Here is a 57,671-nt window from a genome sequence, read left to right on the forward strand (position 1 = left end):
GCGCACCTGACTGTTTTAATGAACTGGCCGCATGCCTCAGGAAAGTAACATCCGACTTTCCCTCTACCAGAACAATCCCCTGCGCCCTTTCCATACCGGTCTCTGGCAGCACCCCCAGGCTTTCAGTGGCTTCCTTCAGCACTGCGTCATCCGGCATTTTTACTACGGGTTCACCCGCCTCATTTCGGGTAACATAACGTACGCCTTCGACAGGGATTAATCCGGCCAGCGCCGGGACATGGGTGGTGACGATAATCTGACGGTGCGGCTGGCCTGCCAGTGCCAGTAACGCTTTCATCAGCATCATCTGATAGTTCGGATGCTGTGACGTTTCAGGCTCCTCTATGGCATAAATCACATTTCTGGGCGTCCCCGCGACATTCTTTTCAGCCTCAGCCCGAAAAAATTCAACAGGATAAGCCTCCTTATCCCGCTGCCGCGCTTATTGATGGGGATGCCATTTTCCCCGTCCAGGGTGAAATTGAAGGTCCACTTGGGTTTCTCCTTAAATCGTGGAGTCAGTTCACTGGCGAGTTCGGGGGCCATTTCACGTAATTTATCCAGCGTTCTCTGTGCGACATCCAGGACGCTGTCCTGAATCTCATTTTCCAGCGCTGTAATTTTGTCCTGCAGCGCAGCCTGAGCGTCTTTTACGGCCTGCTGTAAGGGGTTTTTAGCTTCGGAATCCCCGTCGCTGCTTTCCCTGTCGGCTTTGAAAATCGCATACGTGGGCAGCAAATCGAGGATCTTACCCCATAATGATTTTGTGTCGGTTCCGAACTCTTTATCGACATCCAGCATAATTTCCGAACAGGTATAGGGGGCTGCGGCTTCCCTGATGGCCTGACGCCATAACGATGCAGTGCGTTTATCCGCCACATTTTTTTCAACTTCTTTTCCCACCGCCTTGAGCTCAGAAATTTTCATGCCCAGTAAATTTCTCAGGGGCTCCTCATCCGGGTGGATGCAGCGGATGCAGGTCTGCTCCGGTTTTCCTGAGGTCGTTGCTTTAAACGTTTTGACGATTTCAAAATTGCCGTCCTCATTCAGCAGATGTTCTGAGGCGAGCGTGGTCTGCACCCTGTCGTCGATCATGATAAAATCGGGCAGGTCATCAAATTCACAGGCTATTTCAAAACGGCCGTCCCCTTCTCTTAGGCTGAAACAGTTCATGTCATTCTTGTCAGCCTTCATTCCTTCTGTTTCAAAAAAAATAGCCAGCGCTTCCAGAAGCGTTGATTTCCCAAAGTCATTACGACCGACAATACCCGTCATGCTTTCATCAATAATGATTTCAGTAGAGTTTCTGTAGCCTCTGAAGTTTTTCAGTTTTAATTTTCTGAGCCGCATATGAAGTCCTGTGTGTAAGAAAGCGTTTTGCTGCAACCTGAATACAAAATATATTTTCAAATGCCTGCCAACAAGCAGGGATAACCGTTATTCAGAATATCTTAACGACATTTCGGGATTATGATCTGGTCGCGCTTTCAGAACTTTACTGCCCCTCAAAACACCGGAAACTAACTTGTGGTTGGTTACATGGCAAAGTTAAAACTCCAGAATCACGGGTAATGATTTCAATGCTTATTATATTTTTTGGAATTGACTCATGAGCTTTATAATTTAAATGATAATAATAACCATTCTTTTATGCGTAATATTTGCTACTGACACTGATGAATTTAAAAGAAGATAGATTTTCATTTACGGATTATTTCCTAAATTCATCGATAATGTGATCGACATAAAATTTTCACTGAAGAATGAAGAGATAATTTAAGGCCGAGCGAAATAGCTCAAAATGGTGTATTTAACATAACAGAAGAAATGAAAGGCTCTATCGCAACCTGATACTTCAGGCCGCTAAGGGGTTAATCTTGTTGAAGAAAAATTAGACCGGGAAGCGCCAGGCGTCACCATTTCTCCCGCCTGGCTGGAAGTGAAGAATAATTGTGCATAGCTCCGTATTCGGGCTTTGCATCTGACAATGGTTCCCTGGATGAAAGTACGATCTCCACTCCAAGGACGCTGAACACCCTAAACAAACGCTCAAAACCCGCACTTGCAGGGTTGGCCTCTAGTCGGGCATAAGTTTGCTGTGTTATACCCAAACGTTCAGAAACATCTTTTTGCGTCAGTCCATTGGCTTTGCGAAAGCCGATTAAAACAGGACGTAACTGATTCAAAGTCTTCAAAGCGTATTGAGTGTTCATAAGTGACCTTCCGTATCGACGAGTTAACAAGCATAACGCAGGGATTTACAGCATATAGGCTGTAATGCTCATTAACAGACTATAGGCTGTAATACGAATCCTGCCAAGATGCGGCATCTTTCAAATACAAGGCCGTATTGGGTAAGCAGTACACCGTTATATAGCACCCCTTGCCCCTTTGCTGGAGAGGGACCCACGTGATCGCAGGTCTTTTAGACGTTGTTGCTAACCGGCATCATACACAGGTGGTAACCCCCAGGGAAACTCTATGAGTGATAATTTATTCCTGCCCCAGTCAAAATATAAAACCTTATCTAACTAGCTTTCTTAGTATTTTATAAATGAAGTGAAATTAGCGAAGAAGTTTTACATTGTAAAGTGAGCAAAAATATTTACCATTCAACTGGCAAAATTTACAATCTGCAGCCCTTAGCCTGAGAAAATGCACATTAACAGAATAATCATCAAGTCCGATAGAGGCATAACTTACGTCCTCAAAAATATCAGAAATAAATGAGTTGAAATTACAAAAATTAACTTCACTTAACATCTTGAACACCGCAGAAATATATCTATCATGCATTATCTTGACTTCGATAACCTTAGATAAACTTGAATGCGACTTACATTTGAAGAGATCAAAGAGAAAGTAAATCAGCATATTTTTATTGTCCGAAATCCATTTTAAAATTTTATTACGTGCACATGGTAATATATACACTGGATTTTTGAAAGGGTTTGAAACGTCAACCACAAGGGAACAATAACCATGAGGATTTATTCCACTTATAATTAAGTCACTAAGTCCTTTCACTGCATTCAAATAGTTATCAAAACAAACCTCATATAAACTGGTACTATGAACTGCACATTTAGATTCAAACAACCATCTATGACGCAGATAACCAATGCCTTTAGAGTGTATATCTTCAACAATACATTTGTGACAGTAACGAATGTTTGAGATGTTTACCAATGGATATGAATTAGTTATGTGAAAATTTTTCCGACAGGCATCTTCAACAGCGTTAAAATACCCGTAAACACCAGAAGATAACGACACTATATTGGAAGTTAGTATATAACCATTTCTAGTGGCAAGAATGTCATATATATCCTGCAAGCTATGCAATTTGTACATATCAATCAGTTCGAAACGAGGAAAGGCATCGTACCTTAGTGCGCCATGCTTTGATATTATGTTCCTGCAATTGGATAAGTTATACATTATCTGTGAACGCAGAAGAAAACTGTGCCACAATTCATTTTCGTAAACCATATAACTCCCTCTTATTTAATTAGTTCCATTTTTCTGAGAAGTATCATTGTCATTGGTAGTTTATCTCTGTATTTCAAAAGCCAGCCATGCCCTCCCAGTAAAGCATCTAGACTTGTAAGTGACATCGAGTACTGCCCCTGAGATAAAACATCATTTATTAATGATGATGAGATAATATCTCTCTCGCTCCAGTCTACTCTTTTATTTTTATAGCATCGTATTGTTTTAGGAAGACAGGAATTAAGCCAGTCACATTCATGTTTATTTAGCCAATAGAAACTTGCATAACAACTTTCTTTGACTAACTTTCGTGTTATAGAAACGGATTGATTATGTATAAATCTTAATATTTTCTGCTTATGACGCCGTCTTAAAGAATCTTTTTTACATTTTTTACGCCATGAGCATAAACCGTAACAAGATGAAATTACAGAGGATACAGCTCCTTCCGATAATGAGTTTTTCTCAGCTATGGATGCCAGACTAACCCCCCTTACAGCCATAGACTTGATAAGCAATTCAGTGAATATATTAATTTTTGTGTTTCGCTTAAACGCCCTCAGGTATTTTTTATAAATAAGTGTTTTAATGTAACATCTGCTGCGACTAAATTCCTTCCCAAGGTTGCTAACACTAGTATTATTTTCAACTATATGAAAACTGTATTTCTTATGACTTTTAAAGATTTCTTTCTTTTTATTAGTACGACTTCCTGCATACGTTGGCCAGCAAGTATTTAACAAACAATAACAAAGCAAAAGATGCTTTGTGGGATGCTGACAACATTTGTCTTTGAGTATAGGCTCCCAGTAATGATAATCAGTTAGGGATGTTGGTATAAGTCCCGATGAACCCTCCCCAAATAACTGGCACTTAGCATAAACATGTGCGTAGAATACATTTTTCTTTAAATTTCCATCCAATGATAATAAATTCAACTTTTTAAGTACATCCATGTAATTGGGGTGTGTAATATCTTTTCTTCTGATTATATTTAGGGACTCATAACAAAACTTAGCAAAATCGAAGTCTATCTCATTGCTAAGTTGTTCTGTATACGAAACAGGAGGCATCAGTCCAATACGTATGTGCGGTGAAGAAGGGACATGGATGCTTTCAAGCGCTACCGGATGCCGATGGCAGGTTGTAACCCCATGAAGCTGATGCGCCAGATGCCAATAAGTAACACCATAATGAAAAGTATCTTCACGAGCGCAAACCGGGCAAAACTTCAATAGTGTGCGCTGCCCTAGTGAAAAATTACTAAGGCGGCACAATCGATTAAGCCTGGCAGGGGTCGTGTTGAAATCCATAATTTCATTACGACTGATTGGTAGTGCCCAGGCAAAAAGAGGGAGTAAAGTCTGTTCATGCCAGAGCTGATCTGCACTTTCGGATGTATGAAGAGAAATAGCCTTTAATCCTGAATTGAGAATTGGATGGACGTTCATATCAGGTTTGTTGAAAATGATCGTTAACAGAGAAGATGGGGACATACCGTACACGGTAGTTGTCCGACAAAACCGGCTGAACAAGGATTCATCAGGCAAAACAGGCAACATTCTCATTTCCCACACCTCTCTTTGACCGTTACGAACTGTTACCTCATTACAATTTATTAAGTGGATCTATATTTATAAGCCCGCAACGCTGAAGAGCATCGTAGGTATTTTTCTTTTCAGCTGTTCTGTTGATAACAAGATCGTGGTCAAGAGACAGTATTTTCTCGTCGAAATTGCGCAAAACCTCGTCTATTTTTCCTACGAATTCCTTGTGCTGTGGCCTGTCTATATCCCCAGGGATCAAAGACTTTAGGGACTTCTCTGCCATGATTTTAGCCGAAGCATCACCCTCATTAGATGCAGAGAGCCATTTAGCTTCCTCATCTTCAGTCGCGGCCCCGGGAGTGGAGTATCCTTATATTCCTCCGTATGACTCACGAGTACCGGTACAGAGGCCGACAAGACTGCGCCAGTGATGATTTCATTGCCGCTACCGATAACCTTTAATTGTGCCCCCCGATAAATCATCTGAGCCAATCCAATATTGCCTTTAGATAAAATGAATAATTTTTCGTTTGACTCATCATTTAATGGAGTTTCAACATTTGTCCATTGTAATGGCCATAAATAATGAATAAACGATTGCCAGTCTTGTGAATCGTATCTAACATTCTTAATTTTCATGTAACCACCAGACTCTGCCCGCCTGGCAATTCTCATTTTCTTTGTCAGCGTCTCGTCAAAAGGATGATTTCCACAAAAAACCATAGATACCCCCATGGAATCTACAATTTCATGTAAAAAATCAATCAACTTACTCTCACCCCCGGTTCTTGAAAATTTAAGCCTCTGCATTTCATCAATAACAAGGATACCCAAAAATGATGATTTAATTCTTTGTGCAATCTGGCGAGCCAGAGCACCATTTCTAATCTCAGGTGTAGTTCGTTCAATACCAATTGCATCATCTAATTTTTGTAAAATCTCTTCACAAAGGTCTCTCACACTTGAATTGTATGGACAATTAATCTTTACCCATACAATTTGCTTACTGAAGCCGGGAAAAACTCCTTTATAGCTGCTGTGTTCTATAATCTGAGGGAAATGATCCATGACTTGCTCAATCATGGTAGTTTTTCCAGAACCACTCATTCCAACTATCGTAATAGTTTCAGCCTGGGATTTAAAATATCCACTTTCTGGCTCAATATCAGGACGCTCATTTCCATAGTAATGAAGATATTGAATTGTTCCGCTTTTTAAAGGATTACGAGCTGCATAGCTTTCCCTAAGTGCCCGTAAGATCATCTTATAAGCCTGGATAAGATTGGTTTGAGGGCAACGGAATTTCTTTATACGTTCGACATACTGCTCTCTAACATTCGCCGGGGCAGTCCAGCGGATTTTTTCGTCAATTTCGGGGAAATAACTCATTTCCAGAAGTACTTCATCTTCCGTAAGCGCTTCAGGAAGTGCTTCAATTAAGGGATTGCCACGATACTCAGGTAACTCCTGTTCTTTATATATCGCTGAAACGCGCCGTATAAGATTCATTATTCTGCGTCCTCAGTCTTCTTCTTACCTTTTAACCATCTTTGTTTCTCCTCCCGGCCAGGCAAAAGCAGAACATTACTGGATGAAGGAAGTAGGGGTTCAGATCTTCCATTAGCAACATGAGTTCGCCCTAATGAATCAAGTTCATTTTTCCTGTTCTTTTTAATATCTTTACCATGTACCCGGCGAGATTCGTATATTTCATTTAATCTTTCGTTACCTTTCCTGTTAAATTCATCTTTATTATTGATATTGCTGAGCGAATCCAGAGTAAATAAATTAATTTCTTTTTGAGTATCTACCCAATCAGCCATTACATCTGTATCAAGATGAGCTTTCCCTTTAAATACATCTCTTTTCTTAAGTAGGTAATGTTTTTTGAAAATGCTATTTTTGTCAAATCTTACATATATATAATCTACGCAATTGTCATCTATTCTTGCTTCACAAGTGGTTCTTCCAAATACTCTGACACCTGATGCAATTTCAGGATCACATTCATAAAAAAGATTATTGTACTGAATCCCACCGGCGGTAATGTTAGCGTTCACAGGGATTAACAATCGTGCGATCACTTCGTCGGCCCCAACGGCTCTTGCGCTGAATCTCCCGTGCTTTAAGCTTATCATCCAACTATTTTTTGGTGATATTACGAGATCATTTTCAATCAGTAAGGGATTGATATAAGCCAGTTCCTCATACGTTCTCTGATTATGTGCAAGTATCTCCCGAATCAGTAAAGACGTGACCTCCTGAATCGTTAAACAAGCCCTGGATTGCGGTGTTGGCTCTCCTTTAACAATCTTTCCCCTTCGTGTTGTTCCAATAAGCCTATGAATAACCTCATCATTCAGAATGCCGAAACAGCGTTCAACAATGCTTTTTCTGTCGCCTCTACCGACTGGCGCAAACTCAAGTTTTGTCAGGGGGGTCATCTCTTCCTGAGGTTTAAGACCAATCATCTCCCCGTTGTCACACATCAATGTTAATGGAATGTGAGAACAAGGCCAATCATCATCAGTAATAGAGATTCCAAATAATCTACAATATTCTTTTTTTGGCATAAAGCAATTTGCTAACGCTTGTCGGGCGGCTCGCCATGAAGCATGGTATAAAGAAACATGAAGGCCAACAATCATTCTTGTTGCACGATCCACCACTGTATAAATAGTAGGACGCCCAATGACTTTTCGTCTGTTTAAACTCGAAATAAGATGTACATCAGCGACAGTTGAGTCTATTTCGAAAACATCACCCGGCAAAACAGTTGTATTAGCCACACTACCTAAAAGCGCCCGCATTTTGAGGTCTATTTCTTTTTTCGTGTTCTTCTTATTTATCGAGAAATCTTTAGTGAAGAGTTTTTTATTCCAGTATGAAAATTGTTTTAAAGAAGGAACATATGGAGCTCTATTTTCTAGGTTTGCTGTTTTAATTTCATCCCTAAAATACAAATCAATATGTCTCTCTAATGTTTTCTTTATCGTATCTCCGTTAACTTTATAATGATACGTAATGAGAGATTTTCTAATATTATTTATATCTCTTTCATTAAGAATGAAAACACGTGATCGTTCATTAGGTAATGCTCTGTTTTTTTTGGAATTCCCAAGTTTAATTTCATGTTTGATTCTACTTTTCCCAGCGGCGCCACAGTTCGAGAATGCGGGTAGCAATGCATAAATATCCTGCCCATGTCGCCAATACAACGCCAGAAGCGTTCTGATAGTATATTGTGATATTTTTTTATTTCTTGAGTAATCCATTAAAAGGTGCGACTTTTTATGTAATGCATAGTCGAACAGAAACATTCTGTCATCTACAAGATCTTTAATGATATTGTAATTTTCATCTCGCCTTCCTCTGTCTTTATCTGTTAATTCTTTCTCATCTACTAACATATATGAAGGATATATATAATCTTTACAAGTTATGCTATTTGATTCAATATAATATTTAAACATTGAAAATGAGAAAGGGATTGGCTTACCCGTTCTTTCTGATTTTATTTTAAACAAAATTAACAAATCGACCTTTCTGTCAAAATCCAAAACACGGTAAAGTCCCTCTGCAAGCAAATCAGTGCCTTGAGAGAGCCAGACTGAATTCCTAATAATATCCATTTGCGTTCAGTCCTATATAGTGGTCATTGGAAATTATCTTTATCAGACCGGTTTCGAGTATTGGATATGATAAATCAACATTTATCATTTTTAATCCAATCATTGCCTGCAATAACATCATCGCTTCTTGTGCATCTACCCCAAAGATTGATGAAATCATTGCACGTAGTCCTACTATGGGATAAACATCTGGTTTAAGCTTCCATAGGATTTTATCAAGAGGATATTTATCATAAAATTCAGAACCATCTCTTAATACAGAAGTAGCCCAGCAAATGTTTTTACCGACGACGTTATTGAGTTCCGAGCCAACATAAATTTGAAACTCAACATCAATCAACTGCCAAAACATCCTCTCTATTTCAAGTTTTTGGGCTTCGCGTTCAGGTATGCTCTCGTTATGTTTTACTGCTATAGCTTTGTATCGAAGTCCGCCTTCAGGAGTTCTCAAGGTCAGTAAAAAATCGGTTGTCATAACATTCAGAACTTCGACAGGTACTCCTCTTACTCCCCTCACCATAGGATGTTGAAAATGTAGATGATTTGCTATTTGTTGGGTAAGCCGGAGAGGAAAGAGTGGGAATTGTTCCCGGATATCAATCACCGAGTCATTAAACTCAGCCAGATAGAAAAAGTTACTTTCGACAGAAGAAAGGAGATGATGGTTTCGAAACGTCTTAAGGCCAAAGACTATCGAACGGTTTCCACGGGATTTAACGTCCTGAGCTCTAAGCCAGGGCTGATAACTTTGGCCATAGCCCACTCCTATGCCGTCACCTAGCGCATTTTCATAATCCAAATAGGATTTGAGACGCCTACCCCTAGCCATGATCGTACCCTAAAAACGACATTGATACGTACCTATATGTGCATTTTATAGTCTCCAACCCTATAACCACACATTCAGTAAGTATACAACATTAGCGTCGTTTTTTGAGAATGGTTACAACTTTAGTGCTTTGTGTACAACTTTATTGTCCTCGGACATCAGCCAGCGCCTGCGCGCATGCCCAGGCACTGGCCCACGCCCACTGGAAGTTATACCCGCCGAGCCAGCCGGTCACGTCCATCACTTCACCAATGAAATAAAGACCCGGCACGTTGCGGGCTTCCATCGTGCGGGATGAGAGTTCGTGTGTATCCACGCCGCCCAGCGTCACTTCCGCCGTGCGGTAGCCTTCGGTGCCGTTTGGCTGCACGCGCCAGTTCGTCAGCGTCTCCACCAGCGTGTCCTGCTCGCGGCTGTTGAGCTGCTTAAGCGCAACATCCGGAATTTGCCCTAACACCTGCAAGCACTCCACGAGACGCTTCGGCAGCTGCATCGCCAGGGTATTTTTCAGGCTTTGATTCGGGTGCGCGGCGCGTTGCTCATTGAGGAAGGCGTCCAGATCGCAATCCGGCACCAGGTTTACGGAGACAAACTCCCCCGGCTGCCAGTAGCTGGAGATCTGCAATACCGCTGGCCCCGAGAGACCGCGATGGGTAAAGAGCAGGTTTTCGCGGAACACCGTGCCGTCTTCGGCCGTAATGACCGACGGCACAGACACGCCGGAGAGCGTCTGAAGCTGTTCCAGCAGCGGCTTATGCAGCGTGAACGGCACCAGCCCGGCGCGCGTGGGCAGTACCTTCAGGCCAAACTGCTCGGCGATTTTGTAGCCGAACGGTGAGGCACCCAGCCCCGGCATCGAGAGGCCGCCGCTGGCGATCACCAGGTTATCGGCGCTGACGGTTTCGCCGTTGAGTTGCAGCGTGTACCCTTGCTCGTTACGGGCGACGTCCAGCACTTCGGTGCGCAGGCGCATGACTACGCCGCCTTTCTCGCACTCGGCCACCAGCATATCCACGATTTGCTGGGCAGAGTCGTCGCAGAACAGCTGTCCCAGCGTCTTCTCATGCCACGCGATGCCGTGTTTACCCACCATTTCGATGAAATCCCACTGCGTGTAGCGCGCCAGCGCAGATTTACAAAAATGACGGTTCTGGCTCAAATAGGCCGCAGGCTCGACATAAAGATTAGTGAAATTGCAGCGCCCGCCACCGGACATCAGGATCTTGCGGCCAGGCTTTTTTCCGTTATCCAGCAGCAGCACACGACGACCCGCTTGTCCGGCCATTGCCGCACAAAACATACCCGCCGCACCGGCGCCAATTACTACGGCATCAAACCTTTCCACGTCAAAATCCTCTTCGTTAACTGCCGCGGATTGTAAAGTTTCCTCAGTGGTCGCACCAGCGTAAAAAGATATTACAAAGCCATTTCATTGATATTTAAAGATTATCTATTCAGGCACATTTCTCAAATCAGGTGGTATGTCAAAAAAAGTCTATATTTCACTTTGCCCGTTGCGCATTTGTCCTGGATAATGCGCCGCGTTCATGTCCTCAAAATGGCGTAACGTCCTATGCTACATTTGTTTGCCGGCCTGGATTTACATACCGGGCTTTTATTATTGCTTGCTCTGGTTTTTGTGCTGTTTTACGAAGCGATCAATGGCTTCCACGACACTGCAAACGCAGTTGCAACGGTTATCTACACTCGCGCAATGCGATCGCAGCTTGCGGTCGTTATGGCGGCGGTATTTAACTTTTTTGGTGTCCTCCTGGGCGGACTGAGCGTTGCCTATGCCATTGTGCATATGCTGCCAACGGATCTGCTGCTTAACGTGAGTTCCGGTCATGGCCTGGCCATGGTGTTCTCAATGCTGCTTGCTGCGATTATCTGGAACCTCGGTACCTGGTATTTCGGCCTGCCGGCATCCAGCTCTCACACCCTTATCGGCGCGATTATCGGTATCGGTTTAACTAACGCCCTGATGACCGGTACATCGGTTGTTGATGCGCTGAACCTTCCTAAAGTACTGGGTATTTTCGGCTCTCTGATCATCTCCCCTATCGTCGGTCTGGTGGTAGCGGGTGGATTGATTTTCATCCTGCGTCGCTACTGGAGCAACACGAAGAAACGTGCACGTATCCACCTGACGCCAGCAGAGCGTGAGAAGAAAGACGGCAAGAAAAAGCCGCCGTTCTGGACACGTATCGCGCTGATCATTTCCGCTATCGGCGTCGCCTTCTCTCATGGCGCGAACGATGGTCAGAAAGGTATCGGTCTGGTGATGCTGGTTCTGATTGGCGTCGCACCGGCAGGCTTCGTGGTTAACATGAACGCCTCTGGCTATGAGATCACCCGTACCCGTGATGCGGTAAACAACGTTGAGACTTACTTCCAGCAGCATCCTGATTTGCTGAAGAAAGCGACCGGCGTAGACCAGTTGATCCCTTCTCCTGACTCTGGCGCACTGACTGCACCGGGCGAGTTCCATTGCCACCCGGCAAACGCGATTAACGCGCTGGAACGTGCGAAAGGCATGCTGGCCGATATCGAAAGCTACGACAAACTGGCTGTAGAACAGCGTGGTCAGCTGCGTCGTATCATGCTCTGTATCTCCGACGTGACCGATAAAGTCGCGAAGCTGCCAGAGGTCAATGCTGACGATAAGCGTCTGCTGAAGAAACTGAAAGGCGATATGCTCAACACCATTGAGTACGCGCCAATCTGGATCATCATGGCGGTCGCGTTGGCGCTGGGTATCGGTACGATGATTGGCTGGCGTCGTGTGGCGACCACCATCGGTGAGAAGATCGGTAAGAAAGGCATGACCTATGCTCAGGGCATGTCCGCGCAGATGACGGCGGCAGTGTCTATCGGTCTGGCGAGCTACACCGGTATGCCAGTCTCCACCACCCACGTACTCTCTTCGTCCGTGGCAGGTACCATGATTGTTGACGGCGGCGGTTTGCAGCGTAAAACCGTGACCAACATTCTGATGGCCTGGGTGTTCACCCTCCCGGCGTCCATCCTGCTGTCTGGCGGTCTGTACTGGATTTCGCTGAAGCTAATTTAATCGGCTGAAGGCGACAAAAAAGCGGGTCAGGAAACTGGCCCGCTTTTTTTATGCTCAGTGCCATATCATCAGCGCAATCATACTCACCACAACCAGACCACACAGGGCGCTGGTCAAAATGAACTGACGACGCAGGCGCTCGCAGCGACGGATAAACTCTTCATCGTGGTGATCGCGGTAGCGCTGGTAGTAGATATACCCCACCAGACGCATCTGCTTGCTGGGCTGTCCGTGCGAGGTGAAGAACCCTCCACCGTCCACATATTGATAAAGCAACGGATCGCAACCACGAAGTACCACTAACAGCGCACGTAACGATGAGAAGTAGCGCGCCATATTCACTATGCAAACCACGCATAACGCCCAAAACAATGCGACGGTGCTAATCATACATCCTCCCCGGCGTCCACCCACGAAGCAAGGCTCCTGAGCTACCGCACCCCAATGCCCTGACAGACAGTTCAGTGAAAGAATGACTAAAAGTCGATCCGGTTCGCGTTTTAATATCCGAACGGCTCATTAAATAGTGTAGGAGATCCGTTAATTTTTTTGCCACAAGGTTAATCGTTATCAACACCAAAGCTTGAAAAATATGTTTAACTGGGCCGTAATGAAAGCATCAGACGACGGCTTTCCCATTTAGTCATCGATAACTTAAGGAAGGAGTAACACTATGGCTTACAAACACATTCTTATCGCGGTAGACCTCTCCCCGGAGAGTAAAGTGCTGGTTGATAAAGCAGTATCCATGGCACGTCCCTACAACGCGAAAGTTTCGCTGATTCATGTTGATGTGAATTACTCCGACCTCTACACCGGTCTGATCGACGTGAATCTCGGCGATATGCAGAAACGCATCTCCGAAGAGACTCACCACGCGCTGAGCGAGCTTTCTACCAACGCGGGCTATCCAATCACTGAAACCTTAAGCGGTAGCGGCGATCTGGGCCAGGTGCTGGTTGATGCGATTAAGAAATACGATATGGACCTGGTGGTATGCGGTCACCATCAGGACTTCTGGAGCAAACTGATGTCTTCCGCACGTCAGCTGATTAACACCGTACACGTGGATATGCTGATTGTTCCACTGCGTGACGAAGAAGACGAGTAAGTGCAAATAAGCCCGGTGGCGCTAACGCATACCGGGCCTACAAGCGGCACTGAATGTAGGCCGGGCAAGGCGAAGCCGCCACCCGGCTTTTTTTATTCCGGCGTACCTGAGTAGATATCAAAGCGATGCCCTTTGGTGGTCACCGCGTTAGTGGTCGCAACGTCCGCCAGCGGCGGCGCATAGTCAGGACGTTTCACCACCACCCGCTTCGTCGCCAGTTGACGAGCCGGCTCCAGCAGGCCATCGGCATCTAAATCTGGCCCCACCAGCGACTGAAACACCCGCATCTCTTTCTTCACCAGCGCGCTTTTCTGCTTATGCGGGAACATGGGGTCGAGATAAACCACCTGCGGGCGCGGGGTGATATCGGTCAGCGCCGTCAGGCTGGAGGCATGAATAAGTTGCAAACGTTCCTGTAACCACGAGCCGATTTCCAGGTCCGCATAGCCTCGCGTCAGCCCGTCGTCGAGCAGCGCGGCGACAACCGGATTACGCTCCAGCATCCGCACACGGCAGCCCACCGAGGCCAGCACAAACGCATCGCGCCCCAGCCCCGCCGTGGCGTCCACCACGTCCGGAAGATAGCTCCCTTTAATGCCAACCGCCTTGGCCACCGCTTCGCCGCGACCGCCGCCGAACTTACGCCGATGCGCCATCGCGCCGCCGACAAAATCGACAAAAATCCCGCCAAGCTTTGGCTCATCGCGCTTGCGCAGCTCCAGATGTTCCGGCGTCATCACCAGCGCCATCAGGTTCTTTTCATCATGTTCCAGCTCCCAGCGGGCCGCCAGAACAGATAAGGCGCCGTCACCGGCGCCTGTTTCATCTACTAAGCAGATCTTCACGTAGCAATCAGCCTTTGATTCCGTAATGCTCCAGCATCGCATCCAGCTGCGGCTCGCGGCCACGGAAGCGTTTGAACAGCTCCATAGGCTCTTCTGAACCGCCGCGGGTCAGGATGTTGTCGAGGAACGACTGACCGGTTTCGCGGTTGAAAATCCCCTCTTCTTCGAAGCGCGAGAAGGCATCCGCCGCCAGCACGTCGGCCCACAGGTAGCTGTAGTAGCCTGCGGCGTACCCGCCTGCGAAGATATGGCTGAACGCGTGCGGGAAGCGTCCCCAGGTCGGGCCTGGAATGACGGCAACCTGCTTTTTAATCTCAGCCAGGGTTTCGAGGATTTTCGCCCCCTGCTCCGGGCTGAACTCGGCGTGCAGGCGGAAGTCGAACAGGCCGAACTCCAGCTGACGCAGGATAAACATCGCCGCCTGGTAGTTTTTCGCCGCCAGCATTTTATCCAGCAGTTCTTTCGGCAGCGGTTCGCCCGTTTCGTAATGACCGGAGATAAACGCCAGCGCGTCCGGCTCCCAGCACCAGTTCTCCATAAACTGGCTTGGCAGCTCGACCGCATCCCATGGCACACCGCTGATACCGGCGACGCCAGCGGTTTCGATGCGGGTCAGCATGTGGTGCAGGCCGTGACCGAACTCGTGGAACAGGGTGATCACTTCATCGTGGGTAAACAGAGCAGGTTTGCCGCTCACCGGACGGTTGAAGTTACAGGTCAGGTAGGCAACAGGTTTTTGCAGGGAACCATCCGCTTTACGCATCTGGCCCACGCAGTCGTCCATCCACGCCCCACCGCGCTTGTTCTCACGCGCGTAGAGATCGAGATAGAAGCTGCCGCGCAGCTCGTTGTTCTCGTCATACAGCTCGAAGAAGCGCACGTCCGGATGCCAGACGTCGATGTCGGTACGCTCTTTCGCGGTAATGCCGTAGATGCGCTTCACTACCTCGAACAGACCGTTGACGGCTTTGTTTTCCGGGAAGTACGGACGCAGTTGTTCGTCGCTGATGCTGTAGAGGTGCTGTTTCTGTTTTTCGCTGTAGTATGCGATATCCCACGGCTGAAGCTCGTCCACGCCGAACTCCGCTTTTGCAAAGGCGCGCAGTTGGGCTAACTCTTTTTCACCCTGAGGACGGGCGCGTTTCGCCAGATCGGTCAGGAAGTCGAGCACCTGCTGTGGGTTCTCGGCCATTTTGGTGGCGAGGGATTTATCCGCGTAGCTGTCGAAGCCCAGCAGCTGTGCCAGCTCGTGGCGCAGGGAGAGGATCTCCGCCATCACCGGGCTGTTATCCCACTTACCGGCATTCGGCCCCTGATCGGAGGCGCGGGTGCTGTAGGCGCGGTACATCTCTTCGCGCAGGGCCTGGTTGTCGCAGTAGGTCATCACTGGCAGATAGCTTGGGATATCCAGCGTTAACAGGAAGCCTTCCTGCTCTTTCGCTTCGGCCTGGGCTTTTGCCGCCGCCAGCGCACTTTCCGGCATACCGGCCAGTTCGGATTCATCGGTAATCAGCTTCGTCCAGCCCATGGTGGCGTCGAGGACGTTGTTGCTGTACTGGTTGCCCAGCTCGGACAGGCGCGCGGCGATTTCGCCGTAGCGAACCTGTTTTTCTTTTGGCAGGCCAATCCCGGACAGTTCGAAATCACGCAGCGCGTTATCAACCGATTTTTTCTGCGCCGTGTTCAGTTCGGCATAATGGTCGCCGTCGCGCAGGTCGCGGTAGGCTTTGTAGAGCCCCTCGTGCTGGCCGACCCAGGTGCTGTACTCGGAGAGCAGCGGCAGGGTCTGTTCGTAGGCTTCGCGCAGCTCCGGGCTGTTTTTCACCGAGTTCAGGTGGCTCACCGGGGAGAAAATGCGCCCCAGCACGTCGTCCACTTCGGCCAGCGGCTGACACAGATTTTCCCAGGTGTACGGCGCGCCCTGCGCGACCACGTTCTCTACCGCCGCGCGGCAGTTTTCCAGCGACTGGGTAACGGCTGGAACCACATGCTCAGGGAGGATTTTAGAAAACGGTGGCAACGAAAAAGGCGTCAGTAATGGATTGGTCATAAACGCTGTCCTGTTGAAATAGATGAATGAAGCGCGCATCCGGCGCTGTGCATATTGTTTTCTGTAATGGGGTTAAGTGTAGAGGATTTCAATGCCGGAGGTTGTCGAAAAACGCCCTGTGGCGCTGCGCTTACCGGGCCTACGGGTAATCTGTGCCGTTCTGCTGTAAACTGTGGAAAATCGTCAATTCAGCGGAAAATCATTACCCATGCTCAGTTATCGCCACAGCTTCCACGCTGGCAACCACGCCGACGTCCTTAAACACACCGTTCAGAGCCTGATCATTGAAGCGCTTAAAGAGAAAGACAAGCCGTTTCTCTACCTGGACACCCACGCGGGGGCGGGCCGTTATCAGCTGAGCGGCGAACATGCCGAGCGTACCGGTGAATATCTGGAAGGCATCGCCCGTATCTGGCAGCAGGACGATCTGCCTGCCGAACTGGAGCCGTACATCGGCGTGGTGAATCATTTCAACCGCAACGGCCAGCTGCGCTATTACCCTGGCTCTCCGCTGATTGCCCGCCAGCTGCTGCGCGAGCAGGACAGCCTCCAGTTGACCGAGCTGCACCCAAGCGACTTCCCGCTGCTGCGCGCTGAGTTTCAGAAAGATAACCGCGCCCGCGTGGACAAAGCCGATGGCTACCAGCAGCTAAAAGCCAAACTACCGCCGGTTTCGCGTCGCGGCCTGGTGCTGATCGACCCGCCGTACGAAATCAAAACCGACTATCAGGCGGTGGTGGCCGGTATCAACGAAGGTTACAAACGCTTTGCGACCGGAACCTATGCCCTGTGGTATCCGGTAGTGCTACGCGCGCAAATTAAGCGCATGATCAAGGATCTGGAGGCGACCGGCATCCGCAAAATCCTGCAGATTGAGCTGGCGGTGCGCCCCGACAGCGACCAGCGCGGCATGACCGCGTCCGGCATGATTGTGATTAACCCGCCGTGGAAGCTCGAAGCGCAGATGAACAACGTGCTGCCGTGGCTGCACAAAACGCTGGTGCCAGCCGGTACGGGCCACGCCACCGTAAGCTGGATCGTGCCGGAGTAATCGCAGCCATCGGTGGAACCTATTGATTTCAGGTATACAATCGCGGCAATTCACGATTAAGGACAAAAGCTATGACTAAGCATTATGACTACATCGCAATCGGCGGCGGCAGCGGCGGCATCGCCTCCATCAACCGTGCGGCCATGTACGGCCAGAAGTGTGCGCTGATTGAAGCCAAAGAACTCGGCGGCACCTGCGTAAACGTGGGTTGTGTACCGAAGAAAGTGATGTGGCATGCCGCGCAAATCCGTGAAGCTATCCATATGTATGGCCCGGACTACGGCTTTGACACCACCATTAACCACTTCGACTGGGATAAGCTGATCGCCAGCCGTACCGCCTATATCGACCGTATTCACACCTCGTACGATAACGTGCTGGGCAAGAATAACGTCGACGTGATCCGCGGCTTCGCCCGTTTCGTGGATGCGAAGACGATCGAAGTGAACGGCGAGACGATCACCGCCGATCACATCCTGATCGCCACCGGTGGCCGTCCGAGCCATCCGAACATTCCGGGCGCGGAATACGGCATCGACTCCGACGGGTTCTTCGAGCTGCCTGCTCTGCCAGAGCGCGTTGCTATTGTAGGCGCGGGTTACATCGCGGTTGAGCTTGCTGGCGTGATTAACGGCCTTGGGGCGGAAGCGCACCTGTTTGTGCGTAAACACGCGCCGCTGCGTAGCTTTGATCCGCTAATCGTCGACACGCTGGTTGAGGTGATGAACGCCGAAGGCCCAACGCTGCACACCAACGCCGTGCCAAAAGCGGTGGTTAAAAATGCGGACGGTAGCCTGACCCTGGAGCTGGAAGATGGCCGCAGCCAGACCGTTGATTGCCTGATCTGGGCGATTGGTCGTGAACCGGCCACCGACAACTTCAACCTGGCCGCAACCGGGGCGAAAACCAATGAAAAAGGCTACATCGTCGTTGATAAGTTCCAGAACACCAGCGTACCGGGTATTTATGCCGTTGGTGATAACACAGGTGCCGTAGAACTGACGCCGGTTGCCGTGGCCGCGGGGCGTCGTCTTTCCGAGCGTCTGTTTAACAACAAGCCGGACGAACATCTGGATTACAGCAACATCCCGACCGTGGTCTTCAGCCACCCGCCAATCGGCACCGTCGGCTTAACCGAGCCGCAGGCGCGCGAGCAGTACGGCGACGATCAGGTGAAAGTGTATAAATCGGCGTTTACCGCGATGTATACCGCGGTCACCTCGCACCGTCAGCCGTGCCGCATGAAGCTGGTCTGTGTGGGCCCGGACGAGAAGATCGTCGGCATCCACGGCATAGGCTTTGGCATGGACGAGATCCTGCAGGGCTTCGCAGTGGCGCTGAAGATGGGCGCAACGAAAAAAGACTTCGATAACACCGTGGCGATCCACCCCACTGCGGCAGAAGAGTTTGTAACAATGCGTTGATATTGATGCCCCTCTTCAAAGGGGCATTTTTTTAACATTCATAAATCGTTGCAAAACGAATGCTCCGAAAATCGTGATCTAACGCACATATCCCTCCACATCCACCGAAGCGAATGTCTACGCTTATAAGACGCCCGGAAAAACCTGTCTTTTAGAACACACAACCGGAGGTCCTTATCACCATGTTCAACCAGAAACTACAGGCTACCGAGAACATCGAGTTCGAGATTGCAGAAGAGCTGCGCTACGAGACCGATCCCTGCGAGTTGAAACTGGATGAAATGATTGAGGCGGAGCCGGAACCCGAAATGATCGAGGGGCTACCTGCCTCCGATGCCCTGACGCCTGCCGATCGTTATCTTGAACTGTTCGAACATGTGCAGTCGACACGGCTGTTTGCGGACAGCAAAACTTTCCCAGACTGCGCGCCGAAAATGGACCCGCTGGATATCCTGATCCGCTACCGCAAGGTGCGTCGTCACCGTGATTTCGACCTGGCGCGCTTTGTGGAGAATCACTTCTGGCTGCCGGAGGACTACAGCAAAGAGTATGTCTCTGATCCCGGCTTCTCCCTGAAAGAACACATTGATAACCTGTGGCCGGTGCTGACGCGCGAGCCGCAGGATCATATCCCGTGGTCGTCGCTGCTGGCGCTGCCGCAGGCCTATATTGTCCCCGGCGGGCGATTCAGCGAGACCTACTACTGGGATTCTTATTTCTCCATGCTGGGGCTGGCAGAAAGCGGTCGTAACGATCTGCTGAAATGCATGGCCGATAACTTCGCCTGGCTGATTGAGCGCTACGGACATATCCCGAACGGCAACCGCACCTACTACCTCAGCCGCTCCCAGCCGCCGGTTTTTGCCCTGATGGTGGAGCTGTTTGAAGAGGACGGCGTGCGCGGGGCGAAGCGCTATCTTGAGCATCTCAAGATGGAGTACGCCTTCTGGATGGACGGGGCGGAATCGCTGCTGCTCAACCAGGCCTATCGCAGTGCGGTGCGCATGCCGGATGGCTCATTGCTCAACCGCTACTGGGACGATCGTGATACGCCACGGGATGAATCCTGGATTGAGGACGTTGAAACCGCCCGTCATTCCGGTCGTCCGCCGAACGAGGTGTATCGCGACCTGCGCGCCGGGGCAGCCTCAGGATGGGATTACTCGTCCCGCTGGCTGCGCGATCCTGCGCGGCTGGCCAGCATCCGTACGACGCAATTTATCCCCATCGATTTGAACGCATTCCTGTTCAAACTGGAGAGCGCTATCGCCAATATCTCAGCGTCGAAAGGGGATAAAGAGACGGCTGAACTATTCCGCCAGAAAGCCAGCGACCGGCGCGCGGCGGTGAACCGCTATCTGTGGGACGAAGAGAACGGCTGTTATCGTGATTACGACTGGCGCCGTGAAGCCCTGGCGCTGTTCTCTGCGGCCAGCATTGTGCCGCTGTATGTGGGCATGGCGACGCATGAGCAGGCTGAACGGCTGTCCGATGCCGTTAAAGCCCGTCTGCTCACGCCGGGCGGTATTCTCGCCACCGAATATGAAACAGGTGAGCAGTGGGATAAGCCGAACGGCTGGGCACCGCTACAATGGATGGCGATCCAGGGGTTCAAGCAGTACGGCAACGACTCGCTGGGGGATGAGATCGCCTGGAGCTGGCTGCACACGGTAAACCATTACTACAAAACCCATCATAAGCTGATTGAGAAGTACCACATCGCCAGCAGCACGCCACGCGAAGGTGGCGGGGGTGAGTATCCGTTGCAGGATGGCTTCGGCTGGACGAATGGGGTGGTGCGGCGGTTGATTGGGCTGTATGGGGAGCCCTGAGTCTCACCCCTCACCCTGACCCTCTCCCCTGAGGGGAGAGGGGACTTAACGGTGCGGCCTTTTCTCCCTCGCCCCTTTGGGGAGAGGGCCGGGGTGAGGGGGAAAAATAATCAGCGGATCACTTCATAAATGGCAGTCTGGATGGACTGCCATTTTTTTGTGCTGGCATCGGGCTGCGTCTTCGCGCGGCGCGTTGCCATATCGGCGTCGTGCTGCTGACGTTTCACTACCGCCGGGACGGTACAGAATGCTTTCAGGTACTGCTTACGCATAGACGTCAGCGATTCGCCGTTCGCCATCGCATGGCTAAGCGTATTAATAAAGCGTCGGCAGGGCTTTTGCTCTGTCATTTGCAGGCGGTAGCGCAACATCACTTCCAGCACGTCATCGTAGCCTGCCGACAATGCCTCCTCCGTCCATGACATTTTCCAGTCCATGCCACCCTGCAAGAACAGGAGCGCCACGCGGGTATCGTTGCGGCTAATCGCTGAACGGAAGTTGTTTTCATCCCAGGTGACACCCATGCGCGTCAGCGTTTCTCGCGAGGAAGGCGTTTCGCGCATCTCCTGCACCGGCGCGGGAGATGCCGTGCTGGCCACAGTCGGCTGCGGTTTACTGCTGGTTACCAGCCAGGCTCCTCCCACGACAATCGCGATAACCATCACGCCAACCGCTCCCCACAGCACGCCGGAAATCAGCTGTTCGCGCTGCTCTGGCGTACGCGCGGCGCGCTGAGTCGGTTTCTCTATGCTGTCACGCACTTCAAACAGATCGCCGCCTGTTGTGCGGTCTATTTTTTGCGCCTTTTCCCAGAATGCATGCAGCTCGCTTTCATCCACCGCCATCAGCGCCGCCGGGTTAACGCGTGTCCGCCCTTCCTCAAACGCGCGCTGAACGGAGCGGGTGATCTGCGTGTAATAGCTGTCGAGCAGCTGGATTTGCGCCCCGCTCAACGGCTGCTGCACGGTGATGCTGTTGCGGATTTGACGGATATCTTCGAGGAAGGTTTGCAGGGTTTTGCGGGGTTCTACCAGCAGCGTCAGCATGTCCTGGGCGTTAAACAGCGACGCGTAGTAGCGGCTAAATTCTTTCTTATCCACCAGCAGCTGGGCCAGCTCACTAAATAACATGCCGCTCAGAACATCATTAATTTCACCGTTTTTCAGCCAGCGACGCACACGTTCAGCATTAAACAAGGTCTTAAGATGATTATTCAGCCGCACCGGATCGGGCCATGCCTGCTGTATCAATCCTTTTATCATCAGCTCAATGGCACGCACCTGTTTCTGCGCCTGGAGCTGGCTCGCCTTGTCTGGCACCCTCCCGGTATCGTAGGTCAGAAGGGGCTGTTGCAGACGCAGATATTCAAGGGATGTGACGAAGCGCATCGCCGCAATCAGCTGGTTTTCGCTGACATCCTGCCCGCTTTCATACTGGGGAACGCGCTGCTGAAGCAAGCGTAATTGCAGCGTAAAGGCCGTCATTTCCGCATCATTCAGGTTCAGCTTTCTGGCTACGGCACCCCACCCGCCCAGCCCCAGGCGGGCGCTATCCAGTTGTTCCAGAAACCAGCGTGGATCTTTTCCTTCAGAAACATGTACATTCAACAGAAGTAAGATTTCAACAGACGCCTGGCGGATCGCCGCCAGACAGTGTTCAAACTGTTCGCGGGTATGATGCGATGAGCTAATCATCATTGTTTTCCTTGAGAGACAATGAGTACCGCCAAAGCGGCATTAAAAGTCGTTTTTCTTTTTATTTATAGGAGGTTAAACATACCTGACTTTCTGTTGAAATAAAGTGACAACCCTATAATCATTTGCAATGTCTCCGGAGGATCGTCATGCCCGCCTTAACCACCGCGCGTCTCACCTGCTTGCCGCTGCAAGAGCAAGACTGGCCCTTTTTTCTGTCGCTACAGCAAAATCCTGACGTGATGCGTTTTGTCGCCCATGAGCGTAGCGAGGCTGACATTCGGGAGGCCTTTGTGTCTCGTCTGTTGCCGTGGGCACCGGGCAGCTCGCACTGGCTCTGCCTTGTGGTGCGTGAGACGGCCAGCCAGACGCCGCTGGGCGTAACCGGCTATGTGCACCGGGAAGCAGATTGTGCCGAAGTCGGTTTTCTCTTTGCGCCCTCTGCGCAGGGGAAAGGTTACGGCTTTGAATCTCTGCGGGCGGTGTGTGATTTCGCGCTGACCCAGGGCAATATCCGTCGGCTCACCGCGACCGTGACGGCGGGAAATATCGCCTCAAGGCGACTGCTGGAAAAAACAGGTTTTCAGCTGGAAGGTGAGTTGCGCGAGAGTTATTTCCTTTCAGGGCAATGGCATAACGACTGGCTATTCGGTTTACTGAAAAAGGAATATCCGTTCAGTAAAACCTGATCAACGGCCATTTGGCGGATATTCCCCGGGCTGTTTTCCCTTTATAGTTCCGCCATAAAGAGGAAACGCTTATGACGGGTTATGCAATGCAGATATCTTCTGCTGCAATCGCATTAATTAAAAAACAGCAGGGTCTTTCCCTGGAGAAATACCGTGACGAAAAGGGAATATGGGTTATAGGTTACGGTCACGTGATTCGCCAGTGGGAAAAATTTAACGGCCTCATCACGCCGACTGAGGCGGAGAATTTGCTTTTCAATGATATTCATTTATGTGAGTCGCTGCTGCGGGAAATGAACAAACGCCCATTAACCCAACAGCAGCATGATGCACTGGTATTAACGCTCTTCAGTTTTGGGGAAGATTCCCCTCTGCCAGAGAAGATCCTTCAGGCCGTCGCCCGGGTATAGTACATCGCGGCCTGCGTCCGGTTTTTGACATCAAGACGACGGAAAAGCGTCTCAAGATGGGCTTTTACCGTTGCCGCACTGATATTGAGATTACGACCTATCTCTTTATTTGACTCTCCGGCCGCCAGTAATTTCAATACCTCACGCTGGCGCTCACTTAACAATGACAGCTCATCATGAGAGGAGTGCTGGTTCATCCACTCGCCGGGAAAACAGACCATCCCTCGCGATACAGAATCCAGCACGGCGGAAAAGCGTTCGGGATTCGCATTACGAGGGATTATTGCTACCACGTTGCGCTGTAGCATTTGCTCAACCCAGCGAGGCTCTTTTTTCGTTAACACCAGCACCACGCGCGCTGTTGGAAAACGATTCATAATCTCTTCCGGTAAAGCCACACCGTTATCATGAATTAAATACCCATCTATCATGACGATAGCGGAAGGTGACGCGGATAAGTGTGCCCATAATTCATCAGTCTGACGAGTTTCTGTCAAATCTATTTCCGGAATTAATTTCTGCAAACTGCACTTCGCTCCATGAATAAATAATGACTGCCTGTCAAACATGATTACTCGCATCGTATTACTCCTCTGAGAATAGCGAAGGGGGATTCTACAGAGGCATTTTTTAAGAAAAAACTCAATGAATGGAGAGGTTACAATTCACCCAGCTCTCTTTATATCTTTCATCATTTAGACACACCTGCTTTAAGGATTTCCTTAAGAGGGTTCCCTCCCCCTTAAGTCTGAACATTACAGGAACATACCGCCTGAAACTTCAATACGTTGCGCATTCATCCAGCCCAGTTTGTCACTGAGCAACGCCGCAATGGCGTCACCGATATCATCGGGCAGGCCCACCCGTCCCAGCGCCGTCTGCGAGGCCAGCAGCTGGTTAAGCTCCGCATTATCCCTTACGCGTCCGCCTCCAAAGTCGGTTTCAATCGCGCCAGGCGCGATGATATTGACGGAAATTCCGCGCACGCCAAGCTCTTTTGCCTGATAGCGGGTCAGCACTTCCATCGCCCCTTTCATTGCCGCGTAAGTCCCTGAACCTGGCTGAGTAAAACGGGCCAGACCGCTTGAGACATTCAGGATCCGTCCTCCGTCTTTTATGAGCGGCAGCAGCTGTTGTGTGAGGAAAAACGGACCTTTGAAGTGAATATTCACCGCATCATCAAACTGCGCTTCTGTCGTCTCGGTATAGGGTGCGTATAACCCTGTACCTGCGTTGTTCACTAAATAGTCAAAGGTGTCACGTTGCCAGACGTGTGTAAGGGTTTCCTTCACCTGTTGAGCGAAGCGCGCAAAACTTGCCGTATCGCCGACGTTAAGCTGCAATGCTGCCGCTTTTCTACCTTTTCCCTCAATTTCGCGTACAACTTCCTGCGCCTCCTGCTGACTGCTGTTCCAGGTCAGGATGATATCTGTCCCTTCCGCAGCAAGCTTCAAAACCGCATTTTTACCCAGGCCGCGGCTACCGCCCGTCACTAATGCAATACGTTCACGCATAATTCACCTCGTTTCGACTGCGATGAAGATTGAGAATGAGCTTATTAGATGGTAGAAAATCAATAAATAGTGCCGCCAACGCTTCACTGTTTCATTTCAAACAACAATGACCCATATCTATGGATAAAATATACGCAATGCAGCTTTTTCTTCGCGTCGCGGAACTGGAGAGTTTTACCCGCGCGGCGGAGACGTTAAGCCTGCCGAAGGGGAGTGTCTCGCGGCAGATCCAGGCGCTGGAGAACGCGCTTGGCACTCAACTGCTGCACCGCACTACCCGCCGCGTCAGCCTGACGCAGGACGGCATGGTTTATTACGAACGCGCAAAAGATCTGCTGATGAATCTGGACGAACTGGACGGCATGTTTCTGCACGACCCTTCCACCATCAGCGGTCGGCTACGTGTGGATATGCCCGTTGCCATTGCACGAAATGTCGTCATTCCGAAACTGCCTGCATTTTTACAACAGTTTCCCGGCATTGAGCTTGAGCTAAGCAGCAGCGATCGTCTGGTCGATGTCATCCGCGAAGGATTTGACTGCGTGGTTCGCGTGGGAAACTTGAAGGACTCCGGGCTTATCGCCCGCCCGCTTGGGAAGCTTTCAGTGATTAACTGCGCCAGCCCGGATTATCTCACGCGATTCGGCTACCCTGAGACGCTGGATGATTTGGGCTCACACGCCCTCATTCATTACTCCGCCACGCTGGGCACCCGTCCTCTGGGTTTTGAGTATTTCAACGGCAGCGCGACCCAGTGGATAAAAACGGGAGGCGTTTTGACGGTTAACAGCACGGAAACCTACCAGGCCGCCTGTATCGCCGGGCTTGGCATTATTCAGGTCCCGCGCGTCGGGGTGCGTGATGCCCTGCGCACGAAAAAACTCGTTGAGATCCTGCCGCAATATCGGGCTGAACCAATGCCCGTCTCCCTCATTTATCCCCACCGCCGTAATCTCTCCCGTCGGGTGCATGTGTTTATGGAGTGGCTTACCGAACTCACAAAAAGTTACGTGGACTAGTCGCAAGCTATAATTCAGTAACATCCAGCTCAACGAAAAGGAAAATGCGCGTGACGCCGGAAAATAACCCGCAACGACCGACTCAACATTTAGATTATGAACCCATCAAAAAGATGGATAACGAGCCTGAAGCGCCGAAGGAGCCTGGAACGACCAGCAAAGCGCTGGGCACCGTGACCGGCATAGCCGAAAAAATTCAGCAGATACCCGCGATTGCTCACCTGATCCGCGCCGCTGAGCGCTTTAACGACCGCATGGGAAATCAGTTTGGCGCGGCGATCACCTACTTCTCTTTCCTGTCGATGATCCCCATCCTGATGGTGTCGTTTGCTGCCGCCGGTTTTGTTCTGGCGTCTCACCCGACGCTGTTGCAGGACATCTTCAATAAGATCCTGACCAACGTCAGCGACCAGACGCTCGCCACGACGCTCAAAAGCACCATCAATACCGCCGTGCAGCAGCGTACCACCGTGGGTATCGTCGGGTTGCTGATTGCGCTCTATTCCGGGGTTAACTGGATGGGCAACCTGCGTGAGGCCATTCGCGCCCAGTCGCGTGACGTCTGGGAGCGTACGCCGCAGGATCAGGAGAAGATATGGGTGAAGTATTTGCGCGACTTTATCTCGCTGATTGGTCTGCTGGTGGCGCTGGTCATCACGCTCTCTATCACCTCGGTCGCCGGTTCTGCGCAGCAGATGATTATCTCCGCGCTGTATCTGGACTACATTGAATGGCTGAAACCGGCCTGGCGCGGCATAGGGCTTGCTATCTCCATCTTTGCTAACTACCTGCTGTTCTTCTGGATCTTCTGGCGTTTGCCCCGCCATCGGCCGCGCAAGAAGGCGCTGATCCGTGGGACGTTGATTGCCGCCATTGGCTTTGAGGTGATCAAAATTGTGATGACCTATACGCTGCCATCGCTGGTGAAGTCCCCCTCCGGCGCGGCCTTTGGTTCGGTGCTGGGGCTGATGGCCTTCTTCTATTTCTTCGCACGCCTGACGCTGTTCTGTGCCGCGTGGATCGCCACCGCAGAGTATAAAGACGACCCACGCATGCCGGGAAAAACCCACCACTGATGTCCTGTCGGGCTGATATTTCAGCCCGATTCATCATTTCAGCATATAAATCCAGACCGTAACTTTTATTTAACTCAAAACCAGTTTTAATGACTGATATTTAAAATGTGTGAAGCATTTCATGGAAGTGTTTTCGCTGGCCTGAAAATTATCCGCTTTTTGTTGCTTTTATGACCATGTCACGCCTTTGTTACAGATTGAAATGTCGCTTTTGCTGTGCCTAATATGGCCCTTCGTTCGTCCAAAAATAAGAAAATATTATGCAAGCAACAGCCACCACACTTAACGAAGGGGCGGAACACGTTCCGGTCAACTCCCGCAATAAAGTCGTCGTCGCATCGCTGATTGGCACCGCCATTGAGTTCTTCGACTTTTATATTTACGCCACCGCTGCGGTCATTGTCTTTCCGCATATTTTCTTCCCACAGGGCGACCCGACGGCAGCCACGCTACAGTCTTTAGCTACCTTTGCTATCGCCTTCGTTGCGCGTCCTATAGGTTCAGCGGTCTTTGGCCACTTTGGCGATCGCGTCGGTCGTAAAGTGACGCTGGTTGCCTCGCTGCTGACGATGGGGATCTCCACCGTCGCCATCGGCCTGCTGCCGACCTATGAAACTATCGGCATTCTGGCGCCTGTGCTGCTGGCGCTGGCGCGCTTTGGTCAGGGCCTGGGGCTGGGCGGGGAATGGGGCGGCGCGGCGCTGCTGGCGACCGAGAACGCCCCGGCGCGTAAGCGTGCCCTGTATGGCTCTTTCCCACAGCTGGGTGCGCCGATTGGCTTCTTCTTCGCGAACGGCACCTTCCTGCTCCTCTCCTGGCTGCTGACCGATGAACAGTTCATGAGCTGGGGCTGGCGTATTCCGTTCGTCTTCTCTGCCGTGCTGGTGCTGATTGGCCTGTACGTGCGCGTGTCGCTGCACGAGACGCCGGTCTTCGCTAAAGTCGCCGCGGCGAAAAAGCAGGTTAAAGTTCCGCTGGGGACGCTGCTGACCAAACACCTCCGCGTGACCGTGCTGGGTACGTTCATCATGCTGGCGACCTACACGCTGTTCTATATCATGACCGTGTACTCCATGACCTACAGTACCGCCGCCGTACCGGTCGGACTGGGCCTGCCGCGTAACGAAGTGCTGTGGATGCTGATGATGGCGGTTATTGGATTTGGCGTGATGGTGCCCATCGCGGGCCTGCTGGCGGATAAATTTGGCCGTCGTTCAAGCATGATCGTCATCACCTCGCTGATCATCCTGTTCGCACTGTTTGTCTTCCCGCCGCTGCTGGGTTCAGGTAGCCCTGCGCTGGTGATGGCGTATCTGCTGATTGGTCTGAGCCTGATGGGGCTGACCTTTGGCCCAATGGGCGCGCTGCTGCCGGAGCTGTTCCCGACTGAAGTGCGTTATACCGGCGCGTCGTTCTCCTATAACGTTTCGTCTATTCTGGGCGCCTCGGTGGCCCCGTATATCGCCACGTGGCTTCAGGCGAACTATGGTCTGTTCTATGTGGGTGTCTATCTGGCGGCCATGGCAGCGTTGACGCTGATTGCGCTGCTGCTGACGCACGAAACTAAGCATCAGACTCTGTAAGCGAATGCCGGGTGGCGGCTACGCCTTACCCGGCCTACGATTCACATGTAGGCCGGGTAAGCGCAGCGTCACCCGGCAAGAACAGGCCACACCTTACTTCTTCATCTGCGACAAAATCGTCCGACACTGATTCGCTTCGCCTTCTGACGGCGAAATCAACGCCAGCAGCGCCGCCGCAGGGGTGACCAGCGTGGCGAGGGCGGCGGCAACCGCACCGCGCGCAATCAGCGGCCCGGCCTTCACGCCCGCCTGCGGATCTTTGAAGGTCCCGCGAACGTAGAGCGGCGAGCGCAGGGTGATGATGCGAATGCCTTTACTTTCCGGATCGATGGTTAAATCCAGCTGCTCGGACGCCATGCTGGCGGTACCGGTGATGTTGATAACCGCGTTTTCCGTGTCGAATGCGAAAATCTGCGGACGCGCCACACCGTTGACCAGGTCCACGTTTGCCGCCGCGCAGTTCACGCGCACTTCATCGTCTCCGAAGATTTGTCCGACGATGAAGTTACCGACGTTCAGCCCCAGGATTTCCATCAGGTTACGGCTCACCAGCCCGTCGTTCATTAGCAGCTTCAGGTTGCCGTTTCCGCTGCCTAACAGCGCGGCCACAGAGTTACCCGTGCCGCGAATGTCCGCATCGCCGTTCATCTCACCGAGGGTTTTCTGCATCAACTCCACGTCCGGCATCAGCTCTTTCAGCTTCAGACGACGCGCCTGGATCTCCGCCCTTCCCTGCATCGGCTTTTTATCCCCCTCCAGGTGGATATTCGAGGAAATGGTTCCCCCGGCCATGCCAAACTTCAGCGGTTGCAGGCGCAGATCGGCGTTTTTCAGGATGATATGGGTCGAGAGGTTGCTCAACGGCAGCGTGCTGCCATGCTCAATTTTACGTCCTTTGAAGCGCACGTCCGCATCCATTACGTCCCACTTGTCGGTTTCGAAGCGGTCATAGGGCAGCACTTTACCCGCAGGCTGAGCGTCCTTTTTGACCTCTTTTGACTTCGTGCCTTTACCCGAATCTACGCCAATCAGCGGACCAAGATCGGCCAGACGCAGCTGGCGGGATTCAACGTCCCCCTCCAGTTTCGGGCGCGGTTTTCCGGTGGTGTAGGTCAGCGTGCCGTGTATATCGCTATCGCCGATGCGGCCGTTGAACCCCCGGTAGTCAAAGACGGACGATTTTTCAGCGTCGATTTTTGCGAACAGCCGCCCGTCCGTTTCAAACGGCGGGGTATCCGGCAGCAGCACGCCGGTGAGATCGTACAGTTCACCCAGCGAATCCCCGGCAAACTTAAGCTGGAGGTCGACGCCGCCCATGTTCATCGGGTCGTTAACCGTGCCCACGAACGCCACGCGGGTATTGCCCGAGCGGAAGTCCGCCTGCACCGGGAATGGCGTACCCTCGCTCCTGAGCGCCAGCATGCCGCCGATTTTGCCTTTGCCGGTGAGCGGCTGGCCGTTGTAGCGTCCTTTCGCCGTCAGGCCGAAGACGTAATCGCCCGCTTTGCTGTCATCGCCTTTGGCTTTACTGCCCGTCACTTCGCTAAACGGCAGCGGCTTGCCCAGCGGATCGACGAGGATCTCCACGTCAGCCTTACTTACTTTATCGTCAATGGCGATCCGCCCCCGATCGAACAGAATATTGTCGAGGCGGAAAGACCACGAAGAGGGCTGCGCATTCGGATCTTTATCGCCGCTGCTGGCGAGATCGAACGTCCAGTTGTTGGTTTTCTCCGACAGGCGAATCAGCCGCGCGTCGGGCTGCTGAAGTTTGATCCACGGCAGATACACCGTTTTGGTTAACAGGGCTAACGGCGCCAGCGTGGCTTCCACGCGCGGCAGGTGGATCATGGTCACTTCGGGGATGTCCGGCGGGTTGCCAAGAATGATGTCGTCAGCGTGAACGTGCGGCCAGGGCACCCAGCTTCGCCAGCCGGTTTCCTCTTTCTGACGCTCCCACACGACCCCCAAATCGCCACGTATTGCGAAGGGGCGGTTTAGCTCGGTCGAGACTTTCTGGTTGATGGTCGGTTTGAGGCGGTTCCAGTCAAACGTGGCGATAATGATGATTAAGACCACGATCAGCAACAAGAAAATCCCTGCTGTCCAGGAAATCACCCTGGTTGTTTTTGTCATTGTTGTCCCCTTTCCTGATGAACTTGCCTTTAAAACTATAGTTCAGACAAAGGGAAGCGGGCAGATCAGAGGGTGGTTATCACCTTTTCCAGGGTATCCATGGGGACAGGACGAGAGAGGAAATAACCCTGTGCCGCCGCTGCCGGAGAATTTTGCACGTCGCGCCACTCTTCCAGCGTTTCTACGCCTTCCACAATGACGCCCTGGCAATAGCGGTTCATCAGTTGCAGGAGCATCGTAAACAGGTTCCGTCCTTCCGGTGTCTGGCGCAGCATGATAAACAGATCGCGGGCCACTTTGATGTAGTCATAACGCACTTCGCTCAGGGCGGAGAAGTTCGCCATACCGGTACCGAAATCATCCAGCCACAGCGGGCCAAACTCACACATCGAGGCAAATGAGGAGTCCTGCGGCAGCTGAACATGTTCCACCAGCTCGAAGCGCATCCACGGCAAGGTGGCAATCAGCGCCTGCAGCGTCGCATTCTGACGTAACGCCATCAGGGTTGGACCATCCACGTTCACCGAAGCCAGAATACCGTGCTGCTCGAAGAACGCCTGCTTCGTCGCCAGCATTCTCAACTGCTCTTCCAGCACGTCGATGCGCTGACGCACGGCAACCTCCGCAAAATAGCGGTCCGGCGCGATACGCTGCGAAGGGTTCGATGGATGAGTGACGACCGTTAACACCTCAATTGCCATTAACCGACCGTCAGTACGGTAGATAGGCTGATAGGTATACGCTCGCTCACATTGCAGCCAGTAGCGATGCTCCTGCAAGTTCTCAATACTTGCCTCAGGCGTAGTGCTCAGCCGCTGGATAACCTGCTCTGACTTCATTTCGGATGTCCTGTTGTATGGGATAGCCTTTCTGGACTCGTCACTGAGTTATCGGCCCGCCAGGTGAGAACTTTATGTTCAATTCAGCGGGAAAATGAAATTAAGATGACAGAAATATGCCGGAACACGCGCTGGCTCAAAAAAAATAATGGAACGTCGTTTTAATATGGTTGACCGTAAAAAACACACAGCGCACACTACCCTTAATTACTCTGTTCAGGTTCACGACTATGTCTAAGAAAATTGCCGTGATTGGCGAATGCATGATTGAGCTGTCCCAGAAAGGCGCGGAAGTCAGCCGCGGTTTTGGCGGCGATACATTGAACACCTCCGTTTACATTGCCCGTCAGGTCGCCCCCGACGCGCTGAGCGTGAGCTACGTTACCGCGCTGGGAACGGACAGCTTCAGCCAGCAGATGCTGGAGGCCTGGCAGGGTGAAAACGTTGAAACTTCGCTGATCCAGCGAATGGAAAACCGTCTGCCGGGTTTGTACTACATCGAAACCGACAGTACCGGCGAGCGCACCTTCTATTACTGGCGTAATGAAGCGGCTGCCAAATTCTGGCTGGAAAGCGATGCCGCCGCTGCGATTTGCGAAGAGCTGGCCACCTTCGATTACCTCTACCTGAGCGGGATCAGCCTGGCGATCCTGAGCCAGCAGAGCCGTGAAAAGCTGCTGTCACTGCTGCGCGAATGCCGTGCCAACGGCGGTAAGGTGATTTTCGATAACAACTACCGTCCGCGCCTCTGGGCCAGCCGCGAAGAGACGCAGCAGGTGTATCAGCAGATGCTGGAATGCACCGATATCGCCTTCCTGACGCTGGACGATGAAGATGCCCTGTGGGGTGAAAAGCCGGTTGATGAGGTCATTGCCCGGACGCAGGCCGCTGGGGTCAGCGAAGTGGTGATTAAGCGCGGGGCGGAGTCGTGCCTAGTGGCGGTGGCGGGTGAAGCCGTGACAGAGGTGCCGGCAGTGAAGCTGGCGAAAGAGAAAGTGATCGATACCACTGCGGCGGGCGATTCTTTCAGCGCGGGGTATCTGGCGGTACGTTTGACGGGAGGTACGCCAGAAGCGGCAGCGCAGCGCGGACACTTGACGGCCAGCACGGTGATTCAGTATCGCGGAGCGATTATTCCGCGCGAGGCGATGCCTGCTTAAGGAATGGGCGGGCTGATGCCCTCACCCTAACCCTCTCCCACAGGGCTGAGGGTTCCCCACAAATTAATGCGAGCACTGAGCAATCCCCTCGCCCCTCCGGGGAGAGGGTTAGGGTGAGGGGAACATACGGCGGTGGTGGTCATTCCGTTCACTTTATGTTCCTTGCTACTCTGTAACGACATGACCGGTGAACGTGCCAGGGTGGCTCAGTCGCCACCACCCTGGCGACCCGGGCTCCCGGCGCATCCCTGTGCCTCGCCCCGGCCTGCAGGAAACGCCTCAGCGATTTACAGCCGGACCAAGGCATCGCTGACAGCCCTCAGTCATTTAGAAAGCAACTTTATTGCTTCTGCATAAAATCCCTCAGCCCACAGGGAGAGGGAACGCAGGGCCTTACTGGCCCTGCGGAATATCGCTCGCATCCTGGTGCAAATCATCGGCCGCCGCCTGCGCTGGCTGCGACGGCGTCGCCATGATGGCGTTCCAGGTGGCCTTTAACTCTTTCATGTCATATTCCGGCTCACCTTTCGGCTGCAACAGAATCAACGCCATATCCTGAGACAGCTGCTGCCGCAGATCCTGATTCAGCATCTCCACGGTCAGACCGTTCAGGAAATCCTGACGTAATTTCTGATACTGCTCCGGCGCGATGTCCACGACCTGATTCTGTAAGGAGCGAATGCGCTGGCTGATTAAGATATCGGTATCGGCGCGGGCATAGGTGGCAAACAGTTTCTGCAATTCGAGGGATTTCTGCGCCACCAGGGCGTTAAATTCCTCTTCAGACAGGCCCTCTTTACGCACTTTAGCCAGCTCTTTCGCCACCACGCCGAGATTGGCATTCAGCTTATCACCCGGCGATTCGACGTTAATGGCGCACTGGGCGCGCTGGAACAGCACGCGGCAGTCAAAGCCCAGACCAATGTCTTTCACGTTGTTCTTGCTGAGCGTCTGCTGAACATGCCAGAACAGCGCTTCACGCGCCAGGTCCGCACGCCAGTAACGCAACAGCGCCGAGGACTCGCGGATCGGCTGCCAGGCGGTATCCCACATCATCGAAAGACGATCCTGACGCACGGTATCCGTCATGATACTGACCGTCTCAGGACGCAGCGGGGACAAAGTAGGAACAGGGGCGGGCGTTTCACGCTTCCCTTTTAGATCGCCAAAGGCTTTGTTGATCTGCTCTATCACCGCACGGCTGTCCACGTTGCCCACTACAATGAGGGTCATGGCATCCGGGGTGTACCACTGCTGGTAGAAAGATTTCACCTGCTCTGGATCCACCGGCTGTTTCAGCGGTTCTGCCGGGTCGTGGCCAAGCAGCGTGGACCCTTTCAGGCGGTAGCGCCACCAGCCTTCTTTGGTATCCGTCGGCCAGGTCGCCACCATGTCGCTGTTGCTCAACGCATAGTTTACGGTCTCAGGCGTAATCGCCAGTTTGCCGGTGGCATCGGATAGATAGGTAAGCGCTTCTTTAAGCAGATCGTTACGGTTGTTGGGCAGGCTCAGATTAAACATGGTGTAGTCATAGGAGACCACAGCCGGGGGCAGCGGGCGTTTAGGATCGATGGCCTGTTGCCATAAAGAACGCACCTGAACCGCCTGCAAACTGCCGCTCTGGGTGAGCGCCAGTCGAGGAATAAAATGGCTTAAGCCGGTCTGCTGGGTGCTTTCAGTGAGGGAGCCGGTATTCACAGCCAGACGAATTTCAATGCGATCGCTCGGACGTTGCGGAGTGGATAACACCTGCCACTGGAATCCGTTCGCCAGTGTTCCCTGTTGCCAGGCCGGGTCTGGCTGGAGCGCATCTGCCTGCACATAACTGGCTGCTGCCATCATCAGCAAACCGCCGGTTAAGAGTCGAATTTTTGTGCCCTGCATGTGAACCCCTGATCAACATTCCTGGTTAAAGAGAGTGTCTCGCGACGTGAGCACTCAAAGATGACGATGAAAACCTTCCGATTAGACAGCGTGTTCGGCTAAACGTCACGGGCGGAAGCGAAATATACCCAAAAAAATTTTGTCGAAATATGACAGGTATGAGCGGTTATTATGCGCAGGTGCCCGCATCCCCACAAGGGAATACGGGCATTTATGAGGGATTAAGAGGATAAACCGGGGGTTTTGTCCTCAGATGTGCGATTATTCAGCGTATCGTTAAGTTTCTTGTGATCCAGCTCTTTTACCCACTTCGCCACCACAACCGTCGCCACACCATTACCAATCAGGTTGGTTAACGCGCGGGCTTCAGACATAAAGCGGTCGATACCGAGGATCAGGGCCAAACCCGCCACCGGCAGATGGCCAACCGCTGAGATAGTGGCCGCCAGCACGATAAATCCGCTACCCGTTACGCCCGCCGCCCCTTTCGAGGAGAGCAGGAGGACGACCAGCAGCGTAATCTGATGGAAGATATCCATGTGGCTGTTGGTGGCCTGAGCAATAAAGACCGCCGCCATCGTCAGGTAAATCGAGGTGCCGTCCAGGTTAAAGGAGTAGCCCGTAGGAATAACCAGCCCCACCACTGACTTACGGCAGCCCAGCTTTTCCATTTTATCGAGCATACGCGGCAGCGCGGACTCAGAAGAGGATGTGCCGAGGACAATCAGCAGCTCTTCACGAATGTAACGGATAAATTTGAAGATGCTGAAGCCGGTCGCACGAGCGATGGAGCCGAGCACCACCACCACAAACAGAATACAGGTGATATAGAAGCAGATAATCAGCTGGCCAAGCTGTACCAGCGTGCCGACGCCGTATTTCCCGATGGTGAAGGCCATCGCGCCAAAGGCACCAATCGGGGCCAGACGCATAATCATGTTGATGATGCCGAAGATAACCTGCGAGAAGCTTTCAATGACGTTAAAAATCAGCTGACCTTTGCTGCCAAGACGGTGCAGGGCAAAGCCAAACAGCACGGCAAACAGCAGTACCTGGAGGATATTTCCGCTGGCGAACGCGCCAATCACGCTGCTCGGGATCACGTCCAGCAGGAAGGCAACAATCCCCTGATCTTTCGCCTGTTCAGCGTAAACCGCCACCGCTTTCGCATCCAGCGTGGCCGGGTCAACGTTCATGCCCGCGCCAGGCTGTACCACGTTGACAATAATCAGGCCGATAATCAGCGCGATGGTACTGACAATCTCGAAGTACAGCAGGGCAACCGCCCCCGTACGCCCGACCGCCTTCATGCTTTCCATGCCGGCGATACCGGTCACCACGGTACAGAAGATGACCGGCGCGATGATCATTTTGATGAGCTTAACGAACGCGTCGCCAAGCGGTTTCATTTGCGCGCCCAGCTCCGGGTAGTAGTGACCGAGCAGAATACCGATGGCGATGGCTGTCAGGACCTGGAAGTAAAGACTTTTGAAGAGTGAGGTTTTCATAGGGTGTCCCTGGAAAGAATAACTACAGGCTTTGTAAGGTTATGGTTAACCTGCGGCTTTAAAATAACACCCACATAACAGGACAGAAATAAACGGGGTTCAAATTTGAAACACAAATGTTAAGAACTTTGAGCTGGCTCGCACAAGCCAGCAACAAAATTACACTTTTGCGTTATTGCCAGCGTCGGCGAGATAGCGTCGCTCAAAGGTATCCGTCGGCACGGCGCGGCCAAACAGGAAGCCCTGACCGCTCTCCACACCCGCCGCAGCCAGCCACTCGCGCTGGGCTTCGGCCTCAATACCTTCGGCAGTCACGTGCAGGTTCAGGCTGTGCGCCATCTGGATAATGGCCTGCACCAGGCTGCAATCCTCCGGTAGCCCTTTCACAAAGGTTTTGTCGATTTTCAGGACGTCCACCGGCAGGGTTTTCATGTGCTGGAGCTGACGCAGGCCGGAATACCCCATACCAAAATCGTCAAGCGCAATGCGGATCCCGGCATTACGCAGCGGTTTCAGAATGGCGACAGCGTCGTCAGGATTGTCAATACAACGGCTCTCGGTGACTTCCAGGATCAACGTGTGGGGCTGGATGCGGTAGCGATGGATCAACTCGAGCATATCCGGCACCATAGTCGGGTGCATCAGCTGTAGCGCAGAAAGATTCACCGACAGCGGCAGCGTGATGCCCCGTTGTTGCCAGGCCGCAAGCTGGCGGCACGACTCTTCCAGCACCCAGTATCCGACGGTGACCATCAGGCCGCAGGACTCGATACGTTCGATCATCCCCTCAGGCAGCTCCCACGTGCCGTCCGGCTGCTGCATGCGCAGCAACGCTTCGGCGCTGGTCACTTCACCCGTGCGCAAATCCACCTGCGGCTGTAGCCAGAGCGCAAACTGGCGATTGTCCATCGCCGTCAGAATGTCGCTCTCTTCCGTCAGGCGCTGCTGGGCTTTTTCCATTTGCTCCGGATCAAAGAACTGGATCTGGTTTTTGCCTTTTCGGCGCGCGGTAAACGCTGCTGAGAAAGCCCGACGGTATAACTGCTCGGCGGTCAGACCACCGTAGTACATTGCGATACCAATGCTGGCACTTGGGCGAAGCTGGATACCCTGAATGGGTAGCCGCTCATTTATGACAGTGAGTACTTGCTGACCTAACGTAATAGCGTGCCACGGCTCTTTTACACCGTGCGCAATCACCACCAGGTCATAGCCGCTGACCTGGGTAAGTACCATGCGCGGCGCCAGCACAGATTTGATTTTTTCCACCAGCGTCAGTAATAGCATCTCGCGCTGGCTCTCTTTCAGCACGCCCGTCGTGTCCTGCAAGGTCTCGCAGGCAATCACCATCAGCGCGGTGGTCTGCTGGCGAGCGACGGTCTGCTCCAGCAGGGCCATTAAAAACGCTTTGTTTGGCAGGTCGGAAACCGGGAAACGGGTGGCGTTATTACTGACCTCTTCCTGCTGACGCAGGACACGCTGCTGGTTGATATTGTAACTGCGGACCAGCATGCCGATTTCATCGTCGTGATGCAGACGCGGCAAGGGAAGCTGATGCCCCATGTGCTCCTGCGGAGAGAGGTCATTCAGCTCCCGGGCTATGCGGCGCAACGGATGCACAATTAACCGGTTGATGCACCACGTCAGCGCCACGCTCAACATTAAGGTTAAAAGTAAGTAAGTAGTCACTAACGTAGCAACCCAACTCATGACGAATTTATACATGCGGTACGAGTCCGCCTGTAGTACCAGATAGGCCAGCGGCTGCGGGTTAGCCGGTCTTTCCAGGGAATAGAGAGGCAGGGAAATCTGCACCGGCAGTTCAAACAGGCGCATCACCATCATCGGGACGGGACGCTCCGGAATAAAGCTCATCCGCAGCGCCTGGAACTGGTTCGGCAGCACGACGTCGGCGCGGCTCACGATACCGGCGGGCTGAATGCGTTTCAGGATGGATTCCGCCTCGGGGATATCCCCTTTCAGGATCGAGGCCGACAGGGGTTCCCGCACCGAGCGGGCAATACTTTCCAGTTGCGAAGCCGTGTTATAGCGATTCTGCTGTACGGAATGAAACAGCAAAATGACGCAGAAGATGAAGACAAACAGCATTGTGACGGCAGACACCATCGCCATCTGTTTGATCGTTAAGGAACGGCTGACACGCAAAATGACTCTCCACAAAACTCGAAGCGCAGGGCGCACCAGGGCGTAAACCTGGTGCGCCCGAGTATACCCGATAGCTGCACTTTTAAGAGAGACTTACAATTAGATTAAGCAAAAATCCGATCACCAGTCTGCATAAGGCACCAGCGGTTCCGGCGGTAAGTCCATATCACCCTGCCAGCCTGCGGCAGAATACCGAACATAGAGCAGCGCATGGCTCGGGGTATAGTCTTTCGCTTCCTGAATATCGACGCCCAGACCGACAAACCAGTTGGACGTCACACGGCGTTCAACAATCGCCCTTGCGGTATAACCCGTCCCTGACGAGCTACTTCCGGTTCCCATCACACCTTTATCGGTATAACGGCCTGGCTCATTGTCCGGGATCAGCCCCTGCAACGGATAACGCATCACATCCTTTGTTTTTGAATGGGACCATGAGACGGAACCGCCCAGCTCCCATGACCAGTTCTCTGTGCGTTTACGCCAGTTCACCGGTAAGGCGAACGACACATACTCCTGGGGACTGTAGTAACCGCCCTGGCCCAGCGAATAGCCACTTAAATCCTTATCGTAATGCCAGAGCATATTGGACACGCCGACCGTCAGACGCTCGTTGTTCTGATTGATAAGCTTGTAGTAATAGCCGGTCATCCAGCGGACCCGCCAGTTATCTTCGACATTCTTCCCGGTGAGGCTGTCGGCACTCAGGCTTGACCAGATCCCGTTAGCTTCGCCTTTGTCGTAGCTCATGCTCACGCCGCCACCGGTAGCACGCACGCCGCCCCAGGTGGTGTCGGTATTGGGATCTTTTTGCCCGGCGAAGGCCAGCACAGAGCTGGAAATCGGACGACGATGGGCGTTCAGGGTGTAGCCAATCGGCCCCAAATCGTTGCTGTAGCTCAGGCTGCCCACCACATCGACCACGTCGAAGCCCATCGGCGTTGTACCGATGTCCCACGCCCAGGTTTTGTTCTGCCAGCCGACGGCCACGCTGGCGCCGTTGGCCGACTGGTTCGTGCTGCCGTGACATGGCGTTTCGGCGCAGGTACCCCACGTTGGATCGTAGGTTCCATTGTCCGTATCAAAGGAACCGGCGTTCATATTGACCAGATCGCTACGGAAGAACATGCGGCCATCCGATAGCGGCGCATCCACCTGGAGCATAGTGGTGTGCGCTTTCAGGTCGGAATAGCCCCCCGTGCCGCTGGATCCCCAGTAGTCGTGTTGCAGCGTGACGTTCAGATCCTGCTGACGATAAAGATCGCCTGCATCGCTGCGCACGCCGCGCTTCAGCCAGTCATCTTTCTCATCGTTACGCGTAAGACGCGTAAAGCTGTCGTTATCGGTCGGACGGGTCGTCGTGATGCCCGATGAGACCATCGCATCCTTCCAGGTTTCCAGCGCCTGCTGAGGCTGGCCGTTTTGCGCCTGGAAGCGGGCGGCATCACGCATCACCAGCGCACTTTCCATAGAAGGCGGCTGCGATTTTGCCTGAGGAACAATGGTGTTGAAGGTCTTTTCTGCCACGGCTGAATCGCCCAGACCGGCCTGCGCCATGGCGATCCGGCGCTGCATATTGAGGGAGAGCGGTTCGCCGTTTTGTGCCGCGGGCAGTTTCGCCAGCTCAGCGCGAGCGGCGTCCCTGTTGCCCTGAGCAAGATTGACTTCGGTCAGGCCGAGAATTGCGTCTTCGTTCTGCGGTTCCCGTTGCAGGACGGTGTTGTAGGCGGTTTTCGCGGCCTCGTGATCGCCACGCTGTTCAGCCCAGTCCGCCAGCGTTAAGTCAATACGGGTGGACGGGGGCTGCTGGCGAAGCAGCGCTTCCGCCTCCTGCTCTTTTCCACCGTCGCGCAGGCGGTTGGCGTTTTCCAGCACCTGGTTACTTTGCAGGCGGTCCGCCAGCGCCTGGATGTTGCCGTTCCACTTGTCGCGCGGCAGCGTGTTCAGATGCGCCAGCGCGGCCCGGTCCCGATCGTTACCGGACAGGTACAGCCCACTGGCGTAAACCTGATCCGGATCGCCCGGTTTCTGGCTTGCCAGCTGACGCATCAGGTTATCTGCCTGGCTGCGCTGACCCGCGCTATACAGATCGCGTGATAGCCGGTAGGTGATCCACACGTCGCCCGGGGAAAGCGCAAGGCGTCGGCGCTGAATTTCTGCGGCCTGCGCATAGTTTCCCTGGCTTTCCAGCTGTTCAGCCTGAGCCGAGAGCTGCTCGTTCGTCAGGCTACGTTCAATATCATCAATGCTGCGGCGCTGGCTGGCAGAGAGCGACTGAATAAACTGCGTCGCCTTCTCCGGAGACTGCTCGCGATAAATATTGGCAAGACCGCGTACCGCGTTGCTGTTGCCGCTGTCCATCCGCAATGCCTGGCGATAATAGCGTTCCGCCTGGGCTGTCTTGTTGGCTTTCAGGGCGTTATCCCCCTGCTGGATCAGCAGCCAGTATCGGTTAACCTTCAGCAGGCTGTCCCATTTGCCCCGGTTGTCGCTCTGCGGATCAAGGGCGATCGCCTTTTCAAACTGCGCAACCGCGCGGGCGCGATCGCCTTTCTGCGAATAGGCCTGCCCCAGCGCGCCTACGGCTTCACTGTCGGCGTGGTTGGCGCTGACTGCTTTCTGCAACTCCGTTACCGCTTTACTGCCCTGCCCGGCATCCACTGCGGCTAACCCTTCGGCTTTGGCGCGAAACGCCGGATCGGCGAGCTGTTTTTGCTGCGCTTCAAGCTGGGCGCGCGCCGCCGTCACGTTATCGCCATCGCTGAACACGCTCAGGTATTGTTGCAGCGCGGTAACGCTGGCGCTGCTGGCCGGCTGATCTTTGATCTGCTGGTACCACATGTCCGACGCCTGACTGCGGCCATTGTTCGATTTGGCCATCTCCTGTAACACCGCAAACCCTTCATCACGCCGTCCGCTCTGGAACAGAAGCTGCGCCAGCGAAGCCTGTAGCGGGGCGTTGCCCGGACTGCTGGCGTTGATTTTCTTCAGCTGATTAATGGCCAGATTGCGGCGGGCAGGCTCTTTCGCCACCACGTTCCAGTACTCCGTCGCGATGTCGCCGCTGGGCGGATTACCGTCAAACAGTTTGTCATACGCGGCAATAGCTTCCTGCGTGTGCCCGGTGGTGGCGAGCAGGCGAGCCTGCTGGAGGGCCTGGCGACCATCCGGCGTGGAGAGCAGCATGGTCGTACGGGAGGACTGGTACGCACTGGAATCGGGTGCCATTCCTTTCAGGCGATCCAGCTCTTTTTGCGCGCCCGCCGTATCCCCCTGTCGTAACAGGTAGCGGAAGCGAGCGGCAATCACGTCCGGGTTGTTGGGGTCGATCAGCTCAAGGCGATAGAGCGACTGGCGCACCAAATCCTCACGCTGGGTGGATTCCCCCAGACGAACCTGTTCCAGCAGCTGTCTCTGCTGCGGGGAGTTGGCGGCCTGGGCCAGGGGCATGAGCGCCAGGCCAAGCGATAAGGCGAGTAGATTTAGTGTGAACGTGCGCATTCCTGGCCCCAATCCGGTAGTAATTCACCTTGCGCGGTGAAACGAAAACGATGCTGATCCCACCCTTGTCCAAAGAGGGTCAGAACGTAGCTGTAATAAGCATTGTTATCGGGAAAACGATCGGCGACACGCTGGCGTTGCACCGCCTGCGCGTCCCGTTCTTGTAAAAATGGAAGCAGGGAGGCAGAAAACCCTACCGGCCCATCTCCGGTACGTTTCCCGGTCGCTACGTCCACTTTTTCCGGCGGTAAGCCTTGTTTGATTGTGGTGGTCGCCATGGGCTTGAAACGCGCCAGTAGCCGGGCTTTTTGCGGATCGTTATCGTTCATCATCCCTACCCACAGATAGACGCGAATCGCATCGTAACTGCCGATCAGGGTCGTATCCTGCTTCAACTGCCAGCCGCCCTTTTTCTGGTATTTCACCCAGTTCGGGGAAAATCCTTTTGGCGCGGTCTCCAGCAGCAGACGCAGGTTGGTTTCACGGAGCGTTGTCCACGGTGCGCCGAAACGGGTGAAATAGCTCGCAAGCTGCGGCGGCAGGTAGCTGGGGTTGAAGCGCCAGACACTCTCTTCGGCAAAACCGACTTTACCCGGCAGCAGCATAGAACCCAGCCCCGGCACCTTCACCACTTCCTCACTGGCAATGCGCGTCAACAGCGCCTTACCCGTGCGCGTGTAATCGGGATTTTTCCACAGCCGCCCGGCTTCCAGCAGCGACCAGGCAATCCAGATATCGGCATCGGACGCGGAGTTAGGGTCGATAACCGCCCAGGTGTTGTCGTCCTTTTTTCCCCATAGCCACGCCGGGAGATGTTGGGCTAAATCCCCCTCGGCAAGGTTATCGCGCGTCCATGTCAGCAGCAGATCGAACGTCTTGCGATCGTTTGCTGCCAGGGCAAAGAACAGTCCGTAGCTTTGCCCTTCGGAGGTGGTGATTTTGCGCGCGTCACTGGGATCAATGACGCGCCCACTTTCGCTCATATAATCCTGCCTGAACGTCTCCCAGGCAGGCCAGCGACAGGCGGCATGCAGATTCGCCGCCGCCAGCATCAACGCTGCGACTACACACCCGCGAAAGATTTTCATCACGGCTTACTCATGGTCCGGGTTAAGACGACGACGGCTGATGATTCGCAGCAGACGCCACAATACCCACGCCAGCAATACAACGCTGAGCGCAGCCAGCACAGCCAGCAGCACCGGGTGGTTAGAGAGGGCGTACCACAGGCGTTCGAACCACGGCAGATGACCGACGTAATAGACATCCCCCACGCGCAGGCTGTTTACCCCCCGACTCACGGATGACCGAGACGGAACCGAACATTGCCGCCCGTTTACCGCTGTCGTTCATGGCCGTGTTGAGCAGCTCATAGCCGCGCGGGCTGTCCGCAAGCAGGGCGATCACGCTGCGCTGGTCGTTATACGGAGACTGGAAACCGACAATCGCAGCCATCGGACCCGTTGAGCTTACGGTCGTCCTGATATTGGCCTGGCGATCGCCGCTGTCCGGCATGATGCTCGGGAACTCGGTCTGACGCAGCGGCGTGTTGACCCATGACTGAGCCGCCTGCACCAGCAGATCGACGCGCTTCTCGTCTTTCAGCTTGTCCGGAATGTTGCCGATGACCATGATATCGGCATCTTTGTTCTGGATCTGGCTACCGTCATCCGTCACCGTCACGTTGATAGCCGGTAAGCCGGTTTGCGCCCCGACGGTGCCCATGGTGTCCAGCAGCGTGGCAACCTGGCCTTCGTTGGCCGCTTTTGGCATCACGACAATCGATTCAGAGAGATCAGCCATGCGGCTGAACGGGAAACTGGCGTTAGCAAACGCACGCAGATCCGGCATCGCGATAAAGTGGTAATACTTCGAGAAGTCGATTGTGGAATCATCACCAATCACCACGTGGTTTTGCACCGGCTGGAAGGTAATACAGTTTTCCACCGATCCACCCGGCATCGGGTTCATGTACTGGAAGTTAAACCGCAGCTGGTTCACCGCACCGAGCTTCAGCGCCGGGATCGACACATCGGTTTTGCCATCCAGCAGCCCCTGCAATACAGGCAGACGAAGCATCAACCGGTTTGTCTCCTGGCTGCTGGTCAGGCTGAAGGATTGCAGGAACTGGTTGTTGAGGCTGATATCCATGCGCGAGCTGTCTTTGGTTACCGGCGCGGTGTAACGGTAGTTCAGGTTGATATCAATACCGTTGGTGCGCAGCAGATAGAGATCCGGCGGCAGGTTCAGCGACAGGCTGACAGGAGAAGGTTCAAGCCCGGTTGACTGCAATTGCTCTTCATAGGTTTTCAGCTCGCCGAAGGTAATCGCGCGGTCGGTGCGGACCCAGTTCGGCGCATCATAAGGCTTACGTGCCAGCAGCGGTTTCACCTCATCCACCACGACGCTATTACCGCGGAACAGGATATTGCCCTGCGCAATGCCTTTTGCCGCCTGCACCAGATCTTTATCATCATGCCCGAAGATCACCAGCAGCTTCACGTACGGATTGTCGGGATGGCTGATCATCTCGATGGTGGGCGCTTTCACCTCTGGATGGTCCCGCAGGAATGCCGGGCGTTTGGCGTTGGTGGCAAACACAATCGCGTTTTTGTCCGGCATTTTGTCGTACATAACCGGGAAACTCTGGCCACGCCAGCCGGAGCGGGAACCAAACCAGGATGCCACGATAGAGGCCGCCAGCTGTTCGGTCACATCAGGAGAGCCCGCAAACACCATTGGCAGGTTCAGTGGACGGTTATCACGCGGGTCGAAGAACGGCACCGGGAAGGCGGAGAGATCGTTTTTCAACGCCAGCGGCTGATAGGTCATCTGAAGCGAAGAGTTACGACCAACATCCAGCCACAGGGTGCTGCTGGCCGGGTTTTCACAGACATCGCGGTAATGGCCGACAAATTCCAGACGCACGCGGTTAAAGTCGCTGATAAACAGCGGGTTAATCGGCACCTGAGCCAGGGTTTTCTTACCCAGTTGCTCTTTGGTGACGGGCAGGACGTCCATCAGCTCATCATTCAGATAGACCTTAAGCTGGGATTGCACCGGCAGCAGCGACGGCGATGGCGTGTATTCCAGGTTGAGCATCGCTTTCGACACGACTTCATCGCTACGCATACCGAATTCGACACCGCCATTTGGGTTGATGCCGCGCAGAACCATGCTGCCCGGAGGAGGCGCGATCTGGGCGAACGTCAGCTTAACGTCACGCGACGGCGTATTTTCCGCAACCACCGGTGCACTGGCTCCCGGCACGCCAGGCATAACCTGCCCAACCACCGGGTTGTCGGCGGGCAGCGTATTCCCCGTCGTCGGCTGATTCGGGACGACGTTTTCCGTCTGCCCCGGCGCCGCCGTCACTACCGGATCGGTCGCTTGCGCGACGACAGGCACCGTTGGCGCGGGTGTGGTCGCTGCGTTATCAGGCGCCGCGTTAGCCACTGTTGCAGGGAGCGCACTCATCCCCATTGCCACTGCACATAACCAGGAAAGTTTTGTTTTCATCGCGTTATCATCATTGTTGAGCCATAACCGGGTCCGCCTGCTTCGCTTCATCTCGCTCAGGTCGACGCGGAATGAACGACACGACCCAGGAAACCAGTGAAGTAAGTGACCGGAAAATTAATTTCACCGACGACGGGGCAAATTCTGCAAGGTGACGATAGCCACGGAACCCCAGCTTAAGAATATCCAGCAGGCTTTCCAGAGGCTTATCCTCAGGGAAGCTGTCCTGCCAGAGAGCCCACGTATCCGCGCGGGCAAACGTACACTGCACAAAATCAATGTGTTGCTTTTTAGTCAGCGGCATCAGTTGCAGACCCACTTCATTTCCTCTCACACGCACCACCTGCGTCGGGAAGACATACTCCTGCTGGCCGCGCTTAAGCAATAGGTTGACCTTCTGCCCCTCAAGCACCTTCGCCTGACCGTTGATCTTGATACCCAGACCGCCATCCGAAAAGTCATGTACGGTACAGGAGAAGAGATGTCCATCGTCGCGGGCAATGGCCGCTGGCATGCTGATTTCGACGCGATGCGCGCGGCGAACCTGTTTGCTCTCCACCGATACCGCCACCGCGCCACCGAGGATAATCAGGTTATAAAACACCCACGCCATACTCACGAAGACCGTCAGAATTTCGTTTTCCGGGCCGTAGAAGTAGCGCCAGACCCCAACAATCACGCCCACAATATTCAGCAGCACCAGGAAGATATAGGGCCGGGAGATCACCCAGTCGACATACTCCTCTTCCACCAGCCCGCCCTTCGCGGTGACGTTGAATTTCCCTTTATGCGGGTTAATCAGCGCCACCATGGTTGGCGGCGCGATATACCAGGCCAGCACCGTTTCGTAGATTTCACTCCAGAACGAATGGCGATATTTCCCCTGAATCTTCGAGTTCGTCAGGCTGGCGTGGATCATGTGCGGCAGAACGAACAGGGCAATCATCAGCGCAGGCGCATAGATGATGTAAGCGTGAAGAAGCAGGAACGCCAGCGGCGCAGTGAGGAAGATAAGCCGTGGAATACCCGACAGGAAGTGGAACATGGCGTTGACGTAGCACAGCCGTTGCGCCAGTTTCAGTCCTTTACCCATCAGCGGGTTATCGAGGCGGAAAATTTGCACCATGCCGCGCGCCCAGCGAATACGCTGGCCGATATGCGCCGACAGGGATTCCGTGGCCAGCCCCGCCGCCTGAGGAATGCGCATGTAGGCGGAGGTATAGCCAAGACGGTGCAGACGCAGCGAAGTGTGCGCATCTTCCGTGACCGTCTCGACGGCGATCCCGCCAATTTCATCCAGCGGTTTACGGCGGATCACCGCACAGGAGCCGCAGAAGAACGTTGCGTCCCACATGTCGTTCCCGTCCTGCACCAGACCATAGAACAGTGTGCCCTCGTTCGGGGTTTTACGAAAACGACCGAGGTTACGTTCAAACGGGTCCGGTGAGAAGAAGTGGTGCGGCGTCTGCATCATCGCCAGCTCTTTCTCCTTCAGGAACCAGCCCATGGTCATTTGCAGGAACGAGCGCGTTGGCACGTGGTCGCAGTCGAAAATAGAGACGAACTCCCCTTTGGCATATTTCAGCGCATTGTTGATGTTACCGGCCTTAGCGTGTTCATGCGTGGTACGGGCGATGTACTCAACCCCTACTTCGTCCGCGAACTGGCGGAACTCGGCGCGGCCACCGTCATCGAGGATCCAGATTTTGATTTTATCCTTCGGCCAGTCGATACCCAGCGCGGCGTAAATGGTGTTTTTCACCACCGACAGGTCTTCGTTGTAGGTCGGCACGAAGAGGTCCACCGTTGGCCACTGGGTCGTGTCTTTTGGCAGCGGCACCGGCTGTCGATTCAGCGGCCAGATAACCTGGAAGTAACCCAGCACCAGCACGATCCAGGCGTAGGTCTCAGCAAACAGCAGCACTAACCCACACACCAGGCTGACCGGATCGTCCCAGTTCAGCGTTGAGGTATATCGCCACCAAATGTAGCGGCAGGAAACGGTCAGCGACAGCACGATCAGCATCAGGGCAGAAAAACGCCCCGGAATGCGCCGCACCAGCAGAGCCACGCCCCACAGCAGGATCAGGAAGGTAAACTGTGCCAGCGGGTTGAAGGGCTGGGTAATACAGACCAGCGCCAGTATGAGTGAGAACACCACCACCACGCCGAGAATAAAACGCCGTAAGCCCGGGTGAAGGTGCCCGAGCTCTTTGTGATTATCTAAATGACCTGTTCTATCGCCAACCCGGTCGGGTAGCCGGTTAAGCCACTGGTGATAGTGTTCACGTAAGTTCTGCACGCGATCGAAGCTGCGCCAGCGGGACGTTTTTTTCTCCGCACCCGTTGAGGTCGCCAGAAGCCAGATGGACTGTATAGCGTAGCGCGCGGGATCGAGCGGACGCGGCTTGTCAGGGTTGATATGCGGATAGAGTTCACCGTGGCGCGCACGAATACGTTGCCAGCGTGGATGTTCGAGGGGGATGAACATCCACGCCAGAATCATCCAGAAGCAGCCCAGCGCAGCGCTCAGCGATGAGGCGCCGTGATGACGGTAATGGCGGTAGCGTTCACTTAAGCGCGAACTGACCGGCGGGATGAGCAACCAGTTGGTCAGGCGGCTCATACTGAACTCCCGGCAGGCTCCGGCCGTTTCGCAAAGTGCAGCAGACACCAGTTGGCCAGCGTCAGGATCTCTTCTGCCGCCAGTGAATCACTACGGTACTCCCCAAGCGGTTGTTTGGAAGCGAGGCACTCCGCCATCGCTTCGTCACGATGAATAACCATTGGCAACAGGCGGCGCTGACTCTGGAGCCAGACCTGGTACAGATCGTCCTGGATCTGGCTGCCAATGCGCAGATCGTTAATCAGAATATGGGCATTGGCAGGCATTGCCTGTTGATGCAGACGGATATGACAATTCGCATCTACGTTCGCAATGGAGAGCACATGGTCGCACTGCGACAGAAGCTGGCGGGTCAGCGACGCGGCGCCGTGCGGCAGGTCCAGCAGGATCCACTGATAGTGTCCGCTCTCTTTCAGACTCTGCAAAGCGGTGGTGAAGCGAGAGAACAGGCGCTGAAACGCAGCTTCATTCCCGCGTTCGGTTTCCGTCATCTGACCAAAGGGAAGCAAATCGAGCTGGGAGGTATAGCGCAAACCCGCATCCCGCCAGTCTTTATCGTCCAGAAGCGCGCGCCCCCAGCCGTTTTCATGCGTAAAGTCGACATTGAATGACATGCGCAGCAAATTATCGGAGCAGGCATCAATAACCAGTACTGATTCACCTAAAACCTGTAATGACCACGCCAGCGCCGCGGTTACGGAAGTTGTACCCACTCCACCACGGACGCCCTGTAATCCTAGTACGGCCATCAATGGCTTCCTTATTGTTGTTGGGCAAACTCAGCTAATAACGGCCAACGTTTAATAGCCGCAGCCAACTGTTCCCGCTGGGAAATATCGGTGTAATCTATTTCAGGCAATGAAAAAGCCTGCGTGAGCGCCAGAAAATCGTTTTGGAATGTGTAACCCAGGCTTGGGTCGACTGGAGTTGCGGGTTCGTTATTTTGCATTCTTATTTCATCCCTTTGAGTAAAATCATAAGATTCAGATGCAGCGAGGCGTCCTGCCCACGAAATTTCATTTACATGCTAAATCTGATGTTCTTTAATTTCAATGTTAGGTTTATTTCTACGCTTTCGCTAGTAAACTGAGAGACATAGAAATTCGACGAAAAGAGGGACACCGTGGACTCCATATTTTCTATTGGCATCCAGTCATTATGGGACGAATTGCGCCACATGCCAGTCGGAGGAGTCTGGTGGGTTAATACGGATCGTAATGAAGATGCCATCAGTCTGGTAAACCAGACGATAGCGGCGCAGGGTAAGGATTACCGCGTGGCCGTCATTACGATGGGCGATGAGCCAAAGTCAATCATCAGGCTCGAAACTGACCGTGGACCCCAGACAGTACGATTATTTTCCATGCCAGCGGAGGCCGACAGTTTATACTTTTTGCCCCGCGATATTCAGTGCTCTATTGTTCCTGAACACTATTTACTGATTCTTAAATGTTCTCAAAACGGTCTACAAAATATCCCGTCTGAAAAACTGCTGAAATGGCTGGGAAGAATCAGCAGATGGGCAAAAAATCAAAATTGCACCTTATTGGTTGTTAACCCGGGCAGTAATAACGACAAACTTTTTTCACTTTTAATGAGTGAATACCGTTCCCTCTATGGCCTGGCCAGTATTCGTGTCCAGACTGACAGCCATCTTTACGACGTGGCTTTCTGGTGCAATGAAAAAGGGGTGAGCTCCCGACAGCAGCTTACCCTCAAAAATGTCGGGGACGAGTGGCATCTTGCTCAACAGGAAGAGACTGTTGTTCAGCCACGTAGTGATGAAAAGCGCGTTCTGAGTCATATTGCGGTACTGGAAGGTGCGCCTGCACTGTCTGAGCACTGGTCACTGTTCGAAACCAACGAGGCCTTATTTGATGAGGCACGCACCACGCAGGCGGCGACCATTATCTTCTCGTTGATCCAGAATAACCAAATCGAAACGCTGGCACGGCACATTCACACATTACGTCGCCAGCGCGGCAGCGCGTTAAAAATCGTGGTACGTGAAAATAATACCAGCCTGCGCGCCACCGATGAGCGCTTATTACTGGGCTGCGGCGCGAATATGGTCATTCCCTGGAATGCTCCCCTGTCGCGCTGTCTGACGCTGATCGAAAGCATTCAGGGCCAGCAGTTTAATCGATATGTTCCGGAAGATATCAGCACCCTGCTTTCAATGACGCAGCCGATGAAACTGCGCGGCTACCAGAAATGGGACACCTTCTGCGATGCGGTGGGCAACATGATGAGCAATACGCTTTTACCGGCAGACGGAAAAGGGGTGATGGTTGCCCTGCGTCCTGTGCCGGGCATTCGCGTTGAGCAGGCGCTCACCTTGTGCCGCCCTAATCGTATCGGGGATATCATGACCATTGGCGATAATCGCCTGGTGCTGTTCCTCTCCTTCTGCCGGGTGAACGATCTGGATACCGCCCTGAACCATATCTTCCCGCTGCCTACCGGGGATATTTTCTCGAACCGCATGGTCTGGTTTGAAGATAATTTGATCAGCGCTGAGCTTGTCCAGATGCGAGCCCTGGCACCTGAAAAATGGGCCAAACCATTGCCTGTAACAAGTGGTGCCAAACCGGTTCTGAACGCGAAACATGACGGGCATGTATGGCGTCGGGTTCCTGAGCCGCTACGCTTAATGGATGAGAACAAGGAGAGCGTTCCATTATGAATATCAGCGATATCATCCAACTGGTTGTTCTGTGCGCGCTGATTTTTTTGCCGCTTGGCTACTATGCACGCCATTCCCTGCGCCGTATTCGCGATACGATCAGATTACTGTTCGTCAAACCTCGCTATATTAAACCCGCCGGAACACTGACTCGCGCTTCAAACGTCAAGGCAAACCGAAAACATGACTAATTCTACCTATACCTCTTCGGCGCCATCGCCACTCTGGCAATACTGGCGCGGTCTGTCCGGCTGGAATTTCTACTTTCTGGTGAAGTTTGGTCTGCTGTGGGCAGGCTATCTTAATTTCCACCCGCTGCTTAATCTGGTGTTTATGGCATTCCTGCTGATGCCAATCCCGAACCTCAGGCTGCACCGTATACGTCACTGGATTGCTATCCCTATCGGTTTCGCCCTGTTCTGGCATGATACCTGGCTACCCGGCCCCGAAAGCATTATGAGCCAGGGCTCCCAGGTCGCAGGTTTCAGTGCGGACTATATGCTCGATCTGGTTGAGCGCTTTATTAACTGGCAGATGATTGGCGCGGTATTTGTCCTGCTGGTTGCCTGGCTGTTCCTGTCTCAGTGGATCCGGGTGACGGTGTTTGTCGTCGCGATTATGATCTGGCTAAACGTCCTGACGCTGACGGGCCCGAGCTTCTCGCTGTGGCCAGCCGGTCAGCCGACGACAACCGTAACCACCACGGGCGGTTCCGCCGCCGCTACCGTCGCGACAGCAGGGGATACGCCTGTGGTTGGGGATATTCCAGCGCAGACGGCGCCACCGACATCTACGAACCTGAACGCGTGGCTCTCCAGTTTTTACGCTGCGGAAGATAAGCGTCAGACGAAATTCCCGGACGCGCTGCCTGCTGATGCTCAGCCGTTTGAGTTGCTGGTCATTAACATCTGTTCTCTGTCCTGGGCTGACGTTGACGCGGCTGGTTTGATGTCGCACCCGCTGTGGTCGCATTTCGATATTCAGTTCAAAGACTTCAACTCGGCCACGTCGTACAGCGGCCCGGCGGCTATCCGCCTGCTGCGCGCCAGCTGTGGGCAGCCCTCGCATAAGAACCTCTACCAGCCGGCAGCTAACCAGTGTTACCTGTTTGATAACCTGGCAAAACTGGGCTTTACCCAACACCTGATGATGGGCCATAACGGTCAGTTCGGTAACTTCCTGAAAGAAGTGCGTGAACAGGGTGGCATGCAGGCCCCACTGATGGACCAGAAAGGGCTGCCAGTGACGTTACTGGGCTTCGATGGCTCGCCGGTCTATGACGATACCGCCGTACTTCAGCGCTGGTTCGACACCGTCGGTAAAGAGGAAGGGACGCGTAGCGCGACGTTCTATAATACGCTGCCGCTTCACGACGGGAACCATTATCCGGGCGTAAGCAAAACGGCCGATTACAAGGCCCGTGCGCAGAAGTTCTTTGACGAGCTGAACGCGTTCTTTAACGAGCTGGAAAAATCAGGTCGTAAAGTGATGGTGGTGGTGGTCCCGGAACATGGTGGAGCGCTGAAAGGCGACAGGATGCAGGTGTCTGGTCTGCGCGATATCCCAAGCCCGTCCATCACAAACGTTCCGGCCGGGATTAAGTTCTTTGGCATGAAGGCACCGCATCAGGGCGCGCCAGTTGAGATCACCCAGCCAAGCAGCTATCTGGCCATCTCGGAACTGGTTGCTCGCGCTGTAGACGGTAAGCTGTTTGTGGAAGATAGCGTGAACTGGGATCAGCTCACCAGCGGGCTGCCGCAGACGGCGGAGGTATCGGAAAACGCCAATGCGGTGGTGATCCAGTATCAAAATAAGCCTTATGTCCGACTGAATGCCGGGGATTGGGTGCCGTATCCGCAGTGACCTGCTACACCCTCTCCCCTGTGGGGGAGAGGGTTACTCTGCACTTCGTAACGAAATTTCACCGCCCACCCAGGGCTTAATCACGCCATCCTGTTCAAGCAGCAACGCGCCCTGCGCGTCAATGCCGCGTGATGTGCCGTAAATCTCTTTATCCCCAATCAGCAGCTTCACCGGTCGGTTAATAAAGTTATCCAGCTTTTCCCAGCGGGAAAGGAATGGCGCTAACCCCTCTTGTTCAAAGAGCGTCAGCGAACTACGCAACTCATTGATCATGCGGACGGCAAGCGTATTGCGATCGATGGTGATCCCCGCTTCCTGTAGGTTGGTCCAGGCCTGGTTCACGACATCGTTCTGCACGTTTCGCATCACCATGTTCAGCCCCGCCCCAATGACGATCTGTGCGGCATCGCCTGTTTTTCCCGTCAGTTCGACCAGGATCCCCGCCAGCTTTCGATCGTTGAGATACAGATCGTTGGGCCATTTTACCCGCACCTGATCGGCACCCAAATCATGCAGCACCTCTGCCATCACAATGCCGATGACCAGGCTCAGCCCGATGGCCGCAGCTGGCCCCTGTTCAAGCCGCCAGTACATGGAAAGGTAGAGGTTGGCGCCAAATGGCGAAAACCACTTACGCCCCCGGCGGCCACGTCCTGCCTGTTGGTACTCGGCAACGCAGGCATCACCGGATTTCAGCTCGCTCAGGCGATCCAGCAGATACTGGTTCGTCGAATCAATGACCGGCAATACCGCGACGTTACCGTGTCCAATCTGGCTGCGGATGATCTCTTCATTCAGTAACTGGATTGGTTCCGGCAGGCTGTAGCCTTTTCCCGGCACCGTAAACACATCCACGCCCCAGTCGCGGAGCGTTTGAATATGTTTATTGATGGCAGCGCGGCTCATGCCCAGCTGTTCGCCCAGCTGCTCGCCAGAATGAAACTCGCCATCAGCAAGAATACCGATGAGAGTTAACGGAATAGTATTGTCCTTCACGCAATGGTCTCCACGGCATTCACTTCGCCCGTTCGGCCAATAAAGCGAACTTCAGGCTCCAGCCAGACGTTAAATTTTTCGCCCACGCGCTGGCGAACATGGTGCGCCAGGTTGACGACATCCTCACTTGTCGCGTTGGACTGATTGATCAGCACCAGTGCCTGCTGACGATGAACAGCAGCGCCACCAAGCGTAGTACCTTTTAATTCACATTGATCGATAAGCCAGCCTGCGGCCAGCTTCACGCTGCCATCCGCCTGAGGATAATGCGGGGCCGTTGGCCAGCCAGCGAGAAACGCTTTCGCATTTTCGCTGCCGATCACCGGATTTTTGAAGAAACTGCCCGCATTTCCATTCACTTTCGGGTCCGGTAGCTTGGTCATTCGCATGTGGCAAACGGAATCAAAAACCTCACGCGGTGTGACGGTAGCCGGATCGAGACGGGCCAGATCGCCGTAAGTCAGAACGGGTTTCCATGCTTTCGGCAGACGCAGGCCAACGGCCACAATGACAAAACGATCCTGATAGTCGTGCTTGAAAATGCTGTCGCGATAGCCAAAACGGCACTGCTCTGCGGTCAAACGCTTCGCCGTTCCGGTCGCGAGTTCGATGCAGTCGACATATTCGCAGACGTGTTTCAGTTCGATGCCGTAGGCACCGATGTTTTGAATAGGAGATGATCCTGCACAGCCCGGGATGAGGGCCAGGTTTTCCAGTCCGGGCATCCCTTTTTCAAGGGTATATTGCACCAGATGGTGCCAGTTTTCGCCAGCACCCACGTGTAAATGCCAGCTGTCAGCGCTCTCTTTACGCTCAATCCCCATGATGCGATTAACGATTACCGTCCCCGCAAAATCATCGAGAAACAGGACATTACTTCCTTCGCCCAGAATAAGTACGGGTTCACCGTTTTCTGTTGCGTTTTGCCAGGCATTCAGCAACTGCTGAGCACTGTCGGCACGTACAATTTGATTAGCATTCCGTTGAATACCAAAGGTATTCCAGGGCTTAAGGGAGTGATTCATAGACGCTATCCTGATGCAAAAACCGGGATAGTTTACCGTATATACGAAGGGATGGGTGATTAGTTTATGGAAAGGAAGCAGGTGCAGAAACGCAAAAAGGCCATCCTTTCGGATGGCCTCTTCACTTGTTTGATGCCTGGCAGTTCCCTACTCTCACATGGGGAGACCCCACACTACCATCGGCGCTACGGCGTTTCACTTCTGAGTTCGGCATGGGGTCAGGTGGGACCACCGCGCTAAAGCCGCCAGGCAAATTCTGTTAATCTGTATCAGGCTGAAAATCGTGTCTGTCTCTCTTCGCCAAAACAGCTTCGGCGTTGTAAGGTTAAGCCTCACGGTTCATTAGTATCGGTTAGCTCAACGCATCGCTGCGCTTACACACCCGACCTATCAACGTCGTCGTCTTCAACGTTCCTTCAGGAGACTTAAAGTCTCAGGGAGAACTCATCTCGGGGCAAGTTTCGTGCTTAGATGCTTTCAGCACTTATCTCTTCCGCATTTAGCTACCGGGCAGTGCCATTGGCATGACAACCCGAACACCAGTGATGCGTCCACTCCGGTCCTCTCGTACTAGGAGCAGCCCCCCTCAATTCTCCAGCGCCCACGGCAGATAGGGACCGAACTGTCTCACGACGTTCTAAACCCAGCTCGCGTACCACTTTAAATGGCGAACAGCCATACCCTTGGGACCTACTTCAGCCCCAGGATGTGATGAGCCGACATCGAGGTGCCAAACACCGCCGTCGATATGAACTCTTGGGCGGTATCAGCCTGTTATCCCCGGAGTACCTTTTATCCGTTGAGCGATGGCCCTTCCATTCAGAACCACCGGATCACTATGACCTGCTTTCGCACCTGCTCGCGCCGTCACGCTCGCAGTCAAGCTGGCTTATGCCATTGCACTAACCTCCTGATGTCCGACCAGGATTAGCCAACCTTCGTGCTCCTCCGTTACTCTTTGGGAGGAGACCGCCCCAGTCAAACTACCCACCAGACACTGTCCGCAACCCGGATTACGGGTCTACGTTAGAACACCAGCCATTAAAGGGTGGTATTTCAAGGTTGGCTCCACGCAGACTGGCGTCCACGCTTCAAAGCCTCCCACCTATCCTACACATCAAGGACCAGTGTTCAGTGTCAAGCTATAGTAAAGGTTCACGGGGTCTTTCCGTCTTGCCGCGGGTACACTGCATCTTCACAGCGAGTTCAATTTCACTGAGTCTCGGGTGGAGACAGCCTGGCCATCATTACGCCATTCGTGCAGGTCGGAACTTACCCGACAAGGAATTTCGCTACCTTAGGACCGTTATAGTTACGGCCGCCGTTTACCGGGGCTTCGATCAAGAGCTTCGCGTTGCCGCTAACCCCATCAATTAACCTTCCGGCACCGGGCAGGCGTCACACCGTATACGTCCACTTTCGTGTTTGCACAGTGCTGTGTTTTTAATAAACAGTTGCAGCCAGCTGGTATCTTCGACTGATTTCAGCTCCGTCCGCAGGGACTTCACCTACATATCAGCGTGCCTTCTCCCGAAGTTACGGCACCATTTTGCCTAGTTCCTTCACCCGAGTTCTCTCAAGCGCCTTGGTATTCTCTACCTGACCACCTGTGTCGGTTTGGGGTACGATTTCGTGTTACCTGATGCTTAGAGGCTTTTCCTGGAAGCAGGGCATTTATCACTTCAGCACCGTAGTGCCTCGTCATCACACCTCAGCGTTAATAAGGTACCGGATTTACCTGGAACCTCCGCCTACATGCTTAAACCGGGACAACCGTCGCCCGGCTGACATAGCCTTCTCCGTCCCCCCTTCGCAGTAACACCAAGTACAGGAATATTAACCTGTTTCCCATCGACTACGCCTTTCGGCCTCGCCTTAGGGGTCGACTCACCCTGCCCCGATTAACGTTGGACAGGAACCCTTGGTCTTCCGGCGAGCGGGCTTTTCACCCGCTTTATCGTTACTTATGTCAGCATTCGCACTTCTGATACCTCCAGCACCCCTCACAGGACACCTTCAACGGCTTACAGAACGCTCCCCTACCCAACAACGCATAAGCGTCGCTGCCGCAGCTTCGGTGCATGGTTTAGCCCCGTTACATCTTCCGCGCAGGCCGACTCGACCAGTGAGCTATTACGCTTTCTTTAAATGATGGCTGCTTCTAAGCCAACATCCTGGCTGTCTGTGCCTTCCCACATCGTTTCCCACTTAACCATGACTTTGGGACCTTAGCTGGCGGTCTGGGTTGTTTCCCTCTTCACGACGGACGTTAGCACCCGCCGTGTGTCTCCCGTGATAACATTCTTCGGTATTCGTAGTTTGCATCGGGTTGGTAAGCCGGGATGGCCCCCTAGCCGAAACAGTGCTCTACCCCCGAAGATGAGTTCACGAGGCGCTACCTAAATAGCTTTCGGGGAGAACCAGCTATCTCCCGGTTTGATTGGCCTTTCACCCCCAGCCACAGGTCATCCGCTAATTTTTCAACATTAGTCGGTTCGGTCCTCCAGTTAGTGTTACCCAACCTTCAACCTGCCCATGGCTAGATCACCGGGTTTCGGGTCTATACCCTGCAACTTAACGCCCAGTTAAGACTCGGTTTCCCTTCGGCTCCCCTATACGGTTAACCTTGCTACAGAATATAAGTCGCTGACCCATTATACAAAAGGTACGCAGTCACCCCATAAAGAGGCTCCCACTGCTTGTACGTACACGGTTTCAGGTTCTTTTTCACTCCCCTCGCCGGGGTTCTTTTCGCCTTTCCCTCACGGTACTGGTTCACTATCGGTCAGTCAGGAGTATTTAGCCTTGGAGGATGGTCCCCCCATATTCAGACAGGATACCACGTGTCCCGCCCTACTCTTCGAGTTCACAGCATGTGTGCTTTCGTGTAC

The 57,671-nt window shown here is 53.2% G+C and carries 39 protein-coding genes, 2 rRNA genes and 3 pseudogenes (2 of these 44 cut by a window edge); 14 read left to right on the forward strand and 30 right to left on the reverse strand.

What is annotated here, in order from left to right; translation table 11 throughout:
• The 9 genes and pseudogenes from HWQ15_RS23440 to HWQ15_RS06905 form a co-directional block, all read right to left on the reverse strand.
• Positions 1–307, reverse strand: partial view of an ATP-dependent endonuclease gene (locus tag HWQ15_RS23440; protein WP_326972508.1) — the 5' portion only. Its footprint begins 476 nt before the window's first position; 307 of the gene's 783 nt are visible here — the first part of the coding sequence; its start codon is at positions 305–307; its stop codon lies off the left edge, out of view.
• A pseudogene (locus HWQ15_RS23445) lies at positions 287–1,350 on the reverse strand (ATP-binding protein); the annotation flags it as partial. The gene HWQ15_RS23440 and the pseudogene HWQ15_RS23445, both read right to left, overlap by 21 nt.
• 563 nt (positions 1,351–1,913) lie before the next feature.
• Positions 1,914–2,213, reverse strand: coding sequence for a helix-turn-helix transcriptional regulator (locus HWQ15_RS06875; protein ID WP_001097216.1), 300 nt, complete (start codon positions 2,211–2,213; stop codon positions 1,914–1,916).
• Between the two features lie 352 nt (positions 2,214–2,565).
• Positions 2,566–3,492, reverse strand: a complete 927-nt coding sequence (locus tag HWQ15_RS06880; RefSeq protein WP_000262423.1) for a hypothetical protein — start codon at positions 3,490–3,492, stop codon at positions 2,566–2,568.
• A gap of 11 nt (positions 3,493–3,503) precedes the next feature.
• Positions 3,504–5,060: a TnsD family Tn7-like transposition protein gene (locus HWQ15_RS06885; RefSeq protein ID WP_048339097.1), complete on the reverse strand. Its 1,557-nt coding sequence runs from the start codon at positions 5,058–5,060 to the stop codon at positions 3,504–3,506.
• A 40-nt stretch (positions 5,061–5,100) separates the two neighbouring features.
• Positions 5,101–6,548, reverse strand: a pseudogene (locus HWQ15_RS06890) (ATP-binding protein).
• A complete protein-coding gene (locus HWQ15_RS06895) occupies positions 6,548–8,671 on the reverse strand; it encodes a transposase (RefSeq protein WP_000351437.1) in 2,124 nt (707 codons plus the stop codon). The pseudogene HWQ15_RS06890 and the gene HWQ15_RS06895 overlap by 1 nt, the downstream one beginning before the upstream one ends.
• Positions 8,658–9,500, reverse strand: a complete 843-nt coding sequence (locus HWQ15_RS06900) for a TnsA endonuclease N-terminal domain-containing protein (RefSeq protein ID WP_000090707.1) — start codon at positions 9,498–9,500, stop codon at positions 8,658–8,660. Before HWQ15_RS06900 ends, HWQ15_RS06895 begins: the two co-directional genes overlap by 14 nt.
• A gap of 142 nt (positions 9,501–9,642) precedes the next feature.
• A complete protein-coding gene (locus tag HWQ15_RS06905) occupies positions 9,643–10,845 on the reverse strand; it encodes an NAD(P)/FAD-dependent oxidoreductase (RefSeq protein WP_063149598.1) in 1,203 nt (400 codons plus the stop codon).
• 228 nt (positions 10,846–11,073) lie between these two features.
• Between HWQ15_RS06905 and pitA the strand changes: the two genes are divergently transcribed.
• Positions 11,074–12,573 (forward strand): inorganic phosphate transporter PitA, encoded by a 1,500-nt coding sequence (gene pitA / locus HWQ15_RS06910; RefSeq protein ID WP_022649706.1) that lies wholly within the window; start codon positions 11,074–11,076, stop codon positions 12,571–12,573.
• 54 nt (positions 12,574–12,627) lie between these two features.
• Here the strand turns inward: pitA and uspB are convergent, their stop codons facing one another.
• Positions 12,628–12,963 (reverse strand): universal stress protein UspB, encoded by a 336-nt coding sequence (uspB, locus tag HWQ15_RS06915; RefSeq protein ID WP_003861224.1) that lies wholly within the window; start codon positions 12,961–12,963, stop codon positions 12,628–12,630.
• 283 nt (positions 12,964–13,246) lie between these two features.
• On the opposite strand from uspB, the gene uspA reads away from it, so the two are divergent.
• Positions 13,247–13,684 (forward strand): universal stress protein UspA, encoded by a 438-nt coding sequence (gene uspA, locus HWQ15_RS06920; RefSeq protein WP_003861223.1) that lies wholly within the window; start codon positions 13,247–13,249, stop codon positions 13,682–13,684.
• Positions 13,685–13,776: 92 nt separating this feature from the next.
• On the opposite strand, the gene rsmJ is transcribed toward uspA, so the two are convergent.
• Positions 13,777–14,529, reverse strand: a complete 753-nt coding sequence (rsmJ, locus tag HWQ15_RS06925) for a 16S rRNA (guanine(1516)-N(2))-methyltransferase RsmJ (protein WP_048966516.1) — start codon at positions 14,527–14,529, stop codon at positions 13,777–13,779.
• A gap of 7 nt (positions 14,530–14,536) precedes the next feature.
• Complete coding sequence (prlC, locus tag HWQ15_RS06930) at positions 14,537–16,579, reverse strand: oligopeptidase A (protein WP_048966515.1); 2,043 nt, start codon at positions 16,577–16,579, stop codon at positions 14,537–14,539.
• Between the two features lie 208 nt (positions 16,580–16,787).
• Between prlC and HWQ15_RS06935 the strand changes: the two genes are divergently transcribed.
• The 3 genes from HWQ15_RS06935 to HWQ15_RS06945 all read left to right on the forward strand — a co-directional run bounded on the left by HWQ15_RS06935 (position 16,788) and on the right by HWQ15_RS06945 (position 20,886).
• On the forward strand, positions 16,788–17,630 hold the full coding sequence (locus HWQ15_RS06935; protein ID WP_022649709.1) for a 23S rRNA (adenine(2030)-N(6))-methyltransferase RlmJ: 843 nt from the start codon (positions 16,788–16,790) through the stop codon (positions 17,628–17,630).
• Positions 17,631–17,701: 71 nt separating this feature from the next.
• Entirely contained in the window at positions 17,702–19,054 is a 1,353-nt protein-coding gene (gene gorA, locus HWQ15_RS06940; protein ID WP_063149597.1) for a glutathione-disulfide reductase, read from the forward strand.
• Positions 19,055–19,236: 182 nt separating this feature from the next.
• Positions 19,237–20,886, forward strand: a complete 1,650-nt coding sequence (locus HWQ15_RS06945) for an alpha,alpha-trehalase (RefSeq protein ID WP_022649711.1) — start codon at positions 19,237–19,239, stop codon at positions 20,884–20,886.
• A 110-nt stretch (positions 20,887–20,996) separates the two neighbouring features.
• Here HWQ15_RS06945 and HWQ15_RS06950 read toward each other — a convergent pair whose 3' ends face one another.
• A complete protein-coding gene (locus tag HWQ15_RS06950) occupies positions 20,997–22,583 on the reverse strand; it encodes an STY4199 family HEPN domain-containing protein (RefSeq protein WP_063149596.1) in 1,587 nt (528 codons plus the stop codon).
• Positions 22,584–22,729: 146 nt separating this feature from the next.
• On the opposite strand from HWQ15_RS06950, the gene HWQ15_RS06955 reads away from it, so the two are divergent.
• Together HWQ15_RS06955 and HWQ15_RS06960 are read left to right on the forward strand one after the other, a co-directional pair.
• Entirely contained in the window at positions 22,730–23,269 is a 540-nt protein-coding gene (locus HWQ15_RS06955; protein WP_022649713.1) for a GNAT family N-acetyltransferase, read from the forward strand.
• Between the two features lie 71 nt (positions 23,270–23,340).
• Positions 23,341–23,679: a lysozyme gene (locus HWQ15_RS06960; RefSeq protein ID WP_022649714.1), complete on the forward strand. Its 339-nt coding sequence runs from the start codon at positions 23,341–23,343 to the stop codon at positions 23,677–23,679.
• On the opposite strand, the gene HWQ15_RS06965 is transcribed toward HWQ15_RS06960, so the two are convergent.
• Both HWQ15_RS06965 and HWQ15_RS06970 read right to left on the reverse strand, forming a co-directional pair.
• Positions 23,658–24,260, reverse strand: a complete 603-nt coding sequence (locus tag HWQ15_RS06965) for a response regulator transcription factor (RefSeq protein WP_063216428.1) — start codon at positions 24,258–24,260, stop codon at positions 23,658–23,660. The genes HWQ15_RS06960 and HWQ15_RS06965 overlap by 22 nt on opposite strands.
• A 174-nt stretch (positions 24,261–24,434) precedes the next feature.
• Positions 24,435–25,193, reverse strand: coding sequence for an SDR family NAD(P)-dependent oxidoreductase (locus HWQ15_RS06970; RefSeq protein WP_023298834.1), 759 nt, complete (start codon positions 25,191–25,193; stop codon positions 24,435–24,437).
• Positions 25,194–25,312: 119 nt separating this feature from the next.
• Between HWQ15_RS06970 and HWQ15_RS06975 the strand changes: the two genes are divergently transcribed.
• The 3 genes from HWQ15_RS06975 (at position 25,313) to HWQ15_RS06985 (ending at position 28,871) form a co-directional block, all read left to right on the forward strand.
• Positions 25,313–26,212, forward strand: coding sequence for a LysR family transcriptional regulator (locus HWQ15_RS06975; RefSeq protein ID WP_032621978.1), 900 nt, complete (start codon positions 25,313–25,315; stop codon positions 26,210–26,212).
• Positions 26,213–26,262: 50 nt separating this feature from the next.
• The gene (yhjD, locus tag HWQ15_RS06980; protein WP_022649719.1) at positions 26,263–27,288 is read left to right on the forward strand and encodes an inner membrane protein YhjD; all 1,026 of its coding nucleotides are present in this window, start codon (positions 26,263–26,265) and stop codon (positions 27,286–27,288) included.
• A gap of 260 nt (positions 27,289–27,548) precedes the next feature.
• Positions 27,549–28,871, forward strand: coding sequence for an MFS transporter (locus tag HWQ15_RS06985; protein ID WP_022649720.1), 1,323 nt, complete (start codon positions 27,549–27,551; stop codon positions 28,869–28,871).
• A gap of 93 nt (positions 28,872–28,964) precedes the next feature.
• On the opposite strand, the gene HWQ15_RS06990 is transcribed toward HWQ15_RS06985, so the two are convergent.
• Together HWQ15_RS06990 and pdeH are read right to left on the reverse strand one after the other, a co-directional pair.
• A complete protein-coding gene (locus tag HWQ15_RS06990; protein ID WP_063149595.1) occupies positions 28,965–31,007 on the reverse strand; it encodes an AsmA family protein in 2,043 nt (680 codons plus the stop codon).
• A 65-nt stretch (positions 31,008–31,072) separates the two neighbouring features.
• The gene (gene pdeH, locus HWQ15_RS06995; RefSeq protein WP_015571521.1) at positions 31,073–31,846 is read right to left on the reverse strand and encodes a cyclic-guanylate-specific phosphodiesterase; all 774 of its coding nucleotides are present in this window, start codon (positions 31,844–31,846) and stop codon (positions 31,073–31,075) included.
• Positions 31,847–32,076: 230 nt separating this feature from the next.
• On the opposite strand from pdeH, the gene HWQ15_RS07000 reads away from it, so the two are divergent.
• Entirely contained in the window at positions 32,077–33,006 is a 930-nt protein-coding gene (locus tag HWQ15_RS07000; protein WP_022649722.1) for a sugar kinase, read from the forward strand.
• 393 nt (positions 33,007–33,399) lie between these two features.
• On the opposite strand, the gene HWQ15_RS07005 is transcribed toward HWQ15_RS07000, so the two are convergent.
• From HWQ15_RS07005 to bcsR, 9 genes and pseudogenes are all read right to left on the reverse strand, one after another.
• On the reverse strand, positions 33,400–34,890 hold the full coding sequence (locus HWQ15_RS07005) for a pitrilysin family protein (RefSeq protein WP_023298837.1): 1,491 nt from the start codon (positions 34,888–34,890) through the stop codon (positions 33,400–33,402).
• A 221-nt stretch (positions 34,891–35,111) separates the two neighbouring features.
• Positions 35,112–36,398, reverse strand: coding sequence for a C4-dicarboxylate transporter DctC (gene dctA / locus HWQ15_RS07010; protein WP_022649724.1), 1,287 nt, complete (start codon positions 36,396–36,398; stop codon positions 35,112–35,114).
• Positions 36,399–36,557: 159 nt separating this feature from the next.
• Positions 36,558–38,564: a biofilm formation regulator HmsP gene (hmsP, locus tag HWQ15_RS07015; RefSeq protein WP_023307153.1), complete on the reverse strand. Its 2,007-nt coding sequence runs from the start codon at positions 38,562–38,564 to the stop codon at positions 36,558–36,560.
• Between the two features lie 120 nt (positions 38,565–38,684).
• Positions 38,685–42,065, reverse strand: a complete 3,381-nt coding sequence (gene bcsC, locus HWQ15_RS07020; protein WP_155019855.1) for a cellulose synthase complex outer membrane protein BcsC — start codon at positions 42,063–42,065, stop codon at positions 38,685–38,687.
• A complete protein-coding gene (bcsZ, locus tag HWQ15_RS07025; protein ID WP_063149593.1) occupies positions 42,047–43,153 on the reverse strand; it encodes a cellulose synthase complex periplasmic endoglucanase BcsZ in 1,107 nt (368 codons plus the stop codon). The genes bcsC and bcsZ overlap by 19 nt, the downstream gene beginning before the upstream one ends.
• A gap of 6 nt (positions 43,154–43,159) precedes the next feature.
• Positions 43,160–45,584, reverse strand: a pseudogene (gene bcsB / locus HWQ15_RS07030) (cellulose biosynthesis cyclic di-GMP-binding regulatory protein BcsB).
• A 10-nt stretch (positions 45,585–45,594) separates the two neighbouring features.
• On the reverse strand, positions 45,595–48,210 hold the full coding sequence (bcsA, locus tag HWQ15_RS07035) for a UDP-forming cellulose synthase catalytic subunit (protein WP_023298842.1): 2,616 nt from the start codon (positions 48,208–48,210) through the stop codon (positions 45,595–45,597).
• On the reverse strand, positions 48,207–48,959 hold the full coding sequence (gene bcsQ / locus HWQ15_RS07040; RefSeq protein WP_023298843.1) for a cellulose biosynthesis protein BcsQ: 753 nt from the start codon (positions 48,957–48,959) through the stop codon (positions 48,207–48,209). The genes bcsA and bcsQ overlap by 4 nt, the downstream gene beginning before the upstream one ends.
• Before the next feature lie 11 nt (positions 48,960–48,970).
• Positions 48,971–49,159 (reverse strand): cellulose biosynthesis protein BcsR, encoded by a 189-nt coding sequence (bcsR, locus tag HWQ15_RS07045; RefSeq protein ID WP_022649731.1) that lies wholly within the window; start codon positions 49,157–49,159, stop codon positions 48,971–48,973.
• 174 nt (positions 49,160–49,333) lie between these two features.
• On the opposite strand from bcsR, the gene bcsE reads away from it, so the two are divergent.
• From bcsE to bcsG, 3 genes are read left to right on the forward strand one after another with little or no spacing between them, the layout of a single operon-like run.
• Positions 49,334–50,896 (forward strand): cellulose biosynthesis c-di-GMP-binding protein BcsE, encoded by a 1,563-nt coding sequence (gene bcsE / locus HWQ15_RS07050; RefSeq protein ID WP_022649732.1) that lies wholly within the window; start codon positions 49,334–49,336, stop codon positions 50,894–50,896.
• Complete coding sequence (gene bcsF / locus HWQ15_RS07055) at positions 50,893–51,087, forward strand: cellulose biosynthesis protein BcsF (protein ID WP_022649733.1); 195 nt, start codon at positions 50,893–50,895, stop codon at positions 51,085–51,087. Before bcsE ends, bcsF begins: the two co-directional genes overlap by 4 nt.
• Positions 51,080–52,759, forward strand: a complete 1,680-nt coding sequence (gene bcsG / locus HWQ15_RS07060; RefSeq protein WP_023298844.1) for a cellulose biosynthesis protein BcsG — start codon at positions 51,080–51,082, stop codon at positions 52,757–52,759. The genes bcsF and bcsG overlap by 8 nt, the downstream gene beginning before the upstream one ends.
• Positions 52,760–52,792: 33 nt before the next feature.
• On the opposite strand, the gene birA is transcribed toward bcsG, so the two are convergent.
• The 4 genes from birA to HWQ15_RS07080 form a co-directional block, all read right to left on the reverse strand.
• Positions 52,793–53,755 carry a bifunctional biotin--[acetyl-CoA-carboxylase] ligase/biotin operon repressor BirA gene (gene birA / locus HWQ15_RS07065; RefSeq protein WP_003861169.1) on the reverse strand — a complete coding sequence of 321 codons (963 nt, stop codon included), beginning with the start codon at positions 53,753–53,755 and terminating at the stop codon, positions 52,793–52,795.
• Entirely contained in the window at positions 53,752–54,780 is a 1,029-nt protein-coding gene (gene murB, locus HWQ15_RS07070; RefSeq protein WP_063138096.1) for a UDP-N-acetylmuramate dehydrogenase, read from the reverse strand. Before murB ends, birA begins: the two co-directional genes overlap by 4 nt.
• Positions 54,781–54,914: 134 nt before the next feature.
• Positions 54,915–55,030 (reverse strand): 5S ribosomal RNA (gene rrf, locus HWQ15_RS07075).
• A 71-nt stretch (positions 55,031–55,101) separates the two neighbouring features.
• Positions 55,102–57,671: ribosomal RNA gene (locus HWQ15_RS07080) — 23S ribosomal RNA — on the reverse strand (it continues 336 nt past the right edge of the window).

This window comes from Enterobacter sp. DSM 30060 (assembly GCF_013375955.1).
Taxonomy (GTDB): domain Bacteria; phylum Pseudomonadota; class Gammaproteobacteria; order Enterobacterales; family Enterobacteriaceae; genus Enterobacter; species Enterobacter intestinihominis.

Excerpts from the sequence above, each read along its gene's own strand:
- HWQ15_RS06875 (WP_001097216.1), bottom strand. The coding sequence starts at position 2,213 with ATGAACACTCAATACGCTTTGAAGACTTTGAATCAGTTACGTCCTGTT.
- HWQ15_RS06880 (WP_000262423.1), bottom strand. The coding sequence starts at position 3,492 with ATGGTTTACGAAAATGAATTGTGGCACAGTTTTCTTCTGCGTTCACAG.
- HWQ15_RS06885 (WP_048339097.1), bottom strand. The coding sequence starts at position 5,060 with ATGAGAATGTTGCCTGTTTTGCCTGATGAATCCTTGTTCAGCCGGTTT.
- HWQ15_RS06895 (WP_000351437.1), bottom strand. The coding sequence starts at position 8,671 with ATGGATATTATTAGGAATTCAGTCTGGCTCTCTCAAGGCACTGATTTG.
- HWQ15_RS06900 (WP_000090707.1), bottom strand. The coding sequence starts at position 9,500 with ATGGCTAGGGGTAGGCGTCTCAAATCCTATTTGGATTATGAAAATGCG.
- pitA (WP_022649706.1), top strand. The coding sequence starts at position 11,074 with ATGCTACATTTGTTTGCCGGCCTGGATTTACATACCGGGCTTTTATTA.
- uspB (WP_003861224.1), bottom strand. The coding sequence starts at position 12,963 with ATGATTAGCACCGTCGCATTGTTTTGGGCGTTATGCGTGGTTTGCATA.
- uspA (WP_003861223.1), top strand. The coding sequence starts at position 13,247 with ATGGCTTACAAACACATTCTTATCGCGGTAGACCTCTCCCCGGAGAGT.
- prlC (WP_048966515.1), bottom strand. The coding sequence starts at position 16,579 with ATGACCAATCCATTACTGACGCCTTTTTCGTTGCCACCGTTTTCTAAA.
- HWQ15_RS06935 (WP_022649709.1), top strand. The coding sequence starts at position 16,788 with ATGCTCAGTTATCGCCACAGCTTCCACGCTGGCAACCACGCCGACGTC.
- gorA (WP_063149597.1), top strand. The coding sequence starts at position 17,702 with ATGACTAAGCATTATGACTACATCGCAATCGGCGGCGGCAGCGGCGGC.
- HWQ15_RS06945 (WP_022649711.1), top strand. The coding sequence starts at position 19,237 with ATGTTCAACCAGAAACTACAGGCTACCGAGAACATCGAGTTCGAGATT.
- HWQ15_RS06950 (WP_063149596.1), bottom strand. The coding sequence starts at position 22,583 with ATGATGATTAGCTCATCGCATCATACCCGCGAACAGTTTGAACACTGT.
- HWQ15_RS06955 (WP_022649713.1), top strand. The coding sequence starts at position 22,730 with ATGCCCGCCTTAACCACCGCGCGTCTCACCTGCTTGCCGCTGCAAGAG.
- HWQ15_RS06960 (WP_022649714.1), top strand. The coding sequence starts at position 23,341 with ATGACGGGTTATGCAATGCAGATATCTTCTGCTGCAATCGCATTAATT.
- HWQ15_RS06965 (WP_063216428.1), bottom strand. The coding sequence starts at position 24,260 with ATGCGAGTAATCATGTTTGACAGGCAGTCATTATTTATTCATGGAGCG.
- HWQ15_RS06970 (WP_023298834.1), bottom strand. The coding sequence starts at position 25,193 with ATGCGTGAACGTATTGCATTAGTGACGGGCGGTAGCCGCGGCCTGGGT.
- HWQ15_RS06975 (WP_032621978.1), top strand. The coding sequence starts at position 25,313 with ATGGATAAAATATACGCAATGCAGCTTTTTCTTCGCGTCGCGGAACTG.
- HWQ15_RS06985 (WP_022649720.1), top strand. The coding sequence starts at position 27,549 with ATGCAAGCAACAGCCACCACACTTAACGAAGGGGCGGAACACGTTCCG.
- HWQ15_RS06990 (WP_063149595.1), bottom strand. The coding sequence starts at position 31,007 with ATGACAAAAACAACCAGGGTGATTTCCTGGACAGCAGGGATTTTCTTG.
- pdeH (WP_015571521.1), bottom strand. The coding sequence starts at position 31,846 with ATGAAGTCAGAGCAGGTTATCCAGCGGCTGAGCACTACGCCTGAGGCA.
- HWQ15_RS07000 (WP_022649722.1), top strand. The coding sequence starts at position 32,077 with ATGTCTAAGAAAATTGCCGTGATTGGCGAATGCATGATTGAGCTGTCC.
- HWQ15_RS07005 (WP_023298837.1), bottom strand. The coding sequence starts at position 34,890 with ATGCAGGGCACAAAAATTCGACTCTTAACCGGCGGTTTGCTGATGATG.
- dctA (WP_022649724.1), bottom strand. The coding sequence starts at position 36,398 with ATGAAAACCTCACTCTTCAAAAGTCTTTACTTCCAGGTCCTGACAGCC.
- bcsC (WP_155019855.1), bottom strand. The coding sequence starts at position 42,065 with ATGCGCACGTTCACACTAAATCTACTCGCCTTATCGCTTGGCCTGGCG.
- bcsZ (WP_063149593.1), bottom strand. The coding sequence starts at position 43,153 with ATGAAAATCTTTCGCGGGTGTGTAGTCGCAGCGTTGATGCTGGCGGCG.
- bcsA (WP_023298842.1), bottom strand. The coding sequence starts at position 48,210 with ATGAGCCGCCTGACCAACTGGTTGCTCATCCCGCCGGTCAGTTCGCGC.
- bcsQ (WP_023298843.1), bottom strand. The coding sequence starts at position 48,959 with ATGGCCGTACTAGGATTACAGGGCGTCCGTGGTGGAGTGGGTACAACT.
- bcsR (WP_022649731.1), bottom strand. The coding sequence starts at position 49,159 with ATGCAAAATAACGAACCCGCAACTCCAGTCGACCCAAGCCTGGGTTAC.
- bcsF (WP_022649733.1), top strand. The coding sequence starts at position 50,893 with ATGAATATCAGCGATATCATCCAACTGGTTGTTCTGTGCGCGCTGATT.
- bcsG (WP_023298844.1), top strand. The coding sequence starts at position 51,080 with ATGACTAATTCTACCTATACCTCTTCGGCGCCATCGCCACTCTGGCAA.
- murB (WP_063138096.1), bottom strand. The coding sequence starts at position 54,780 with ATGAATCACTCCCTTAAGCCCTGGAATACCTTTGGTATTCAACGGAAT.